General features: G+C 67.1%; 53 protein-coding genes, 1 tRNA gene, 1 pseudogene and 1 riboswitch (1 of these 56 running past the window's edge). Of the genes and pseudogenes, 19 read left to right on the forward strand and 36 right to left on the reverse strand.

All coding sequences use genetic code 11. The features are described from left to right. From ASE64_RS16545 to ASE64_RS16580, 9 genes and pseudogenes are all read right to left on the reverse strand, one after another. On the reverse strand, positions 1 to 542 hold a 542-nt coding region (locus ASE64_RS16545; RefSeq protein WP_156352054.1), incomplete at its 3' end, for a DUF222 domain-containing protein. A gap of 170 nt (positions 543 to 712) precedes the next feature. Continuing rightward, positions 713 to 1240, reverse strand: coding sequence for a hypothetical protein (locus ASE64_RS17715; RefSeq protein WP_200920268.1), 528 nt, complete (start codon positions 1238 to 1240; stop codon positions 713 to 715). Between the two features lie 41 nt (positions 1241 to 1281). Continuing rightward, positions 1282 to 2166: a siderophore-interacting protein gene (locus ASE64_RS17280; RefSeq protein ID WP_442853847.1), complete on the reverse strand. Its 885-nt coding sequence runs from the start codon at positions 2164 to 2166 to the stop codon at positions 1282 to 1284. Beyond that, a pseudogene (locus ASE64_RS16555) lies at positions 2158 to 2994 on the reverse strand (phosphogluconate dehydrogenase C-terminal domain-containing protein); the annotation flags it as partial. The pseudogene ASE64_RS16555 and the gene ASE64_RS17280, both read right to left, overlap by 9 nt. Then, positions 2984 to 3784, reverse strand: coding sequence for a sugar phosphate isomerase/epimerase family protein (locus tag ASE64_RS16560; protein WP_055783252.1), 801 nt, complete (start codon positions 3782 to 3784; stop codon positions 2984 to 2986). The gene ASE64_RS16560 and the pseudogene ASE64_RS16555, both read right to left, overlap by 11 nt. Continuing rightward, positions 3781 to 4527, reverse strand: a complete 747-nt coding sequence (locus ASE64_RS16565) for a triose-phosphate isomerase family protein (RefSeq protein WP_055783255.1) — start codon at positions 4525 to 4527, stop codon at positions 3781 to 3783. Before ASE64_RS16565 ends, ASE64_RS16560 begins: the two co-directional genes overlap by 4 nt. Next, positions 4527 to 4997 carry a ribose-5-phosphate isomerase gene (locus ASE64_RS16570; protein WP_055783258.1) on the reverse strand — a complete coding sequence of 157 codons (471 nt, stop codon included), beginning with the start codon at positions 4995 to 4997 and terminating at the stop codon, positions 4527 to 4529. The genes ASE64_RS16565 and ASE64_RS16570 overlap by 1 nt, the downstream gene beginning before the upstream one ends. Positions 4998 to 5019: 22 nt before the next feature. After that, entirely contained in the window at positions 5020 to 6750 is a 1731-nt protein-coding gene (locus tag ASE64_RS16575; protein ID WP_055783261.1) for a dihydroxyacetone kinase family protein, read from the reverse strand. A gap of 34 nt (positions 6751 to 6784) precedes the next feature. Then, positions 6785 to 8185: an MFS transporter gene (locus tag ASE64_RS16580; protein ID WP_055783264.1), complete on the reverse strand. Its 1401-nt coding sequence runs from the start codon at positions 8183 to 8185 to the stop codon at positions 6785 to 6787. Between the two features lie 206 nt (positions 8186 to 8391). Here ASE64_RS16580 and ASE64_RS16585 point away from each other — a divergent pair, with 206 nt between their 5' ends. From ASE64_RS16585 to cls, 4 genes are all read left to right on the forward strand, one after another. Further along, complete coding sequence (locus ASE64_RS16585; RefSeq protein ID WP_162234583.1) at positions 8392 to 9024, forward strand: TetR/AcrR family transcriptional regulator; 633 nt, start codon at positions 8392 to 8394, stop codon at positions 9022 to 9024. Positions 9025 to 9116: 92 nt separating this feature from the next. After that, on the forward strand, positions 9117 to 11651 hold the full coding sequence (locus tag ASE64_RS16590; RefSeq protein ID WP_055783270.1) for an MMPL family transporter: 2535 nt from the start codon (positions 9117 to 9119) through the stop codon (positions 11649 to 11651). Positions 11652 to 11762: 111 nt separating this feature from the next. Further along, positions 11763 to 12506, forward strand: a complete 744-nt coding sequence (locus tag ASE64_RS16595; RefSeq protein WP_055783274.1) for a FadR/GntR family transcriptional regulator — start codon at positions 11763 to 11765, stop codon at positions 12504 to 12506. After that, a complete protein-coding gene (cls, locus tag ASE64_RS16600; RefSeq protein ID WP_055783277.1) occupies positions 12506 to 13978 on the forward strand; it encodes a cardiolipin synthase in 1473 nt (490 codons plus the stop codon). Before ASE64_RS16595 ends, cls begins: the two co-directional genes overlap by 1 nt. A 9-nt stretch (positions 13979 to 13987) precedes the next feature. Here cls and hutH read toward each other — a convergent pair whose 3' ends face one another. Then, positions 13988 to 15559 (reverse strand): histidine ammonia-lyase, encoded by a 1572-nt coding sequence (gene hutH / locus ASE64_RS16605; RefSeq protein ID WP_055783280.1) that lies wholly within the window; start codon positions 15557 to 15559, stop codon positions 13988 to 13990. A 78-nt stretch (positions 15560 to 15637) separates the two neighbouring features. On the opposite strand from hutH, the gene ASE64_RS16610 reads away from it, so the two are divergent. Then, positions 15638 to 16420 (forward strand): IclR family transcriptional regulator, encoded by a 783-nt coding sequence (locus ASE64_RS16610; RefSeq protein ID WP_055783283.1) that lies wholly within the window; start codon positions 15638 to 15640, stop codon positions 16418 to 16420. 7 nt (positions 16421 to 16427) lie between these two features. On the opposite strand, the gene ASE64_RS16615 is transcribed toward ASE64_RS16610, so the two are convergent. Further along, positions 16428 to 16994, reverse strand: a complete 567-nt coding sequence (locus ASE64_RS16615) for a TetR/AcrR family transcriptional regulator (protein ID WP_055783286.1) — start codon at positions 16992 to 16994, stop codon at positions 16428 to 16430. 90 nt (positions 16995 to 17084) lie between these two features. Between ASE64_RS16615 and ASE64_RS16620 the strand changes: the two genes are divergently transcribed. Genes ASE64_RS16620 through ASE64_RS16630 form a run of 3 tightly spaced genes read left to right on the forward strand, consistent with a single transcriptional unit; the run spans position 17085 to position 19907 of the window. Continuing rightward, positions 17085 to 18227, forward strand: coding sequence for a zinc-binding alcohol dehydrogenase family protein (locus ASE64_RS16620; protein ID WP_055783289.1), 1143 nt, complete (start codon positions 17085 to 17087; stop codon positions 18225 to 18227). Between the two features lie 53 nt (positions 18228 to 18280). Then, positions 18281 to 19024 (forward strand): histidine phosphatase family protein, encoded by a 744-nt coding sequence (locus ASE64_RS16625; RefSeq protein ID WP_055783293.1) that lies wholly within the window; start codon positions 18281 to 18283, stop codon positions 19022 to 19024. After that, positions 19005 to 19907, forward strand: a complete 903-nt coding sequence (locus ASE64_RS16630) for an NAD(P)H-hydrate dehydratase (protein WP_055783295.1) — start codon at positions 19005 to 19007, stop codon at positions 19905 to 19907. Before ASE64_RS16625 ends, ASE64_RS16630 begins: the two co-directional genes overlap by 20 nt. Here the strand turns inward: ASE64_RS16630 and ASE64_RS16635 are convergent. The 4 genes from ASE64_RS16635 to ASE64_RS16650 form a co-directional block, all read right to left on the reverse strand. Continuing rightward, positions 19898 to 20836: a 5'-3' exonuclease gene (locus tag ASE64_RS16635; protein ID WP_055783300.1), complete on the reverse strand. Its 939-nt coding sequence runs from the start codon at positions 20834 to 20836 to the stop codon at positions 19898 to 19900. The genes ASE64_RS16630 and ASE64_RS16635 overlap by 10 nt on opposite strands. A gap of 49 nt (positions 20837 to 20885) precedes the next feature. Continuing rightward, positions 20886 to 21410 (reverse strand): hypothetical protein, encoded by a 525-nt coding sequence (locus ASE64_RS16640; RefSeq protein ID WP_156352057.1) that lies wholly within the window; start codon positions 21408 to 21410, stop codon positions 20886 to 20888. A gap of 35 nt (positions 21411 to 21445) precedes the next feature. Further along, positions 21446 to 23080 (reverse strand): glycoside hydrolase domain-containing protein, encoded by a 1635-nt coding sequence (locus ASE64_RS16645; protein ID WP_055783306.1) that lies wholly within the window; start codon positions 23078 to 23080, stop codon positions 21446 to 21448. A gap of 176 nt (positions 23081 to 23256) precedes the next feature. Continuing rightward, a tRNA-Gln gene (locus tag ASE64_RS16650) sits at positions 23257 to 23328 on the reverse strand. An 82-nt stretch (positions 23329 to 23410) separates the two neighbouring features. Here ASE64_RS16650 and ASE64_RS16655 point away from each other — a divergent pair. After that, on the forward strand, positions 23411 to 23911 hold the full coding sequence (locus ASE64_RS16655; protein ID WP_055783309.1) for a MarR family winged helix-turn-helix transcriptional regulator: 501 nt from the start codon (positions 23411 to 23413) through the stop codon (positions 23909 to 23911). Beyond that, positions 23912 to 25135: a hypothetical protein gene (locus ASE64_RS16660; protein WP_055783311.1), complete on the forward strand. Its 1224-nt coding sequence runs from the start codon at positions 23912 to 23914 to the stop codon at positions 25133 to 25135. A gap of 32 nt (positions 25136 to 25167) precedes the next feature. On the opposite strand, the gene argG is transcribed toward ASE64_RS16660, so the two are convergent. Genes argG through ASE64_RS16675 form a run of 3 tightly spaced genes read right to left on the reverse strand, consistent with a single transcriptional unit; the run spans position 25168 to position 29816 of the window. Continuing rightward, on the reverse strand, positions 25168 to 26607 hold the full coding sequence (argG, locus tag ASE64_RS16665; RefSeq protein ID WP_055783484.1) for an argininosuccinate synthase: 1440 nt from the start codon (positions 26605 to 26607) through the stop codon (positions 25168 to 25170). A 20-nt stretch (positions 26608 to 26627) separates the two neighbouring features. Continuing rightward, positions 26628 to 28424, reverse strand: coding sequence for an ABC-F family ATP-binding cassette domain-containing protein (locus ASE64_RS16670; RefSeq protein ID WP_055783313.1), 1797 nt, complete (start codon positions 28422 to 28424; stop codon positions 26628 to 26630). Positions 28425 to 28463: 39 nt separating this feature from the next. After that, positions 28464 to 29816, reverse strand: a complete 1353-nt coding sequence (locus ASE64_RS16675) for a M20/M25/M40 family metallo-hydrolase (protein ID WP_055783316.1) — start codon at positions 29814 to 29816, stop codon at positions 28464 to 28466. Between the two features lie 71 nt (positions 29817 to 29887). Between ASE64_RS16675 and ASE64_RS16680 the strand changes: the two genes are divergently transcribed. Continuing rightward, positions 29888 to 30427 carry an adenine phosphoribosyltransferase gene (locus ASE64_RS16680; protein ID WP_055783319.1) on the forward strand — a complete coding sequence of 180 codons (540 nt, stop codon included), beginning with the start codon at positions 29888 to 29890 and terminating at the stop codon, positions 30425 to 30427. Positions 30428 to 30434: 7 nt separating this feature from the next. Here ASE64_RS16680 and ASE64_RS16685 read toward each other — a convergent pair whose 3' ends face one another. The 11 genes from ASE64_RS16685 to rsmI form a co-directional block, all read right to left on the reverse strand. Next, positions 30435 to 31052: an alpha/beta hydrolase gene (locus tag ASE64_RS16685; RefSeq protein WP_055783322.1), complete on the reverse strand. Its 618-nt coding sequence runs from the start codon at positions 31050 to 31052 to the stop codon at positions 30435 to 30437. Positions 31053 to 31057: 5 nt separating this feature from the next. Continuing rightward, positions 31058 to 31993 carry a 4-(cytidine 5'-diphospho)-2-C-methyl-D-erythritol kinase gene (locus ASE64_RS16690; protein ID WP_055783326.1) on the reverse strand — a complete coding sequence of 312 codons (936 nt, stop codon included), beginning with the start codon at positions 31991 to 31993 and terminating at the stop codon, positions 31058 to 31060. Positions 31994 to 32036: 43 nt separating this feature from the next. After that, a complete protein-coding gene (locus tag ASE64_RS16695) occupies positions 32037 to 33026 on the reverse strand; it encodes a nucleoside hydrolase (protein ID WP_055783328.1) in 990 nt (329 codons plus the stop codon). Then, positions 33023 to 33943 (reverse strand): ABC transporter permease, encoded by a 921-nt coding sequence (locus ASE64_RS16700; protein WP_055783331.1) that lies wholly within the window; start codon positions 33941 to 33943, stop codon positions 33023 to 33025. The genes ASE64_RS16695 and ASE64_RS16700 overlap by 4 nt, the downstream gene beginning before the upstream one ends. Then, on the reverse strand, positions 33943 to 34983 hold the full coding sequence (locus ASE64_RS16705; RefSeq protein ID WP_055783333.1) for an ABC transporter permease: 1041 nt from the start codon (positions 34981 to 34983) through the stop codon (positions 33943 to 33945). Before ASE64_RS16705 ends, ASE64_RS16700 begins: the two co-directional genes overlap by 1 nt. Further along, positions 34980 to 36527, reverse strand: coding sequence for an ABC transporter ATP-binding protein (locus ASE64_RS16710; protein WP_055783336.1), 1548 nt, complete (start codon positions 36525 to 36527; stop codon positions 34980 to 34982). Before ASE64_RS16710 ends, ASE64_RS16705 begins: the two co-directional genes overlap by 4 nt. Further along, the gene (locus tag ASE64_RS16715) at positions 36524 to 37567 is read right to left on the reverse strand and encodes a BMP family ABC transporter substrate-binding protein (protein ID WP_055783339.1); all 1044 of its coding nucleotides are present in this window, start codon (positions 37565 to 37567) and stop codon (positions 36524 to 36526) included. The genes ASE64_RS16710 and ASE64_RS16715 overlap by 4 nt, the downstream gene beginning before the upstream one ends. 103 nt (positions 37568 to 37670) lie before the next feature. Then, complete coding sequence (rsmA, locus tag ASE64_RS16720) at positions 37671 to 38510, reverse strand: 16S rRNA (adenine(1518)-N(6)/adenine(1519)-N(6))-dimethyltransferase RsmA (RefSeq protein WP_055783342.1); 840 nt, start codon at positions 38508 to 38510, stop codon at positions 37671 to 37673. After that, positions 38507 to 39403: a TatD family hydrolase gene (locus ASE64_RS16725; protein ID WP_235480678.1), complete on the reverse strand. Its 897-nt coding sequence runs from the start codon at positions 39401 to 39403 to the stop codon at positions 38507 to 38509. The genes rsmA and ASE64_RS16725 overlap by 4 nt, the downstream gene beginning before the upstream one ends. 2 nt (positions 39404 to 39405) lie before the next feature. After that, a complete protein-coding gene (metG, locus tag ASE64_RS16730) occupies positions 39406 to 40983 on the reverse strand; it encodes a methionine--tRNA ligase (protein WP_055783344.1) in 1578 nt (525 codons plus the stop codon). 49 nt (positions 40984 to 41032) lie between these two features. Then, a complete protein-coding gene (gene rsmI / locus ASE64_RS16735) occupies positions 41033 to 41893 on the reverse strand; it encodes a 16S rRNA (cytidine(1402)-2'-O)-methyltransferase (protein WP_055783347.1) in 861 nt (286 codons plus the stop codon). A 76-nt stretch (positions 41894 to 41969) separates the two neighbouring features. Here rsmI and ASE64_RS16740 point away from each other — a divergent pair, with 76 nt between their 5' ends. From ASE64_RS16740 to ASE64_RS16750, 3 genes are read left to right on the forward strand one after another with little or no spacing between them, the layout of a single operon-like run. Then, positions 41970 to 42395, forward strand: coding sequence for a GtrA family protein (locus ASE64_RS16740; RefSeq protein WP_055783350.1), 426 nt, complete (start codon positions 41970 to 41972; stop codon positions 42393 to 42395). Between the two features lie 28 nt (positions 42396 to 42423). Continuing rightward, a complete protein-coding gene (locus ASE64_RS16745; protein WP_082466490.1) occupies positions 42424 to 44076 on the forward strand; it encodes a phospholipid carrier-dependent glycosyltransferase in 1653 nt (550 codons plus the stop codon). After that, positions 44073 to 45101 carry a YeiH family protein gene (locus tag ASE64_RS16750; protein ID WP_055783354.1) on the forward strand — a complete coding sequence of 343 codons (1029 nt, stop codon included), beginning with the start codon at positions 44073 to 44075 and terminating at the stop codon, positions 45099 to 45101. Before ASE64_RS16745 ends, ASE64_RS16750 begins: the two co-directional genes overlap by 4 nt. Here the strand turns inward: ASE64_RS16750 and ASE64_RS16755 are convergent. Together ASE64_RS16755 and ASE64_RS16760 are read right to left on the reverse strand one after the other, a co-directional pair. Continuing rightward, positions 45085 to 45399 (reverse strand): DMT family transporter, encoded by a 315-nt coding sequence (locus ASE64_RS16755; protein WP_055783358.1) that lies wholly within the window; start codon positions 45397 to 45399, stop codon positions 45085 to 45087. The two genes, ASE64_RS16750 and ASE64_RS16755, sit on opposite strands and share 17 nt — an antisense overlap. Positions 45400 to 45418: 19 nt before the next feature. Then, positions 45419 to 45485, reverse strand: a riboswitch (guanidine-III (ykkC-III) riboswitch). 6 nt (positions 45486 to 45491) lie between these two features. Beyond that, the gene (locus ASE64_RS16760) at positions 45492 to 46328 is read right to left on the reverse strand and encodes a helix-turn-helix transcriptional regulator (RefSeq protein WP_055783360.1); all 837 of its coding nucleotides are present in this window, start codon (positions 46326 to 46328) and stop codon (positions 45492 to 45494) included. A gap of 100 nt (positions 46329 to 46428) precedes the next feature. Here ASE64_RS16760 and ASE64_RS16765 point away from each other — a divergent pair, with 100 nt between their 5' ends. Next, the gene (locus ASE64_RS16765) at positions 46429 to 47172 is read left to right on the forward strand and encodes an SDR family oxidoreductase (protein WP_055783363.1); all 744 of its coding nucleotides are present in this window, start codon (positions 46429 to 46431) and stop codon (positions 47170 to 47172) included. 3 nt (positions 47173 to 47175) lie between these two features. Here ASE64_RS16765 and ASE64_RS16770 read toward each other — a convergent pair whose 3' ends face one another. Continuing rightward, positions 47176 to 48624, reverse strand: coding sequence for an MFS transporter (locus tag ASE64_RS16770; protein WP_055783368.1), 1449 nt, complete (start codon positions 48622 to 48624; stop codon positions 47176 to 47178). A 217-nt stretch (positions 48625 to 48841) separates the two neighbouring features. Between ASE64_RS16770 and ASE64_RS16775 the strand changes: the two genes are divergently transcribed. Next, positions 48842 to 50275, forward strand: a complete 1434-nt coding sequence (locus ASE64_RS16775; RefSeq protein ID WP_055783369.1) for an L-serine ammonia-lyase — start codon at positions 48842 to 48844, stop codon at positions 50273 to 50275. A 4-nt stretch (positions 50276 to 50279) separates the two neighbouring features. On the opposite strand, the gene ASE64_RS16780 is transcribed toward ASE64_RS16775, so the two are convergent. Then, a complete protein-coding gene (locus ASE64_RS16780; protein WP_055783372.1) occupies positions 50280 to 50849 on the reverse strand; it encodes an MOSC domain-containing protein in 570 nt (189 codons plus the stop codon). 80 nt (positions 50850 to 50929) lie between these two features. Here ASE64_RS16780 and ASE64_RS16785 point away from each other — a divergent pair, with 80 nt between their 5' ends. Next, complete coding sequence (locus ASE64_RS16785; protein ID WP_156352060.1) at positions 50930 to 51340, forward strand: rhodanese-like domain-containing protein; 411 nt, start codon at positions 50930 to 50932, stop codon at positions 51338 to 51340. Here ASE64_RS16785 and ASE64_RS16790 read toward each other — a convergent pair. After that, complete coding sequence (locus tag ASE64_RS16790) at positions 51257 to 52105, reverse strand: DeoR/GlpR family DNA-binding transcription regulator (protein ID WP_055783378.1); 849 nt, start codon at positions 52103 to 52105, stop codon at positions 51257 to 51259. The genes ASE64_RS16785 and ASE64_RS16790 overlap by 84 nt on opposite strands. Before the next feature lie 105 nt (positions 52106 to 52210). On the opposite strand from ASE64_RS16790, the gene galT reads away from it, so the two are divergent. Then, positions 52211 to 53332 carry a galactose-1-phosphate uridylyltransferase gene (gene galT / locus ASE64_RS16795; protein WP_055783381.1) on the forward strand — a complete coding sequence of 374 codons (1122 nt, stop codon included), beginning with the start codon at positions 52211 to 52213 and terminating at the stop codon, positions 53330 to 53332. Next, positions 53329 to 54495, forward strand: a complete 1167-nt coding sequence (gene galK, locus ASE64_RS16800; RefSeq protein WP_055783384.1) for a galactokinase — start codon at positions 53329 to 53331, stop codon at positions 54493 to 54495. Before galT ends, galK begins: the two co-directional genes overlap by 4 nt. On the opposite strand, the gene ASE64_RS16805 is transcribed toward galK, so the two are convergent. Beyond that, entirely contained in the window at positions 54469 to 56325 is a 1857-nt protein-coding gene (locus tag ASE64_RS16805; protein WP_055783385.1) for a thioredoxin domain-containing protein, read from the reverse strand. The two genes, galK and ASE64_RS16805, sit on opposite strands and share 27 nt — an antisense overlap. A gap of 11 nt (positions 56326 to 56336) precedes the next feature. Next, positions 56337 to 56900: the 3' portion of an aldo/keto reductase gene (locus ASE64_RS16810; protein ID WP_055783388.1), read on the reverse strand. It continues 273 nt past the right edge of the window; 564 of the gene's 837 nt are visible here — the last part of the coding sequence; the start codon falls outside the window, past its right edge — the gene reads right to left on this strand; its stop codon occupies positions 56337 to 56339.

Genomic DNA, 56900 nt, shown 5'->3' on the forward strand with positions numbered 1-56900 from the left:
ACATAGATGCGGCGGGTGGCCGCTGCTTTCTCGGCCCGTTCGACCGCGGTGGACGGTTGGGAGAGCTCGACCTGCGCTCTCGCCTTGCGGTCGAGCTGCTTCGGGTTCACCTCCGCCGCCAGCGCCGCAAGCCGGGCGTCATACGACACCAACGCATCTCCCTCGAGGCCGTCGGAATGCTTCGCGATGACCTCGGCATGCTCCCACGACAACGCACCCGCAGCAACGGCAGCCAGCGTTGCCGGCAGCAAGTCGACCAGCGCGTTGCTCGTGTCGACGAGGGTCGCGGCCCGGTACTCCGTTCGACGGGTGAACTGGGCCAGTTCGGTGACGAGCTCGACCCTCTCGACCCGGGCCGTCGACCAGACCGGCCCACCCGTCGAAGTGTCTGATGGTGCCTGCCTGTGCAGGTGGTTTCTCGCGTCAGTGACGCGTCTGGCCCTGACCGCAGACAGCGCTGCTATCTGCCTGTCAAGGGCGGCGACCTCTTCGAGCGCGACCACATAAGGGTCGGGCTCGAGGAGCGGGATCGTTGATGTCATACGAGAAGTCAAACAGCAGCCACCGACACTGGGTCGAAACAAAGAATCAATACTTGATCAGGGGATATTGCGGTGGATAACTCCGAAGAAATGCGCCCTGTGGAGGAATAGTCACACAGCCCGACCGCGCCAGCCCGACCACACAGCCCGACCGCGCCAGACCGACCGCGTCAGCAGCCGCCGATCTGCTCGGAGTCGAGGGGCCAGCGAATGTCGAGCACGTCGCCGGGCTGCACCTCGAGGTAGTCCGAACAGCGGAAGTTCACTCTGACGACGTCGTCGACCTGCAGATTGAACCGCGACGCGATCGCCAGCACCTGATCCTGGTTGGCCACGGTGTAGCTGTACTCGTAGTCGCTGAGCGGCACGACCGCCCCCGTGGCGAAGGGCTGCGATCCCGAGTCGCTGACCAAGGGCGTCGTCGCCGTATTGCCCCCGTCGGTCTGCCCGCCCATCGCGTTCGGCGGCACAGGTGGTGCCGGTGGAGCCGGCGGCTCCGGCGCGGGCGCGGGCTCGGGTGCGGCAGCCGGAGGAGGCGTCGGTGACGGTGTGGGTGTCGGAGTCACGGTGATGGCGGGAGCGCTCTGCGTGACCGTGACGGTCGGTGCGGGAGCAGGGGCGGGAACACAGGCCGTGAGGCCAAGCACCACCGTGAATACGAGAAGGGCGAGTCGCGGTCGGCGCGAGGCGTGGGTCATGAGTTCATTCTGCACACCCCGGTGCCGATCGTCACGCGTTGTTATTCAGAGACGGGCTCGATCACGCCGACGGGCTCTCGCTTCTCGGCCTGGAATCTGTCTTCTGTGCGGCCGAAGGCCCAGTAGCCCGAGAGCGAGAGCTGCGCCCGAGTGACTCCGCGTTGTTTGAACACGTCGCGCAGCTGCTTCATCGCCCCGCGCTCCCCGTGAGCGAACACCTGCACGCGTCCGTCGGCCCACGGATGCTGCGACACGGCGTCAGCGAGGAGGGTCGCCTCCCCCGCCAGGCGATCGCCGCGGAAGAGCCAGCGCACGTCGACGCCGGCGGGCGAGCGGAGCTCGAGCACATCGGCATCGGAGTACGTCTCGATGAACGCGACACCCTGCGCTGAGGCAGGAAGAGCATCCAGAGCCGACGCGATCGCGGGGAGGGCCGACTCATCGCCGACGAGCAGATGCCAGTCGGCCGAAGGATCGGGCGCGTAGCCCCCGCCCGGGCCGGAGATGACGGCGGTGTCGCCCGGCTGGGCGGCTGCAGCCCAGGGGCCGGCGAGACCCTCGTCACCGTGCACGACGAAATCGATCGAGATGGACTTCTCGACCGCATTCACCTCGCGCACCGTGTACGTGCGGGTCACATCGTGCCCATCCGAGCCGGTGAAGAGGATCTTCACGTACTTATCGGTCTTGTCGTTGTTCTCGAACTCGTCGAATCCCGCGCCGCCGAGAACGACTCGAACGAGGTGGGGCGTCAACCGTTCCGAGCGCAGAACGGTGAGCGCGATCTGCGCGCGAGGCTTACGTGCGCCAGGGGCGGGGGCGGTGACAGACATCAGACAACCTAACTTCGACAGCAAGTTAGGTAAGCCTAACAAACAGAAGCGGGCGACGACCCCGAGTGGAGTCGTCGCCCGCTTGTGCAGCATCTTGGCGAGGTTCTTGTCGAGCTCCTCGTCGCTGAAAACCTTCTTCCAGTCCTCCTTGATGATGGCGCCGCGGCCGTAGTCCATCGCGATGAGGCAGGCGTCGCTGAACGGGTTGTCTCCCTTGAGCGTGTTCGCCAGAGCGACCTGCGTGTGCCCGAGCAGGATGGCGCGGGCGGCAGGCTCGGGAACACCCATCGTGTTGACGGCCTCGTCGAGCGACTCCTTGAGCAGGGCGCCGATCATGCACGCGATGGTCTCGACCAGGGTGGGTTCGAGCTGGGCGAGCTGCTTCACCGTCGTCCAGTGCACGTCGCCGACCGGAGCGAAGATGGCACGCACGACCTGCTCGACCTGCGTCTTCTTCGTCTCGTCGTCGCTCTCGATCGCGGCGATCGCGTCTTGCAGTGCGGCGATCCCTCCGAAGGTGTCGGCGTACTCCTCAGGGGTGTGACGCTCGACGAAGATCGACGGGTGGCACGGGTGGGTGACGGCCTCGATCACGTCGTCGCGGCGCGTCAGGAGCCCGGCGTAGGCGGCGGCCGGATCGAGGGTCAGAACGATCGCCCCGCTCTTCATCTGCGGCACGACGTCGGCCGAGACGGCCTTGAGCGCGAGGTCGGGAACGGCGAGCACGACGACGTCGGCATCCTTGACCGCATCCGGGGTGTCGGTCAACACCCGACCGGTCGCGGTGACCCGCTCCTGGCCCGCCGGCGAGACCTCGCTGTAGTAGACGGTGTAGTCGGTCTTGACGAGGTTGTTGGACACCCGCATGCCCATCTTGCCGCCGGCGCCGATGACGGCGATGGTGAGGTTGTCAGTAGACATTCTTGCTCCTTAGATATGCGAGGTTGTGGTCGTTCCAGTCGTTCTCCAGCCGAATCGTCTCGTCGACGGTGTCGGCCAGGGGAAGCCAGTGTTCGATGACCTGGTTGATGCCGCGCTCGTTCGGACGAACGGTCTCGAGCAGATAGTCGTAGTCGAGGAGCCCCGTACCCAGTGGCGCGCCCTCGAGGGTGAATCCCACCCAGCCGCCGCGCCGCGTGAAGGCGAAGTCCTTGACGTGGATGTTCTTGACGTAGGGCGCGGTGCGGTCGATGACGTCGCGCGGATTCTCGAGCGCGGCCACACTGTTGGCCGGGTCGAGACAGATGCCGAGCCGCGAATGACCGATGCTCTCGACCAGCGACACCAGGTCGGTCGATGAGACCTGCTCGTAGGTCTCGAGCGCGAGGTCGATGCCCGCGTCGCCGTAGGCGACGAGAGCCTCGCGCAGCTGCGCATCGGCTTCGGCCAGGGTGGGCCGCGAGGTCGGCGAATACAGCATGCTGCGAACGACGGATGCGTCGAGCGCGGCCGCGAGGTCGAGATATTTCTCGAGATGCTCGGGTTCGACGCCCTTCGTGCCGAGTTCGATCGCGATGCCGTTGTCGCGCGCGAACCCCGCCAGCCGAGCGAGGTCGGCGTCGCTCAGGTCTTCGATCGGCGCGTAGTCGCAGAACTGAAAGAGTTCGACCTTCAGCTCCGCCGTGCGGCGGAGCATGTCGAAGGCGTCGAGGCGCTGCGGCGCCAGCTCCGAGTGCTGCCAGAAGAAGGCATACGATCCGAGGCCGATCATCGACGGGCCCCGGCCTCGTCGAGAACGCGCCCCAACGCATCCGTGTCGTGCGCGAACCGGCCGAGGAAGATGCCGCCGACGTCGTCGCCGAGCTCGGTGAGCAGCCCCGGGCCGGCACTGCCACCGTAGATGACGGCGCTGCTCGGGCGGTCGGCAACGGCTGCATGCAGCCGGGCGCAGACGGCACCGACGTACGCCGGTTCGGCCGGCTCGGCCGCGCCGATGGCCCACACCGGCTCGTAGGCAACGATCACGCGACCGTCGGGCGCACCCTCGAGGGCCGAATCGAGCTGGCGAAGACACTCGACCGCCGCAATCTCAGCGGTGCTGCGCGTCTTCTCGCCGACGCACAGCACGGGGGTGAGGCCGTTGCGCAGAGCAGCGGCAGTCTTGGCGGACACGATCTCGTCTGTCTCGCCGAAGAGAGCGCGGCGCTCCGCATGCCCCACCTCGACGACGCGCGCACCGACCTCGAACAGTTCGACCCCGCTGACCTCGCCGGTGAACGCTCCCGCATCCTCCGTCGCCACGTCTTGCGCACCGACGACCACAGGCGTGTCGTCGAGTGCGCTGACGCTGGCGGCGAGCGACACGAATCCGGGAATGACGAAGACCTCGACGGTGCCGTTCTGCACCGCCGGGTGGCGGCGTGCGAGTTCGGCGACCCTCGCGATCCAATCGAGAGTCTGCGCGTGCCCGAAATACATCTTCAGGCTCACACCGACGAGGGTGGGGACGGGCATCAGCAGGAGCCCGTTGCCTCGTACTCCGAGAGCACGGCGACCTTCTCGGCGCTGGCGCTCGATTCGTCGAAGCGGTAGGTGAGCCACTCGCGAACGAGGCGGCGGGCGAGCTCGATTCCGATGACGCGCTGGCCCATGGTGAGCACCTGCGCGTTGTTGCTCAGAATCAGTCGCTCGACCGAGAAGCTGTCATGGGCGACGGATGCGCGGATTCCCGCGACTTTGCCGGCAGCCATGGCGACACCGATTCCCGTTCCGCAGAAGAGGAGCGCGCGGTCGGCCTCGCCGGCCGCAACCAGCTCGCCGGCGGCGACGCCGATCTTGGGATAGGCGGTGTGCCCGGACGAGTCGACACCGATGTCGGTGACGCTCTCGACGAGATCGCTCTTCTCGAGATCCTTCTTCAGAATCTCCTTGTAATCGAATCCAGCGTCATCGCAACCGATGACGATGCGGAGCTTGTCAGTCATTTCTCTCCTTCAGTGGTGACGGTTAGGCGGTCTCGTCGACGAGTGTGTCGGCGATGGCGTGCACGATGAGACCGAACGAATAGGCGCCTGCGTCTACGGTGCCGAGGCTCTTCTCCGCGTGCGGACGAGCGCGGCCCATGCGTGGAAGCAGATCGGCCGTCGCTGCCGCGGCTGCCGTTGCTGCGTCGGCCGCACTTCTCCAAGCATCCGCCAGCGTGGCGTTCCCGTCGACCTCTCGCGCGAGAGTGTCCCGGAAGGGTACGAGGGCGTCGACCATCGTCTTGTCGCCCACCTCGGCCTTGCCGAACGACATGATGCCGTCGACGGCTGCCGCGACTCCGGTCGAGACCGTGGCGGCGGAGGGCGAGCCCTCGTCTCCGAGGGCCTCACCGACCGCGGAGAGCGCGACGCCCCAGAGAGCGCCGGACGTGCCACCGGCCTTGTTCGCCCACGCACTCGCGGCCAGCTCCAGCAGTGTTTTTGCGCCGGCACCCAGCGCGAGCGCCTCCGATGCTGCGGCAGACGCGGCTCGCGCGCCCCTCTGCATCCCGATGCCGTGATCGCCGTCTCCGGCCACCGCGTCGATTCGACCGAGCTCGTCGGCATTGTCGTCGACGACCCGCTCGATCGCCTCGATCGCTCGGGCGACAAAGCCGGCAGCGCGCTTCGACGCGTCATCGGCCTCGGGAATGACGACCGCCTCGGCAGCCATCACCTCACTCGGGTCGAGCTGCTGCACGGCGCCGACGGAGCCCTTGCGGTACGCCGGCGTATCGGCCGGAGCACGCCAGAATCGTTCGAGTTCGTCGTCGAGCCAGAACAGCGTGAGCGACGCCCCGGCCATATCGAAGCTCGTGACCAGTTCACCGACCTCGGGGTCGACGACCTCGAGACCGGCCCTGTCGAGCAGGGCGGCGACGTGACGGTAGACGACGAACAGCTCCTCATACTTCACCGATCCGAGACCGTTGAGGATCACGCCGACCCGGTGACCCTCGGGCGAGTGGATGCCGTCGGGCAACTCGGCGAGCAGCGCGTCGACGAACAGGGTGGCCAGCTCATCGGCCGTGGGCACGTCGGTCTCGTCGATGCCCGGCTCGCCGTGGATTCCCATGCCCACGGCCATGCGCCCCTCGGGAACGGAGAAGAGGGGCGCGTCGGCGCCGGGAAGGGTGCAACCCGAGAACGCGACACCGACGGAACGCGTGCGTTCGTTCGCCAATGCGGCGACACGCACGACCTCGTCGAGCGAGTAGCCCTCTTCGGCTGCCGCGGCCGCCGCCTTGAAGACGGTCACGTCGCCCGCGATGCCGCGTCGCTTGTGCTTCTCCGAGACAGGAGCAGAGGAGATGTCGTCGGTCACCACGACGGTGCGCGTCGGGATGCCCGCGGCATTCAACTTCTGCTCGGCCTGAGTGAAGTGCAGCACGTCTCCGGCGTAGTTGCCGTAGCTGAGCAGCACTCCTCCCCCACGATTCGCGGCGGTGGCCACCGACTCGACCTGCTGGGCAGAGGGAGACGCAAACAGGTTGCCCATGGCCGCGCCGTGAGCAAGTCCCTGTCCCACGATTCCGCCGAAGGCCGGGTAGTGGCCCGAGCCGCCTCCGATGACGAGCGCGACCGTGCCGTCCGGGGTGCGGGTGCTCCGAACCACTCCACCAGCGACTCGGCGGACCTTGTCGGCGTTGGCGGCGACGAAACCGTCGATCATCTCATCGGCGAATTCGGTCGGATCGTTGAAGAGGCGGGTCATCTGAGAGCTCCTGAGATTCTGGACATCGGTGCGGTCAATGGACGATCGCCGGCGCCTTCGCGTCGGGGTTGAAGGAGCCGTCCTTCTTTCCCCGGCGCGAGAGCACGACCATCAGAACGGCGGACAGCAACAGGAAGAAGCCCACGATGGCCATCGGAACGAAGTACTGCGGTTCTCCTGAGGAGTCCTTCGTCATGTCGGCGACGGCACCCGTGATGTACGGGGCGCCGAATCCGGCGAGGTTTCCGACGGTGTTGATCAGGGCGACACCCGCAGCCGCCGCGACTCCGGTGAGGAACTGGGTGGGAAGCGTCCAGAAGTTGGGGAGCACGGCGAAGATGGCCATAGCCGTGATCGCGATGACGGCGATCGTGGCCACCGGCGATCCGGCGAAGAGCGCCAGAGGAATCGTGAGGGCACCGATCACGGCGGGGCCGGCGATGTGCCACGTCTTCAGGCCGCGCTTCGAGACGTCCTTGGTCCAGAGCCACAGGGCGATGGCCGCCGGGATGTAGGGAACGGCCGTGATGAGGCCCTTCTCGAAGACGTTGTACTCGGTGCCGTAGAGCTCCTGGAAGCCGTTGATGATCGTCGGCAGGAAGAAGGCGAGCGTGTAGAGGCCGTAGATGAACCCGAAGTAGATGAAGGCGAGCACCCAGACGCGACCGCTGGTGAAGGCCTGCATGAAGCCGCCGCGCTGCTTGCCACCGGTGACGGCGCTCAGCGACTCTGTCTTGGTCTTCTCAGCAGCGAGTTCCTCGGTGAGCCAGACCTGCTCTTCTTTGGTGAGCCACTTGGCGTCGCTGGGCTTGTCTTTCAGGTAGAACCAGGCCACGACGCCGATGACGATGGCCGGCAGGCCGACGCCGAGGAACATCACGCGCCATCCCTCGAGGCCGAACAGACCGTCCGCACCGATGAGCAGACCGGCGAGGGGTGCGCCGATCACCGTGGTCAGCGGCTGAGCCAAGTAGAAGAGTGCCAGGATCTTGCCGCGGTGCCGTGCGGGAACCCACAGGCTGAGGAACAGGATGGCTCCGGGGAAGAATCCGGCCTCGGCCACACCCAGGATGAAGCGGAGGATGGCCAGCTGTTCGAAGTTTCCCACCCAGGTGAAGAGAACCGCGACGATTCCCCAGGTGACCATGATGCGCGAGAGCCAGCGGCGAGCGCCGAAGCGGGCGAGAGCCAGGTTCGACGGCACCTCGAGCAGGATGTATCCGATGAAGAAGACTCCGGAGGCGAAGCCGACCTGCGTCACGGTCAGAGCGAGGTCGTCGTTCATGCCGTTCGGCGCGGCGAAGCCAATTGCCGACCTGTCGAGGTAGTTGATGAAGAACATGAATGCGACGAAGGGAACGAGTCGCCAGGCGACCTTCTTGATCGTCGATTTCTCGATTGCAGAGACGGTGGTCTCGGCGCGGGCCGTGGTCATTGATAACTCCTTTGTCATGTCAATCTCGGCCTCACTGCCGTCCCAACGAATACGTGAGCGCTGACAACCGGTTGACCAATTCGACAACCATAGCGCGCTCGCGAGCAGCCGCGCAAGACAATGAGGGAGACGAAGATATCTGGGAGTTCGCCAAACAAGCCCGGGACGATTGCACTCAGTGCGTCGTTGCACGTAGTGTAACGACCGTGAGTAGCGAGCCGATTGCGTTGGACCGACGCGCCGAATTGAAGGCGCGGCACCGTGAGGCGATTCTCGACGCCGCCGACTCCCTCATCCTCGACAGGGGCAAGGCGCGGTTCAGCGTCGATGAGCTCGCCGAGCGCGCAGACATCGCCCGTCGCACCGTCTTCAACCACTTCTCGTCGCTCGACGACGTGATCATGACGAGCTGTACCCGCACACTCAATCGTGCCGTCGATGAGTTCCTCACCGTCGCGAGCGTGACTCCCTCGAGCCATGGAAGCCGCGTGCACCTGTTCGATGAGGTCACCACGGCGATGAAGGCCATGGACCTGCCTGGCCTGGTCTCCTACTTCTTCGGGCTCCTCGATGGAGACGACACACGCACCCAGAATGCGGACGGCGTCTTCCTTCGATCGACCGAGGACCTCACCGTGGAACTCGCCCGGCGCAGCGGAGTCGACGAATTCGAAGTCTCGATCCTGGTGAGCACGCTGATGAACGGCATTGCCGTGGTGGCGCGACACTGGATGATCCAGTCCGGCGGCACACTCGATCTCGCATCGCGCAGCCTCTGGGACAGCGTCCTCGACCGCTTCATCGCAATCGTCCGCGACGGATACTCCGCCCCCAGCTGAGTTCCGCACACACCCTCCCCCTCTCTCTTCCCAACGATGCGACGTGAGATTCCCTCCCCGTCACCGCTCATTTCAGAAAGAAGCTGAGGAACATGGCATCCCTTCTCTACCGACTCGGTCGGTTCTCTGCCCGACGAGCGTGGCTCGTCATCGTTGCGTGGGTGGTGATTCTCGGTCTGGCGGGCGCCGCCTTTGCGGTGTTCGGCGGCACGCTCACCTCGGCCGTGAGCATTCCGGGTACGGCAACGCAGAAGGTGAGCGACGAGCTCTCGGAGAAGTTCCCCTCCGCCAGCGGAGGACGCGGCACCGTGGTCTTCACGACCACCGATGACTCGGCCTTCACCGACGAGCAGAAGACGGCCATCGGAGACCTGCTCACCAAGGCGAAGTCACTCGACGATGTGAAGTCGACGACCAATCCGTTCGACACCCAGGCGCAGATCGACGGGCAGGCCCAGAAGGTCACCGACGGCCGCCAGCAGATCGCCGACGGCAAAGCGAAGCTCGACGCCGGCCAGGCTCAGCTCGACGCGGCCAAGAGCCAGGCGGCGACGGGTCAGCAGCAGCTCGATCAGGCGAGAGCGCAGGCCGAGGCAGCAGGACAGCTGGCGGCCGCGCAGCCGCAGCTCGACGCACAGCAGGCTCAGCTCGACGCCGGCAACGCCGAACTGACCTCGCAGCAGGCCGCCATCGACTCGGGGCGGACCGAGCTCGAGACTCAGAGCGCGACCCTCGAGGAGGGTTCGAAGCTACTGGACCTCGCCTCCAACATCCGCCAGGTCTCCTCCGACGATACGACCGCCGTCGGCACCGTGCAGTTCGACAAGTCGCTCAACCTCGTTCCGGCCGAGGCCAAGGAGGCCGTGGTCGAGACGATGAACGACGCCAAGATCGACGGCGTCTCCGTCGAGGTGTCGAATGACATCGCCGCGACCATCCCCGAAGTTCTCGGCCCGGGCGAGATCGGTGGCGTGATCTTCGCGGCCATCGTGCTGTTCGTCATGCTCGGCACCCTGATCGGCGCAAGCCTGCCGCTGATCAACGCGATTATCGGCGTGGGCGTGGGCGTCCTCGCATCCCTCGCCCTGTCGGGCACCGTCACCATGCTCTCGGTCACCCCCGTGCTCGGCGTGATGCTCGGTCTCGCCGTCGGCATCGACTATTCGCTCTTCATCCTCAACCGACACCGAACGCAACTTCGCTCGGGTCTCGAGCTGCAGGAGTCCATCGGGCTGGCCAACGGAACCTCCGGCAACGCCGTGGTCTTCGCCGGCTCGACCGTGCTGATCGCTCTGTTGGCGCTCAACCTCACGGGCATCCCGTTCCTCGGGCTCATGGGAACGGTGGGAGCGGTCTGCGTCTTCGTGGCCATCCTCATCGCGATCACGCTGACACCGGCCGTGCTGAGACTGGCCGGCATGCGCATCCTCACCAAGAAGGCCCGCGCCAAGGTCGGCCACACCGATCACCAGGCCCGGGTTCCGAACAAGCCGATGAACACCCTGCGCGCCGCGGTCACCGTGGTGGCCGGAATCGCCGTGCTGCTCATCGTGGCCCTGCCCGCGCTCTCGATGCGATTGGGACTTCCCGCCGGATCGTCCGAGCCGGTCGACTCCAGCGCCTACAAGGCGTACAAGCTGGTCGACGACAAGTTCGGCGCCGGAGTCAACGGACCGCTGATCGTCGTCGCCGACCTCGACAAGGCGATCACCGACGACCAGCTCGTGAGCGAGCAGGTGCGTATCGGCACCCTGTTGAAGGCCGAGAACGACGTCGTCGCGGTCGCACCGATCGGCGCCAGCGACGACGACCTGCTTCTGGCATTCCAGGTGGTACCCAAGGAGGGGCCCACCAGCGAGTCCACCGAGCAGCTGGTGCGCGACCTCCGCGGCCTCGACATCGATGGCGTCGCTGAGCTGGGCGTCGCCGGCAACGCCTCGGGCAACATCGATGTGAGCGAGAAACTCGCCGCTGCACTGCCGCTCTATCTCACCGTCGTGGTGGGCCTCTCGCTGATCATCCTGATCCTCGTGTTCAGGTCGATCCTCGTGCCGATCACGGCGACAGCCGGCTTCGTGCTGTCTCTGTTCGCGGCATTCGGCGGTATCACCGCGGTGTTCCAGTGGGGTTGGCTGGCTCCGGTATTCGGCGTGCATGACCCGGGTCCCATCCTGAGCTTCCTTCCGATCCTCGTCGTCGGTGTGCTGTTCGGCCTGGCGATGGACTACCAGCTGTTCCTGGTGAGCGGCATGCGCGAGTCGTATGCGCATGGCTCACCGGCCAGGCTGGCGGTGCAGCGCGGTGTTCATGCCGGGCGCACGGTGGTCATCGCCGCCGCGCTGATCATGACCAGCGTGTTCGGCGGATTCGTCTTCTCGAACTCGGTCATGATCCAGTCGATCGGTCTCGGCCTCGGTCTCGGCGTGCTGCTCGATGCATTCGTCGTGCGACTGCTGATCATCCCGGCGGTCATGCACCTGCTGGGCAAGTCGGCCTGGTGGCTGCCGAAGTGGCTCGACCGCATCCTGCCGGATGTCGATGTCGAAGGCGCATCGCTGCAGCGCAAGCACCCGAGCGAAGCTCACGAGGCCTCCGGGCCGAAGCACGCCGAGGCGCCGACCGCGTAGCGCACACGAACAAGCCCCGCCGCCCGCCCGCACGGGCGGCGGCGGGGCTTTCTCGTGGTCGACGTCGATCCACTACAGAACCCGGCCCCGACACATTGGTAATCTGAGCCTGTGCCCGCATTTCCCGATCGCCCCGCAACCGACGAGATCAGCGCCTCGTTGAGTTCCGTCGCCAGCGGCACCGCCGTCTCCGCGGTAGCGAAGCGTCTGCTCGACCTCTTTATGGGCGGCGACATCGCGCCGGGCACGCGACTCCCACCCGAACGACAGCTGGCCACGGCCCTGGGAATCGGTCGGTCGGCCGTACGCGAGGCGCTCGCCGCGCTCGAGATCCTGGGAATCGTCGATGTCCGGCCCGGCAGCGGAACGTATCTTCGCGGCTCCGCATCGGAGCTCCTACCCGAGACCCTCAGCTGGGGACTCATGCTCGGCGAACCGCGAACACGAGAATTGATCGAGGTGCGCGGAGCGCTCGAGGTCTTCGCGACCGAGCTCGCGGCAGTGCGTATGCCCGATGAGGCATTGAAGCGACTCGGTCAGCACCTCGCGGCGATGAAGGAGGCGGGCGACAATCACACCCGCTTCATCGAGGCCGACCTCAAGTTCCACCTCGAGATCGCGCGGGGAGTCGACAACTCGGTGCTCGTCACCCTGCTGCAGAGCATCCGTTCGCTTCTGCGCATCTGGGTCGAGCGTGGCCTGCACGATTCCGGCGATGCAGACCAGGCCTACGACGAGCACGCGGCCGTGCACGACGCCCTGCTCTCGCGCGACCCGGCGGCCGCGGCAGCAGCGATGCGCTCGCACATGGTGACGGCGACCGAGCGACTGCTCAGAACCCTGCCGGCTGCCTGATGGCCAGAACGACCTGGCGATCGATCCTCAAGGTGTTCCCGACCATCATCCTGGTGGTCGACATCCTCATCCGCATCGGGGCCGTCGTGACGGTTCCCCGCAATCGGCGCCCGAGCTCGGCCATGGCATGGCTGCTCGCGATCTTCATCTCCCCCATCCCGGGCAGCCTCCTCTATGTGCTGCTCGGCAGTTCTCGTCTGCCGAAAGACCGACGCGACAAACAGCGCGAGGTGAACGCGTTCATCCTCGACGCCGCCGGTCCCTTCGACAGCGCCCAGACCACGATCACCGAACCCGCGTGGTTCGGCTCGGTCGTGCATCTCAATCGCACCCTCGGCGCGATGCCCCTCATCGCCGGCAACACGGCGACCCTGCTGCCCGACTACGAGGCGTCGATTGGGGCGATGACCGACGCCGTCGCATCCGCAACCCAGTACGTGCACGTCGAGTTTTACATTCTGGGGCGCGACGACACGACCATCGCATTTTTCGACGCCCTGAAAGCGGCCCACGACCGCGGAGTCACCGTTCGCGTGCTCTACGACCACTGGGCGACTATGCGCAATCCGCGGGGACGCTCGACACGCGCGTGGCTCCGCGAGAGCGGGATCCCCTTCGAGGAGATGCTCCCGTTCCGCCCGTGGCAGGGAAACTGGCGTCGCCCGGATCTACGCAACCACCGCAAGATCGTGGTCATCGACGGCCACATCGCGTTCACGGGGTCACAGAACATGATCGACGCCAGCTACAACAAGCGCGGAAACATCCGCCGCGGTCTCAGATGGAAAGACCTGATGGTGCGGCTCGAGGGCCCGGCGGCCCTGGGCCTCGACGCGCTGTTCGTCACCGACTGGTATAGCGAGACGGGCGATATCGTCGAGGCCGACGACTCGCGTGCCATACCCGTCGCGTCACCCGACAGCATCGAGTGCCAGGTGGTTCCGAGCGGGCCGGGATTCGACGGAGAGAACAACCTGCGTCTCTTCAACGCCCTGGTCTATGGAGCGCAGGAGCGCCTGATCATCGCGAGCCCGTACTTCGTGCCCGACGATTCGATGCTCTACGCCATCACCACCGCCGCCGAGCGCGGCGTCGACGTGCAGCTCTTCGCCTGCGCCGTGGCAGACCAGTACGTGGTCTACCACGCTCAACGCTCGTACTACGAGACGCTGCTGCGTTCCGGCGTGCGCATCTTCCTCTACCAGGAACCGACGGTTCTGCACTCGAAGCACTTCACGGTCGACGACGACGTGGCCGTCGTCGGATCGAGCAACATGGACATGCGCTCGTTCAGCCTCAACTTCGAGGTCTCGCTCATGGTCCGCAGCTCCTCGTTCGTCGAGCAGTTGCGCGAAATCGAAGACGGCTACCGCGAGAAGTCACGAGAGATCACGCTCGAGCAGTGGATCGCCCGCCCCGCCGTCGCCCAGGCTCTCGACACGGTCGCCCGCCTCACGGCGTCGGTGCAGTAAAGCACCGACTCAGTTCAGCGGGCCGAGTCGCGACTCGGCCGCCTCGCGTACGGCGCCACGGCGAACGAGGGATGCGACGGCCTCGATCTCGGGCGACAGAAAGCGATCGGGCCCCGGCCCCTCGACCTCGCGGCGCACGAGCTCGACCACGGCGGCGGAGCCCGCACCGGGCTCGAGCGGAGCACGCAGATCGAGCGATCGCGACGCCGTCATGACCTCGATGGCGACCACGCGACTCAGCCCGTCGATCGCCGTCCGGAGCTTGCGAGCGCCAGCCCAGCCCATCGAGACATGGTCCTCCTGCATGGCGGACGAGGGGATGGAGTCGACCGAGGAAGGAACCGCGAGGCGCTTGAGCTCGGAGACGATGCCGGCCGCCGTGTACTGGGCGATCATGAGCCCGCTGTCGACTCCCGCATCGTGGGCGAGGAACGCAGGAAGGCCGTGGCTTCGAGCCGGATCGAGCATGCGGTCGGTGCGGCGCTCCGACATGCTCGCGACATCCGCGACGACGATGGCGAGAAAGTCGAGCACGTAGGCCACGGGGGCTCCGTGGAAGTTGCCGTTCGATTCGACCCGTCCGTCGACGGTGACGACAGGATTGTCGACGGCCGACGCCAGCTCTCGCCCGGCCACGAGAGCCGCGTGGTCGACCGTGTCGCGAGCGGCACCGTGCACCTGGGGCGAACAGCGCAACGAGTACGCGTCCTGCACGGTCGTGTGCGTCGAGGGCCGATGACTCTCGACGATCGGTGATCCCGCGAGCATCGCACGCAGATTCGACGCCGACAGGGCCTGCCCGTGCTGGGGTCGCAGGGCCTGCAGATCGGCGGCGAACACGGCGTCGGTGCCCAACAGCGCTTCGACGCTCATCGCCGCCGCGATGTCGACGCTGGTGAGCAGCATGCGCAGGTCGTCGATCGCGAGGCTCAGTTGGCCGAGCATTCCGTCGGTACCGTTGATCAGCGCCAAACCTTCCTTCTCGGCGAGGACGACGGGGTCGATTCCTGCAGCCGCCAGCGCAGCGGCCGCCGACATCGGCTCGCCGTCGGCGTCGCGCACCTCGCCCTCGCCCATCAACGCGAGCGCACAGTGCGCGAGAGGAGCCAGGTCGCCCGAGCAGCCGAGCGATCCGTACTCCCGCACGATGGGGGTGATTCCGGCATTGAGCAGCGCGACGTAGCTGTCGACGGTCGAGAGTCGGATTCCCGTTCGCCCTGTGAGAAGCGTCGAGATGCGCAGCAGCATCAGAGCACGAATCACCTCGCGCTCGACCTCGGGGCCCGACCCCGCCGCGTGCGATCGCACGAGGCTGCGTTGCAACTGCGCGCGCTGCTCGCCGGCGATGAACGTCGATGCGAGGGCGCCGAAGCCCGTCGAGATCCCGTAGTGCGGAGCGACGTCGACGGCCAGGGCATCGATGATGACACGACTCGCATCCACGGCGGACCGGGCCTCATCGTCGATCTCGATCTGGGCGCCGCGCCGCGCAACGGCGACGACATCGTCGATACCGATGGCCCCCGTGCCGACGGGCACGACGGTGGGAATCTGCTGTTCGGTGAGGAGGTGCGTGGTCATAGGCCCAGTCGACCGCACGCGACCCGTCGTTCGAGGAACGAATCGAGCAAAACCGTCTCGTATGCGAGACAGTTGAGCATGACAGTCGAGACCGGAGTTCCCGCAGCCAGCGCGACGCTGCGCATCCTCAGCTACCTGGCGGCGCAGAGCCGACCCGTACCGGCCGCCACCCTGGCGTCGCACCTCTCGCTCCCCCGCTCGTCGGTGTACAAGCTGCTGGCCGTGCTGGTGGATGCCGGATTCGTTCTCCACGTCGCCGAGACACGGCGTTACGGTCTGGGAATCGCGGCGTTCGAGCTCGGTTCGGGCTTCGCGAGACAGGAGCCGTTGGCCAGATTGGGCCATCCGGTGCTGGCGCTTCTCGTCGACCGCATCGCAGAGAGCGCGCACCTCGCCGTGCCGCACGGGCGCGACGTGCTCTATCTGATCGAAGAGCGCGCTCCGCGACGGCCGGCTCTCGTCAGCGACGTCGGCGTGCGGCTGCCCGCTCATCTCACGGCGAGCGGGATCGCCATGCTCGCGTCGATGCCGGCGGCCCAGGTGAGGGCGCTCTTTCCCGACGAGAGGGCATTCGCGCGCCGGGGCGAGGTGGCGGGGCCGCGCAGCTACTCGCAGTTGCGGCGGGTGCTGACCGAGACCCGCACCCGGGGCTACGCGATCGAAGACGAGACGATTACGCCGGGCATCGCGTCGATCGCGGTCTCGGTCGTCGACCACGCGGGGTGGCCCGCTGCGGCGATCGCGGTCACGTTCGACCGTGCCTCGCGCGACGCCGCGAGCTGGGACGAACTCGCCGACGAGACGAGGCGGCACGCCCGCGAGCTGTCTCGGCGAATAGGCGGCCACTCGTTACCGGTGTGAACCGCACTCACGACGTGGCGGTGCGGACCAGCCGGTCGAACGTATCGCGCAGCAGATCGGCGAGCGGCTTGGTGTTCTGTGCGCTCAGCCAGCGGCCGATCGAGACGCTGAAGACCGTGGACGTGAGATGCGCCGCCAAGAGCGCATCGACCTCCTCGCTTCCGCGCCGCACGAATCCGACGCGCAGGGCCTCGACCAGGGCGGCCTGGGTGTTCAGCTGCCTCTCCCGCAGACCCTCGTCGGACTGGATGATCTGGTGACGTGCCAGGTAATAGCTCTTCTCGCGCGAGAACTGGGCCGACGCCACAGCGTCGAACGCGCTCGCGACGATCTGCAGCGAGCTGATCCCGGCAGGCGCTTCGGCGACAATGCGTGCCGCCTGCTCGGGTACCGCGTGCTCGTCGGCGAAGAGCGCATCGCGCTTGTCTGCGAAGTGACGAAAGAAGGTGCGGGTCGATAAGCCTGCGCGCTCGGCGATCTGGGGAACCGTCGTCAGAGCGAAACCCTGTTCGACGAAGAGGTCGAACGCGGCGCGCTCGAGCCGCTCACGCGCATCCGGTTGCCATCGAGCCATAAGACCAGTGTAGTGATGACATGCCGTGCCATCATGTGTATTCTGATGTCACTGCATGTCATCACTCATCGAGAACGCGAGGTCGTCTCTATGTCCGCCACCAACTCAGTGTCTGTCACCAACTCAGCCGCCTGGCTCACCGCGCCGTACTCCGACCTCACCGTCGGCGACGCGCCCTACACCTCGGCTGCCGCCGGAGAGCTCGTGATTCGCAATCGCGCCGTGGCGGTCAACCCGCTCGACGAGGTCAAGCAGTCGACGGGCAACCTCATGTACTCGTGGCTCCCCCACCCCTCGATCCTGGGTGAAGACGTGGCAGGCGAGGTCGTCGAGGTCGGCGCAGGCGTCACCGGATTCGCGGTGGGTGATCGAGTGATCGCCTACGCCGTGGGCATGGAGAAGAATCGCAACCACTCCGCAGAGGGCGGCTTCCAGCTGTTCTCGGTCGTACGCGCCGACCTGGCCTCGCCCATCCCCGACGACCTGGCCTTCGAGAGTGCTGTGGTGCTGCCGCTCGCGGTCTCGACAGCCGCCTCCGCCCTCTTCCAGTCCGACCAGCTGGGCCTCCGGCATCCGACGGCGAAGACCACCACCGAAGAACCGCGCGAGTGGGTCGTCGTGTGGGGCGGTTCGGCGAGCGTCGGCAGCAACGCGATCCAACTCGCCGTCGCCGCCGGCTACTCGGTGCTCGCCACGGCGTCGCCGCAGAACCACGACCGGATGCGTGCGCTCGGCGCCCAGCACGTCGTCGACTACCGCAGCCCGTCGGCCGTGCGCGAGGTCGTCGCGCTGCTTCGCGACGAGCAGCTCGCCGGGGTGTTCGCCGTGGGAACCGGGTCTGCCGAACCGGCGGTGGCCATCGCCTCAGCGCTGGGGTGCAGGCGCGTCAGTCTCGCGAGTCCGTCCGTCTCGATGAGCACTCTCCCCCGTCGACCTCGAGCCTGGCTGTCGCTCGCGCGTTTCGGAGTGACGATCGCGTCTCGCATGGGAGCCCTGCAGCTACGCTGCCTGCGCCGCGGCATCCGCGCCAGGTTCGTCTGGGGCAGCTCGTTGATGACGAACGAGGTGGGGCCAATGCTGTGGCAGGAGTTCCTTCCGAACGCGCTCGCCGAAGGCCGCTACGCGACCGTCCCTCGAGCCGAGATCGTCGGATCGGGGCTCACCAGCATCCAGCCCGCGCTCGACGCACTCCGGCGCGGAGCGTCGGCCACGAAGTTCGTCGTCACGCTCTGACCCCGCCGTGTCAACCGCTCGTCGGGCCTTTCGCTTCTCGTTAGCGTGGAGCGATGGGTGCCACACAGCTTCTTCTTGTCAGGCACGGCGAGAGCATCGGCAACGCGGCCGCTAGCCGGGCTGAGCGAGACGGCGCCGAGACCATCGACATCGCCATGCGGGATGCCGACGTGCCTCTCACCGAGACCGGAGAGCGCCAGGCAACGGCGGTCGGGGCATGGCTGCGTTCCCTCGAGCCCCACGACCGACCGACCCGCGCCTGGACCTCTCCCTATATCAGGGCGGCCAGCACCGGCGAACGGGCGATCGCCGAATCGGGAATCGGTCTTCAGCTACGAAGCGACGAGCGCCTGCGCGATCGCGAACTCGGCATCACCGACCTGCTCACCACCCGAGGCTTCGAGGCCAGGCTTCCTTTCGAGGCCGAGCGACGGCGCTGGCTCGGCAAGTTCTACTACCGTCCGCCGGGCGGCGAGTCCTGGGCGGACATGACACTGCGAGCGCGGTCGGTGCTCTCCGACATCGACCTGGTCGATGATGGCGAGCGAGTGCTGATCGTCTGCCACGACGCGATGATCCTCATTCTTCGCTACATCTGCGAGGGCATGACCGAGGCCCAGCTGCTCGAGACATCGCAGCGCTCCTCCGTGGCGAATGCCTCGATCACCCGCCTGTCGCGCCCGAGCGGCGCGGGCTTCTGGACGGCGGACAGCGTCAACGATGTAGCGCACCTCTCCGACGACGGAGCCCCCGTGACCACGCACTCTGGAGGAATGGATGACCGACCAGCCCACTGACACGAAGATCCCGTCGATCACCCCGGAGTCCCTTCAGACCTGGCCGTTGCCGTCGGGCGGCGAGTCGAAGCGTGACCGAGGAAGCATCCTCATCGTCGGCGGGTCACCCAAGTCGCCCGGCGCAGTGCTGCTCGCCGGTCGCGCGGCCCTGCGCTCGGGCGGAGGACGGCTCACCCTCGCCCTCGCCGAGTCGCGTGCGCCGTCAGCATCCGTCGCCCTGCCCGAAGCCGGAGTCGTGGGCCTGCCCGAGAGCTCCTCCGGCCAGGTGGGCGAGGGCGTGGTCTTCGCTCTGCGATCGGAACTCGAGTCGGCTGATGCTGTGCTGATCGGGCCTGGCCTGCACAGCGCCGAGGAGGCGCGCACCGTGCTCGAGTCCCTGCTGCCCCATGTGACGGACTCGACCACTCTCGTACTGGATGCGTTCGCGCTCGGAGTTCTCCCGGGCCTCATCGACCGCATCGAGCCGTTCGCCGGTCGACTCGTGCTCACGCCGAACAAGACCGAGGCCTCGATCCTCCTCGGCAGATCGCCCGACGACGAGCCGCGCGAGGGCGACGTCGAGGAGGTCGCGTCGCGCTACGGGGCGGCGGTGTCGTGCTTCGACCGCATCGCGGATGCCGACGGCTCGTCGTGGCTCGTCACCGAGGGCGGGCCCGGCCTGGGCGTGTCCGGCAGCGGAGACGTGCTCGCGGGCTCGATCACAGGCCTGCTCGCCCGAGGGCTGAGTCCCGTCGGCGCCGCGTGCTGGGGAACGTGGGCGCACTCGCACGCCGGCGATCGACTCGCCGAGCGCGTATTCGAGACCGGATTCCTCGCATCCGAGATCGCCGACGAGCTCACCGCGAGTTTCGCCGACGCGCAGCGGGCGTCGGATCAGGAGTAGGTGTCGAGGGCGGCCAGGAGTCGTGTGACCGAACCCCCCAGGTTCCAGTCCTTCGACAGGCGCTCGAGCTCGGCTCGTTTCTTCCCCGTCACGGCCGACAAGCGGGCACCGGCCTTCGCCGGCGTCGGCAGATCGAGATCGCGAACGACCCTCACGACCCTCGGCGCGACGTCGAGGTAGTCGCTCGCCGCGGTCAATTTCGACCGCACCGACGCACTCAACGTGCTCTCGGCATCCGTCGCGGCGTCGCGCACCGACTCGAGCGAGCCGTATTCGCCGAGCAGAGTCGCGGCGGTCTTCTCCCCCACGCCGGCCACTCCGGGAAGCCCGTCGGAGGCATCGCCCCGCAGCGTCGCGTAGTCGACGTACTGGCCGGGCAGCACGCGATACTTGCCCACGATGACCTCATCGGTCACGAGCTCGAGGTTCTTCATTCCCCGCGCGGTGTAGATCACACGCACCTCATGAGCGTCGTCGACCAGCTGGAACAGATCGCGGTCGCCGGTGACGACGTCGACAGCAGAGCGCGCTCCGCTGGCATAGGTGCCGATCACGTCGTCGGCCTCGTGATCCGCTGCCCCGACGATCGCGATTCCCGCGAGCTCGAGTACCTCACGAATGAGCGGGATCTGCGCCGTCAGGCCATCCGGCACCTCTTCGACGTCGGGGCCGTTGGCGACGCTCTCGGCAACCCGCTGAGCCTTGTAGCTCGGAAGCAGATCGACTCGCCACCCGGGACGCCAGTTGTCGTCCCAGCACGCGATGAGATGGGTCGCCTCGAACTCCACCGTGAGCCGGGCGATCATGTCGAGCAACCCGCGGACTGCGTTGACCGGCGTCCCGTCGCTTCTCGTGATCTTGTCGGGCACACCGTAGAACGCGCGGAAGTACAGCGAGGCGGTGTCGAGCAGCATCAGTCGGTCGGCCATGCTCGATCTTGGCACGCACGACTCTCGATCGGCGACTCTCGATGGGCGACTACGTGGCGGTCTCGTCTGCCCGCCCGGACACCCGGACGACGACGAAGAACGACCCCGCTCCCAGGATGGCTCCCCCGAGCATCCCCAGGAAGGCCAGCCCCGCACGGTCGACGTCGCCGCCTGCCGGGATGATCCCGTTCACGAGAACGACCGCGATCGCAAGCGGCGTGGCGATCGACACGAGTGCACTGATGGGCACCGAGAGACGGCCATGGCGAGCACCGACCACGAGCGCGACGATGCTGGCGATCATTGTCAGCGCGGCACACACCAGCTGAACGATCACGAAGACGTCGGTGGCGACCTCCAACGACGATGCGGTTCCGCGACCCGTCAGCTCGATCAGAAAAAGATCGGGGAGGAGAGGCGCTAGGACCAGAGCGAAGATCACCGCCGTGATCACGCCGAGCGCGGCCCAGCCGACTCCCAGTAGGGCGAGAGCACGAACGTCGAGCCGCTCGAGCGACACCGTTCCTCGGGTTCTGCCACCGCGCCCACCCTCGCATCGGTCAGCATCGCTCATGCTCTGAACCTAGCGGACGGTCGCGCCCCGAAAGTTCAGTCCCACTCCTCAGGGCCGATGCCGCCGTCTCGACCCGACAGCACATTGGCGTCGATGTCGAAGGCCTGGCCTGCTGACGTGACCTGTCGCGCCTGGATCTGGTTGAACGCCCAGTTGCCGGGCAGGGGCTCGGTCTCATTGCCGCCCCACCCCGACGACATGCCCGCCACGAACGAGAAATGGGCGAGACTGGCGCCGCTGATCCGAGAGCACACCAACCGCGATCCGTAGACGCCGGCCTTGTACGTGTCGCCGGTGTCGCTCAGCCCCTGCGCCACGCCCTCGAAATACGGGGTGATCGACGTGGTGATGTCGTCGGGCGTCACATCGAGATCGACGGCGAAGTAGATGGTGGTCTGCTTGGGCACACCGAGCGCGCGGGCGGTGTCCACCGCCGAGCGGGCGTCGAGGGCTCCCTGGGCTCGGTTGAACCACGACAGCTCGTCGCCGCCCTCCTCGAAGATGGGCCAGACCCGCAGCTGTGCGCCGGCGATCGCCGACACCTCGTCTCTCGTGATCCTCTTGTCGAGCGCGCCGCTGACCGAGGAATTCGTCAGGTAGCGCCCGATCGTCGTGTAGCCCGCCGCCGCGAGCGCCTGAGCCCCGCCGGCGTCGAGCCTGTGCGCCAGATCGGCACCCGAGACTGCCCGGTCCGCGTCGCCGTAGCTCACGAGCAGAGCGGCCCAGGTGGGGAATCGGCAGACCCCCGTCTGGTCTTCGGGCGCCAGTGCCTGGAACTGCTGGAAGGATGTGAGGACGTCGGCATCGCCCGCGGAGAAGGTGTCGTCGAACGGCACTAGAGAGCCACCGAGAATCAGCAGGCCCTTCGCCAGGCGCACCCACGATCCCTGTACTCCGATCGCCACGGTGCTCGCGTCGGTCGCCTTCAACGCTCGGGCGGTGGCCGGTCCGTAGATGCCATCCGCGGCAGCCGGGTCTTGACCGGTACCCAGCTGCACCGCGCGAACGATCGACATCAGTGTGCTCGAATCGTAGACCCCGCCCACCGAGCAGTAGGTGGCGCCCGGGAGTTCTGCGTGCTGGCCATTCAGCCATTGCTGCACCGGCACGATCTCCTGCCTGCCGTCCTCGGCGAGCGAGATCGAGGTCACCGTGAGCAGCGCCCTCGTCAGATTCGGCGACAGGGTCGCTCCGCTCGTCGGCGATCCGAGAGCGCGGCGCAGGCCGTCGACCGCCTGCATCGTCGTGTCATCCCACACACCGGAGAGAGCGACGCCCGAGAATCCGCGGCAGATGAGCGCGCCCTGCACGAGCTGGCGCCACGCCTGGGCATCGGCGCCGCTCTCGCTTCCCACCTCGCCGTGCTGTTGCAGTCGCTGCAGCGTCGTGGGTCCGAACGCGGGCACGAGCGGAGCGATACCGAGCAGTGCCTGCAGACCCTGCACGAGGCCGGTCAGAGTTCCCTGTCCGGCGACGCCATCCTCGGCGACGGCGACCCACCCGTCGCGGCCACCGAATGTGGCATTCAACCAGCGCTGCACGGCGAGAACATCCGCGGGCGGCGCCTGTTGAGATGTGGCGGCGCTCGCCGTCTCCGGCTCCATCATCGACATGACGAGCGGCGCCGCGGCGGCGAGTCCGATCAGAGCGGTCCGGCGCGAGATCTCCATGACTTTCCTCTTCCTGTGACGAGTCAGACGCGCTACGAGACGCGCATCGTCGACTAGACGATCGTCTGATGGTAGATCGACCGTCGGAGAAGACCCCCCGGCCGGGGGTAATCGCACCAGAATCACAGGGAGGAGACAGCTAGCGGGCGGGACACCGTCGTCGTGCACGTGAAAAGCTCCGCCTCCAGGACTCGAACCTAGACCTAACAGCTCCAAAGGCTGTCGTGCTGCCATTACACCAAGGCGGACCGCGTGCTCCGTAGAGCACGCATTCCCCAATTCTGCCAGACACGAAGCCTGCCGACGGCCCGTGGCCCACATAATGGATGCGTGCCAGATGCGACTCCCCGTGATTCCGTCGACGGAATCGTCGACGCGTGGGAGCGCGAACGACCCGATCTCGACTTCGCGCCTCTCAAGGTGCTCTCGCGGGTCTGGCGCCTCTCGAGGCATCTCGAGCGCACCCGACGAACGGCCTTCGCCACCAGCGAGCTCGAATCGTGGGAGTTCGACGTGCTCTCGGCCCTCCGCCGAGCGGGCGAACCGCACCAGCTCAGCCCCAAGGCGCTGCTCGAGCAGACGCTCGTCTCCTCGGGCACCATGACCAACCGCATAGACAGGATGTCGCGGCGCGGCCTGGTCGAGCGCCGCACGGATCCGCACGACGGACGCGGCATCCTCGTCTCGATGACCGACGAGGGCCGAGACCGCGTCGACGGAGCGATCACCGCGCTCGTCACCGCCGAGGGTGAGCTGCTCAGCAGGCTCAGCACATCCGACCAGGAGCGCATCGCGACCCTGCTCCGCAAACTCAGCGTGGACTTCGACTAGGTGGTTCGTCTTATCTCTCGTCGTTTCACCCTGTTCACTGCCGCCCTCGTCGGCTTGGCCTTCGTCACGACGGCGGTCGGCCCGGCGAACCCGGCCAGCGCGCGAGCGGATGCCGCATCCATCGCCCCGACGGCCGTGACGGCCGTCGCCGACACGACGACGCGACTCGTCGAGGCGGCAACTCCCGACGTCTTCGACCCCGGCTTCATCATCTCCGACGAACTCTTCTACGACGGCGGCGCCCTCGACGCCGACGAAGTGCAGGAATTCCTCGACGAGCAAGTTCCCGCCTGCTCCCCCGGAGTGGTGTGCCTCGCCGATTACACGCAGAAGACCGTCACCCGTGAAGGCGACGACGTGTGTGGCGCTTATGGCGGGCGCGAGTCAGAGACGGGCGCGGAGATCATCGCCAAGGTCGGCCTCGCCTGCGGCATCAGCCAGAAGGCCCTGCTCGTTCTCGTGCAGAAAGAGCAGTCGCTGGTGCGCAACCCCGCACCGACGGCCGGGGACTACTCGTTCGCCACGGGCTACGCCTGCCCGGACACCGCGGCATGCGACGTGGAATACTCCGGCTTCTACAACCAGGTCTACTGGGCCGCGTGGCAACTCAAGCGCTACTCCAACCCGCCCGGAACCAGCGAGTTTTTCACGAGCCGCCCCATCGGTCAGCCGAGCCCGATCGGCTACAACCCCGATGCATCCTGCGGCAGCGCCGACGTGACGCTCAAGAACATCGCGACGGCCGCCCTCTACTACTACACGCCGTACCAACCCAACGCGGCCGCCATCGCCGGCGACGCGAACGCGCCCTGCGGCGCCTTCGGCAACCTCAACTTCTGGCGGTTCTACTCCGAGTGGTTCGGCGATCCGACGCGCGGCTCGATCACCCAGGGCTCACTCGACGACGTCTCCGTCGTACGCGGTCGGATCGTCGCCAAAGGCTGGGCGATCGATCCCAGCTCGCTGCGCGCATCCAGCTCTGTGCGCATCACCGTGACGGATGCAGCCGGCCGCGTCTCGACCGCGACTCTGCAGGCCGGGGCGACGACGCGGGGCGCCCTGGCATTCCATTCGCTATCGGGTCTCGACCACGGGTTCGACGGAGGAACCGCCGTCGGAACGCAGGGTCTCGTTCGGGTGTGCGCCGCGGCGCTGCCCCTCGAGGGCACGTCGTCGAGCATCGAACCGCTGGGCTGCGCGACGGTGTTCGTCCTCACGCCCTGAGTCGGTTCGATGCTCGTGTCGAGCGTCTGCTGCTAGTCGGTGCCCGAGTCGAACGCCGCGCCCTCGGACGCGAGGTCGGTGGCTCGCTCGAGAGCTTCGTCGCCGACCGACGACTCGGCCGCATCGAAGATCTCGCTCGATTCGCCCTGTTCGAGCTGCCCGACGAGCTCTGCCGTCGCGCCGCCGACGAGACCTGCGGCGGCGTACTGCTCGAGGCGGGCACGTGAATCCGCGATGTCGAGGTTGCGCATGGTGAGCTGGCCGATGCGGTCGTCGGGGCCGAAGGCGGCATCGCCGACGCGCTCCATCGACAGCTTGTCGGGGTGGTAGCTGAGGCTGGGGCCCGTGGTGTCGAGGATCGTGTAGTCGTCGCCACGACGCAGGCGCACCGTGACCTCGCCGGTGACGGCCGAGCCGACCCAGCGCACGATGGATTCGCGCAGCATGAGCGACTGCGGGTCGAGCCAGCGACCCTCGTACATCAGGCGGCCGAGACGACGACCCTCCGAGTGATAGTTCGCGATGGTGTCTTCGTTGTGCACCGCGTTGAGCAGGCGCTCGTAGGCGATGTGCAGCAGTGCCATGCCCGGCGCCTCGTAGATGCCGCGGCTCTTCGCCTCGATGATGCGGTTCTCGATCTGATCGCTCATACCGAGGCCGTGGCGGCCGCCGATGGCGTTCGCCTCGAGAACAAGGGCGACGGGGTCGGAGAACTCGGTGCCGTTGATGGCGACCGGTCGACCGGCCTCGAAGCGCACGGTGACGACCTCGGAGGCGATCTCGACGTCGTCGCGCCAGAACGCGACACCCATGATGGGCTCGACGATCTCGATGCCGGCGCTCAGCTCTTCGAGCTTCTTCGCCTCGTGCGTCGCACCCCAGATGTTGGCGTCGGTGCTGTATGCCTTCTCGGCCGAGTCACGGTAGGGGAAACCGCGAGCGACGAGCCACTCGCTCATCTCCTTGCGCCCGCCGAGCTCGCCGACGAACTGCGAGTCGAGCCAGGGCTTGTAGATGCGCAGACGCGGGTTGGCCAGCAGTCCGTAGCGGTAGAACCGCTCGATGTCGTTGCCCTTGTAGGTGGAGCCATCGCCCCAGATGTCGACGCCGTCTTCCTTCATCGCGCGAACGAGCAGCGTGCCCGTGGCGACGCGACCGAGCGGCGTGGTGTTGAAGTAGGTCTTTCCGCCGGAGCGGATGTGGAAGGCGCCGCACGCGAGGGCGACGAGGCCCTCCTCGACCAGAGCGGCCTTCGCGTCGACGATGCGCGCGACCTCGGCACCGTACTCCAGTGCCCTCGCGGGCACCTTGTCGATCTCGGGCTCGTCGTACTGCCCGATGTCGGCGGTGTAGGTGCAGGGAACCGCACCCTTCTCGCGCATCCAGGCGACGGCGACGGAGGTATCGAGACCACCGGAGAATGCAATGCCGACTCGCTCGCCGACCGGAAGACTGCTCAAGACTTTAGACACGATCAATATCCTAGGAGTGATCAGCCCTCGAGAAGTTCCGTCAGCTCGAGCCAGCGCAGTTCGACCGTGTCCATCTGGTCGCGCAGCGCCTGCACTTTCTGCTGCATCTCACCCAGTCCGGCGTAATCGCTCTGATCGTGCTTGGCGAAGGCCACGTCCATCTCGGCGATCTGCGTGCTCAGTTTCTCCATCTTGCGGCCGGCCGCGGCCAGCTCCTTCTGAGCATTGCGCAGCTCGGCCCCCTGCAGGCCCGTCTTCTTGGCGGGAGCCTCGGCGGATCCACCCGCCGCGATGCGCGCCTGCTCCTTCTGCTGGGCGAGACGCAGCTCGAGGTACTGCTCGACACCGCGGGGAAGGTGGGTGAACCCCCCGTTCATCACGGCATACTGGTTGTCGGTGACGCGCTCGAGCAGGTACCGGTCGTGGCTCACGACCAGAAGCGTTCCCGCGTAGGAGTCGAGCAGGTCTTCGATGGCCGCAAGCATGTCGGTGTCGAGGTCGTTGGTGGGCTCGTCGAGGATCAGCACGTTCGGCTCGTCGAGAATGATGAGCAGCAGCTGCAGTCGACGCTTCTGTCCACCGGAGAGGTCTTTCACCGGGGTCGAGAGCTGGGCGCTCGTGAAGCCGACCCGCTCGAGCAGCTGACCGGGAGTCATCTCTTTTCCGCCGGAGACGTACGAGCTCTTCTGCCGGCCGATCACCTCGCTGACGCGATCGTTCCAGATGTCTTCGAGCTCGAAGAGCTGCTGCGTCAGAGTGGCCACGCGAATGGTCTTGCCCCGCTTGACCCTGCCCGAGGTCGGCAGCAGAGTTCCCGAGACCAGGCTCAGCAGGGTGCTCTTTCCGGCGCCGTTCACCCCGAGGATGCCGGTGCGCTCTCCGGGCGCGATGCGCCACGTCACGTCGTGCAGCACCTTCTTGCCGTTGTCGTATTCGACCGAGATGTTCTCGAGGTCGACGACGTCTTTTCCGAGGCGCTGCATGGCCATCGCCGCGAGCGAGACCTTGTCGCGCACGGGGGGCTCGTCCTCGATGAGAGCGTTGGCCGCGTCGATGCGGAACTTCGGTTTCGCCGTGCGGGCCGGGGCGCCGCGGCGCAGCCACGCCAGCTCTTTCTTCATGAGGTTCTGGCGCTTGGCCTCCGACGTGGCCGCCATGCGATCGCGCTCGACTCGCTGCAGGATGTAGGCGGCGTAGCCGCCCTCGAACGGCTCGATCAGGCGGTCGTGCACCTCCCACGTGGCCGTGCAGATCTCGTCGAGGAACCACCGGTCGTGAGTCACGACCATCAGCCCGCCCGAGTTCGTCGCCCAGCGCTTGCGCAGGTGCTGCGCGAGCCACGCGATGCCCTCGACGTCGAGGTGGTTCGTGGGCTCGTCGAGGAAGATGACGTCGTGGTCGCCGATGAGCAGCTTCGCGAGCGCGATGCGTCGGCGCTGCCCTCCGGAGAGGCTCGAGACGAGCACGTCCCAGGGGATGTCCGAGGCGAGACCAGAGATCACGTCGCGGATGATCGGGTCGCCGGCCCAGACGTGCTCGTCGATGTCGCCGACGATCGTCTCCTTGACGGTGAGGTCGCCGTCGAGGTCGTCCGACTGGTCGAGCATGGCCAGAGTCACGCCGTTGCGGCGCGTCACACGTCCGCCGTCGGGTTCGATGCGACCCGCCAGCAGCCTGAGCAGGGTCGACTTGCCGTCTCCGTTGCGACCCACGATTCCCACGCGGTCGCCCTCGTTGAGACCGATGGTCACGGAGTCGAAGATGACGCGCGTCGGATATTCGAGATGGAGCGATTCCGCTCCCAGTAGATGGGCCACCTGTCGAGGTTACCCGCGATCCGAGGGCACCCCCGCCGGTCAGCCCAGAAAACGCCTGACGACCGAGTCGAGAGCGCGCGCGGTGAGCGCGACCGACTCGAGGTCGATGTGTTCGTCGTTGCCGTGGATGAGGTGACGGAATCGGCCGTAGTCCCAACGCCGTGACAGCACCGAGAATCCGTAGGCCCGTCGCCCCCTCGCGCGGTAGAACCGGGCGTCCGACCCGCCCGCCGCGATGATCGGCAGCGGAACAGCCCCCGGGTACGCCTCGTCGATGACCTCGGCGAGCACGTCGAAGAGCGGCGTATCCATCGGCGAGACGTTGGCCGGGCTGAACGACGCACCGACGACATCCACGATCTCGATGTGCTGCATCAGGTCACCGAGCGCGGCCATGACATACGCATCGACCGCCTCCGGAGACACGCCGGGCAGCTGTCTGATATCGAGGTCGATACTCGCCTCACCCGGAATCACGTTGATCGCGTCGCCCGCTCGGATCACGTTGGGCGAGATGGTCGTGTGCGTCGTGGCGTGCGCGTACCCCGCGAGTTCGCCGAGCGCCGGAAGCGCCCCCAGGATCTCGGCGACGGAGGTGAGTCGCCTCGACACGTCCTGGTCGAGGGCGAGAGCGTCGACGTAGCGCGGCCAGTAGTCGCCGATGACGGCGCGTGGCGCGAAACGCGTGAGCCTCGTCACCGCCTCGGCCGCGATCACGCCGGCGTTCGACGACCCCCACGGCGCAGAACCGTGACCGGGGATTCCCCGGATCAGCAGCCGCCTCCGGGCCAGCCCCTTCTCCCCCACCGTCACGGTCACCGAGTGCGGCGCTCCGGCCGAGCCTCCGACGGGCACGCCGCCCGACTCGGTGAGCACGTAGTCGGCGTCGATCAGTTCTGGGTGGTGCTTCATGAGCCACTCGATGCCGAGCCGGCTGCCGCCCTCTTCGTCGGCGACCGCCACGAACACGAGGTCGCCGCGCAAGGCACGACCCTCGGATGCCGCGGCGCGGGTCGCCACCGCGTAGGCCGCCGTCAGATAGAGCATGTCGAGAGTGCCCCGCCCATAGAGCTCGTCGCCCACGATGTCCGCGGCGAACGGGTCGTGAGTCCAACCGCCGTGCATCACGGGGACGACATCGATGTGCCCGACCAGCGCGAGAGACGGCGCGTTCGGGTCGGTGCCGGGGATGCGCACGACGAGCGTCGCTCGGCCCGGGGCCGACTCGATGACGACCGGGTCGACATCCACCCCCTCGAAGAATCGCGTCAAGACGTCGGTGTTCCGCTTCTCCTGGCCGGATGCGTAGGTTCCGTCGTTCACACACGCGCTGCGGATGAGGTCGCGCAGCAACGCCAGCGCGTCGTCACCGAGGGATGAGGAGTCGATCATCGCTCAAACTTATCGCTCCTCGTCGGCGCACCTCGTCATCCGGTGGGGCCGAGCGCCGGTAGCGTGAAGGTATGCCCGCTGAAACGACTGCCGAACTGATCGACGCCCATCTGCTCACCGTGCAGGACTTCCCGAGCGAGGGCATCCTGTTCCGAGACGTGACCAGTGTCTACGCGAACGGCGAGGCGTTCGCGTCGGTCGTCGACGCCTTCGCCTCGCACGACTGGGGCCAGGTGGATGCCGTGCTCGGCATCGAGGCACGCGGGTTCGGCATCGCCGCGGCCATGGCCTACGCGCGCACGGTGGGCATGGTCTCGGTGCGCAAGGCGGGCAAGCTCCCCGGCGAACTGCTGAGCGAGGACTACGCGCTCGAGTACGGTACCGCCACGCTGCAGGTGCAGCCGAACGTCCTGCCCCGAGGTTCGCGCGTCGTCATCCTCGACGACCTTCTCGCGACCGGAGGCACACTCGCGGCCGTCGTGAAACTCGCCGAGCGGGCCGGCTGGGTCGTCGCCGGCATCGGCGTGGTCATCGCACTCGACGACCTCGGCGGGCGCGCTGCTCTCGCTGGCCACGACATCCTCGAGCTGAGCACGTACCCCGCGTCGTAGGTCGCGGTCAGCGCAGCTGCGCTGTGATCGTCTGAGCCAGTTCGCGCAGGAACTCAGCATGATCGAGACCTGGCGTAGGCGAAATGTGTGGCGGCAATGTGCTCATGAAGTCGTAGTGCCCCACGTTCGAGTGCTCACTGATGACCGCGATGCTGGGTGCCGAGCGAAGCACCGAAGCAGTGCCCGGCGGGGTTACCGTGTCTGAAGCGCCGACGTGAACATACACGGGCACCACAACATCATCGAGCGCTCCAGGGGCGGCGAACCATCCGACGGTAGGAGCGAGGAGCACGAGTCGGGTCACGCGCGGGTTCGGGCTCACGTCGATGGGCTGACCGTCTTTGCCCCACGGTTGGGCTCCCGCCAGACAGAGCGCTGCCCAGGCGCCGATCGAGTGTCCGACGATGCTCACCGCCGAATCGACGTCGCCATCCTCCGCCAGGGCACGGTTTAGGCCGTCTACCCGCGCTTGCAACTGCGACGTGGAGACGGTTCGCGGGTCGAAGCGTTCGCTCTGTGGGGCGACGACATGAAATCCTGCGCTGCGGATGGCATCGATGAGAACGGAATAGCGAGCAGGATCTCCTCCTGCTCCTGGTGCGAAAAGAACCGTGGGTGTGCTCACGACGTCTAGTCGCCGATGACGCGCGCGCCGTGCACCGGACCCGTAACGCGCACGACCCGGTGCCGGGCGGCGCTCAGCGCGATCTGCAGTTCGAGGGCCGCATCGAGGTTCTCCGCGAGAAACGCGACCGTCGGGCCCGAGCCCGACACGATCCCCGCGAGCGCGCCGTTGGCCTCACCCAGTTCGAGGATGCCCGTGAGCGCCGGGTTCAGGTGCAAGGCGGGGGCCTGCAGGTCGTTGTAGAGCGCGTCGGCGAGCACGAGGGAGTCGCCCGAGCGCAGAGCCTGCAGCACGGCGGTGTCGACCGTCGGCTGGGTCTGCGCGGGAAAGATGTCTTGAGCATGGCGATCGCGGTGCCGGTCAAGTTCGCGGTACACCTCGGGCGTGCTCGATCCGAAGTCGGCGAGCACGAGGACCCATTGGAAGGAGCCCTTGGCGAGAGCGGGGCTGAGCTGGTCGCCGCGACCTGTTCCGATGGCTGTTCCGCCGGTGAGGGCGAACGGAACGTCGGCTCCGAGACGGGATGCGAGACCGAGGAGCTCGTCTCGGCCCAGGTCGGTTCCCCACAGGGTGTCGCAGGCGACGAGCGTCGCGGCGGCATCCGCCGATCCACCGCCCATTCCCCCGGCGATGGGCACGTTCTTCTCGACGTCGAGGTGGACGCCGCCGCGGTAGCCGGCCTTGCGCGCAAGCATGCGTGCTGCCCGGATGGCGAGGTTGGTGCCGTCGACCTCGAGGCCCGAGCAGTCGATGCTGCCGCTGAAAGAGACCGAGAAGTCGTCGGAGATCGTGGCCCGCACGTTCTCATAGAGCGAGACGGCCTGATACGCCGTGGCCACGTCGTGGTACCCGTCGTCCATCACCGCCCCGACCTTCAGGAAGACGTTGATCTTTCCCGGCGCCCGAACGTGCACTGTCGACAGCGCCCTCTGAGTGACCATGCAATCAACCTATATGCAACCGGAGGGGCGATCCGACCGCGGGCTACGCGCGACCGAGTCCGGCCAGTACCGAGACGAAGTCGGCGAGGAACGCCTGCCTGTCTACATCGAGCACGACCTGCGTGTCGGGAGCCGGTGTGACCGGCCAGCTCACGGGCAGACCCTCGTCGGTGCGCACGAGGTGAGCCCGGGTCGCGAAGCCGTCGGTGGTGATGTTCACGGGCCCCGTGATCGACGAGGTGATCCACTCGGGCTGCACGAGCAGAGCTGCGGCCAGCCCGTCGTGGGCGGGAGAGACGCGGCGTCCCCACGAGAACTGATAGAAGTCCATGTAGGCCTCGAGAATGTCGGCCGAGAACGTGCCCCACTCCGTTCCCGCTCGATGCAGCGACTGGACGGCAGCCTCGTCGACGATCGTGCCCGCCGTCACGTTCACGCCCACCATCACGAGGTTCGTGCGTTCAGCGGCGAACACGCGTGCTGCGGCGATGGCGTCGTTGTGGATGTTGGCGTCGACCATCTGCACGGTGCCGAGAGGCGGGAACGGGCCTGAGCCGCCCATGATGACCGTCGAGCGGAACAGCGTGAGCAGCTCGGGTTCGATCTCGAGGGCGAGGCCGACGTTGGTGAGCGGTCCGATCGGCAGGAGGTCGTAATAGCCGGGGCGCGATCGGGCGAGCTCGACGAGCAGCTCGGCCGACGACAGGGGCGACAGGTTGCGTGGCGTGAGCTTCTCGCTGTAGAGGTCTCCGAGGCCGTCGTGTCCGTGCACATGACCGGCGATGCGCGGCTCGCCGTTGATCGGCCCCTCGGCTCCCCGCGCCACGAGGGTGTCCTCGAGTCCCGCGATCTTCAGCACGCGAGCGATGTTCGCCACCGCGTCTTCCACGGGGGTGTTGCCGTAGACGCTGGTGATCGCCGAGATCTCCGCGTCTTCCCGGCCGGCCAGGTAGAGCAGTGCGAGAGCGTCGTCGATGCCCGTGTCGGTGTCGACGATGATGTGGCGAACGTCGTGCGGCGATGCTGCGGTCATGCGAGGGTCTCCTTGGGAACGAGGGTGTTCGTGCGTCGCCGGGTGACGACGATGCGCATGATCACGAGAACGACGAGGGTGATGGCGTAGGGGGCGGCGTCCGTGAGCTGCTGCGGAGCTCCGATGCCCTGCAGACGGAACCCGAGGGCCTCAGCGGCACCGAAGCCGAGGCAGGCCACCGGCAGCCAGAACGCCTTATTGGCGACGAGGATCACGGCGGCGACGGCGATCCAGCCACGGCCCGCCGTCATGTTCTCGGTGAACAGGGTGACGTTGCCGAGCGACAGTTGCGCGCCGGCCAGGCCGCAGAGTCCGCCGCCCAGGATGGTGACCCACGTCTGGTAGCGCGCGACGCCGATGCCCAGCGTGGCCGCGGCATCCGGATGCTCGCCCACGCCGCGCAGGCGGAGACCGCCGGGCGTCAATCGCAGCCACAGACCAGCCGCGACGATGAGCACGAACGCCAGCGGCACCAGCACGGACTGGCCCGCGAAGACGTCGCCGATCACCGGGATGCCCGCCAGGAACGGCATGGTTCCGATACCGGCGAGCCCTTGAGGAGCGAACGAGCCCGAGGTGTCGAAGAGCACCCGCAGGAGGAAGCCGGTGAGCCCCAGAGACAGCAGATTCGTGCCGATCGCGATGATGATCGGATCGGCCTTCCACCGCGCGGCGCCGACGGCGAGGATCACAGAGTAGATCGCTGTGGAGAGCACCGCGATGAGCACTCCGGCCCAGGCGTTTCCGGTGTAGTAGCTGCCCACGACCGCGGCGAAGGCACCCCACAGCATCTGACCCTCGAGCGCGATGTTGAATACCCCCGCCTGGGCGCACAGCGCTCCCGCGAGGGCCGCGAAAAGGATGGGCGTCGCGCTGGTGAGCACCGCGGCGACGAAGCTCCACTCGAAGATGCTCATCAGCTGTCCTTCCCTGCACCGGCCCGGCGGGCATCGAGCACGACGCGCAGCGCGAGAATAACGATCACCACGCCCTGCAGCACATCCGAGAGCTGTCGCGGCACATCGGCCGTGCGCTCCATGCTCGCTCCCCCGACCTGCAGGATGGTGAACAGGATGGCGGTGACCGGAACGAGGGCGGGGCGGCCTCCGGCGAGAAGCGCCGCCGCGAGCCCGGCGAACGTGTAGCCGGGCGAGATGAGCGCCCCGTCGATGAATCTGTAGGGCGAGGAGAGCACGATGATCGCGCCCACGAGGCCGGCGACAGCGCCCGCCGAGCCCATGGCTCCCAGGGCGAGCCGCCCCGGCTTGAGCCCGGCGTACTCGCCGAAGCGACGGTTCGCGCCCGTGACGCGCAGCTCGAAACCCACCGCCGAGCGCGAATCGACGACATAGAAGATCACCATGACAGCGATGATGAGCAGCAGTCCGACCGTCGTGTAACGCAGATCGCCCAGACTCCAGATGTGCGCGTCCTCGGGCAGCACGGGAGTCTGGGCGGTGCCGGATCCCTTCTCGGCGAGCGGAAAGCGCACCAGGTACGACGCGACGGCCACAGCAACGGGAGACAGCAGGAGGGTGGAGATGATGATCGGGATGCCGAAGCGCGTGGCCAGGGGCGCCGAGACGGCGGCGAATCCACCGCTCACGAGCATCGCGGCGATCAGAGCGAGCGGCACGGCGACGATTCCGGGCAGACCGAGCTGGCTGGCGACGACGTAGGCGGTGACGCCGCCCAAGACGAGTTGGCCGTTTCCACCGAGGTTGAATTCGCCCATGCGCAGCGGAATGGCTGCGACGAGGCCCATTCCGCAGATGAAGCCCCAGACCGAGAACGTGTAGTCGAGGTTGCGGGGATCGAGCGAGCCCTGCAACACGGCGGCGTAGGCGTCGATGGGGTTGAGTCCGGCGACGATGATGATGACCGCACCGATGAGGATGGCGAGAACGACGGCCCCGATGGGCACGACCGCCGGATGACGTGTCAGGCGCGCGATCATGCTGTCCACTCCTCGCCCGCCGCTGCCGCGGCTCCGGCCATCGCCGCGCCGATGCGCTCGGCACTCGCCTGCGTTCGGTCGAATTCAGCCACTATTTCGCCCGCGAACATCACGAGCACACGGTCGGCCAGGGCCAGGAGTTCGGAGATCTCGTGCGATACGAGCAGGATGCCACGACCCGATGCGCGATAGTCGAGCAGGCGGCCGTGGATCGCCTCGATCGCCCCGACGTCGACGCCCTGTGTGGGCTGCTCGGCGATGAGCAGCGGCGCCTCGAACGACAGTTCTCGGGCGATCACCACCTTCTGAGCGTTTCCGCCGGACAGAGAACCGACGGGCTGCTTCTCGCCCGAGGTGCGGATGTCGTACGACGAGATCTGCTCGCTGGCGCGCCTCCGCGCCCCGGCCAGCGACATCCAGCCCCTACCGAAGCCCTTCGGCCTGCCGATCGGCGGCTGCCTGTGGTGGCCGAGCGAGAGGTTCTCGGTGATCGACATCGTCACCGCGCTGCCCTCACCCCGACGGTCTTCGGGAATCACGGCCAGACCGGCTGTTCGACGAGAAGCGACGGAAGCGCGCGTCACGTCGTCACCGCCGAGCACGACGCGGCCGGCCGACACGGGGACCGTGCCCAGGATGGCGGCCACGAGGTCGTGCTGTCCGTTGCCCGAGACACCGGCGATGCCGACGATCTCCCCTCGGCGAACAGAGAGCGACACGTTCGAGACGCGCTCCACCCTCGCGTCCACGACAGAGACCCCCTCGACCTCGAGAACGGTGTCGCCCAGCGTTCCGGTTCCCGGGTTCGCGACGGTCTCGATGTCTCGCCCGGTCATGGCCCGCACGAGTTCGGCCGCCGTCGTGTCGGCGGTCGTGAAGCGACCGGACACACGGCCGTCGCGCAGGACGGTGACCTCCGTCGAGACGTCGAGGACTTCCTGGATCTTGTGCGTGACGAGAACGACGGTCGTTCCGGCCTCAGCCGCGCGCCGGATCACGGCGAACAGCGATGTCACCTCGGAGGGGGTGAGAACCGCGGTCGGCTCGTCGAGGATGAGGATGCGCGCATCGCGGTGGAGTGCCTTGAGGATCTCGACGCGCTGACGCGCTCCCGCCGAGAGGTCTCCGACCCGGGCCTGTGGATCGGTGTCGAGCCCGTAGCGCTCGGCCAGGTCGCGAACCCGTGCGTCTGCAGCACCCCGATCGATGCGACCACCGCGAGTCGGCTCTGCGCCGAAGACCACGTTCTCGGCTACGGTCATCGAGTCGAAGAGCCGGAAGTGCTGGTGCACCATGCCGAGACCGGCGGCGATGGCGTCGAGCGGGCTCGAGAACGTGCGCGCCTCGCCGTCGACGACGATCTCACCCGAATCTGGGCGCACGAGACCGAACAGGATCGACATGAGCGTCGACTTTCCCGCGCCGTTCTCGCCCATCACCGCGTGCACGGTGCCCCTGGCCAGCACGAGGTCGATGCCGTCGTTCGCCACGACGGCATCGAACCTCTTGCTGATCGATCTCAGCTCTACCGCGGCAGTGCTCATCCGGCGGTGAGGGGATCCTCGACGACGACCTCGCCCGAGATGATCTGGTCGCGAACGGCCTTGACCTTCTCGATCACATCGGGGTGCTCGGCGATCAGGCACTTCGACGACGCGACGTCGTCTTCGAGACCGGTGACTCCGACGCCACCCTCGGCGAGACCATACGACTTGAAGCCGCCTCCGTCGCCCGCGAAGATGTCCTTTACCGCGTTCTCGATCGCGACGTCGACTCGCTTGATCGAGTTGTCGACCACGTTTCCGGGCGACTCGAGGCACTGGTTCGCGTCGACGCCGAACGCCTTGAAGCTGCCGGCCGCCGCTGCCTCGAACACGCCGAGGTTTCCGGCCGAGGCGGCCGCGTTCACGTAGTCGGCACCCGAGTCGGCGATGATCTGGGCCTGAGCCTTCGCTCGCGCCTGGTCACCGAAGGGGTTGTCGCCGCCCACGTACTGCTGCGTCGTCTTGACCTCGGGGTTCACGCTCTTGGCGCCCGCGAAATAGGGGTCGATCCACCGGTGGATGAACGGGGTGTCGAGCGCGCCGATCGCGCCGATGCTGTTGGTCTTCGTGAGCAGGCCAGCCTCGACCCCGATGAGGTAGTTGGACTCGTATTCCTTGAACACGGCCGCGGTCAGATTGTCGGTGGGCTTCTCGGCCGACGTGTCGATCAGCAGGAACTGCTGGTCGGGGTTGTCCGTGGCGGCGGCGGTGACCTGATCGAGCACGTTGAACGAGACGCCGATGATCACGTCGGGAGCGGCACGGACGGCCTCGTCGACGTTCTGCTGGATCGACGCCGGATCCTTGCTCTCATAGACGTCGACCTTCGCGCCGTTCGCCTTGCCCGCAGCCTTCGCTCCCTCGACGGCGAGCTTCAGGAAGTTGTTCGATCCGACGGCGGTCGGGGTGATGAGAATGATCGACTTGTCTCCCGACGGTTCGTCGGACGACGAGCCTGACGAGCTCGAACACGCGGAGACGCCCGCGACGAGCGCGGCCGTGAGAGCGACGGCGCCGATGCGCCGAGAGAGAGTGGACATGGAAGTCTCCAGGGTGTGTGCTGTCGGGAGGGGTGCGATCCAACGCTAGCAAGCGATTCGTGCCGTCACGCACGCGAGTGTCACAGGCGGTAATGACGATTGCTTAGTTCTTGAACGCCGCGCGCCCGATACGGTGGAAATCCTCCATTGCCAAGGCTTCTCCGCGCATCGTGGGCTCCACGCCGGCGCGTTCGAGCACCTCCTGCGCCTGCTGGGTGTCGCCGAAGACCGGGATGAGCGACTGACGCAGCATCTTGCGCCGCTGCTGGAACGCGGCGTCGACGACCTCGAAGGTGCGTACGCGCACCTCTTCGGTGTCGGGAAGCGTCTCGTGGCGTTGGAACGAGACGAGCACGGAGTCGACGTTGGGAACCGGCCAGAACACCTGGCGACTCACATTTCCGCTCGTCTTCCAGTCGCCGTACCACGCCGCCTTCACGCTCGGGCTGCCGTAGATCTTCGATCCGGGAACAGCGGCGAGCCGATGTCCGACCTCGGCCTGCACCATGACGACGCCCGACTGGATCGAGGGGAAGTGCTCGAGAAAGTGCAGCAGAACCGGAACCGAGACGTTGTAGGGCAGGTTGGCGACGAGCCGCACGGGCTCGTCGGGCAGGCTCTGGATGCTCATGGCATCGTCGCGCACGACCGTCAGCCGGGCGTTCGGCTGCAGCGCGCGAACCGTGTCGGGCAGCTGGGCCGCAAGCCTCTTGTCGATCTCGACGGCGACCACCGAGGCTCCGGTCTCGAGGATGCCGAGGGTCAGCGACCCGAGCCCGGGCCCCACCTCGACGACGGTCTCCCCCGACTGCACGCCCGCGACGCGCACGATTCGGCGCACGGTGTTGCCGTCGATCACGAAGTTCTGACCGAGCTTCTTCGTCGGTGTCAGATCGAGCAGTTCCGCCAGGTCGCGGATCTCCGCTGGCCCCAACAGCGTCATTCGGCCGTCACCGGCTCTGAATCCCAGGTGCCGTAGACGAGCTCGGTGTTCGAGGTGATCTGAGCCGCGAGCATCGACACGTCGGTGCCGAGATGCGACGCCATGAACCGCAGGGTGTGCGGCAGCAGATACGGAGCGTTCGGCCGCCCCCGCAACGGTGTCGGCGTCAAGAACGGCGCATCCGTCTCGACGAGCAGCAGCTGACGCGGGGCGATCTCGAGGGCGTCGCGCAGATTCTCGGCGTTCTTGAACGTCACGGTTCCAGCGAACGACATGTACCAGCCGTTGTCGGCGCAGATGCGGGCCATCGCGCCGTCGCCCGAGTAGCAATGGAAGACCGTGCGCTCCGGCGCTCCCACCCGAAGAAGCGTCTCGATGACGTCGTCGTGCGCGTCGCGATCGTGGATCTGGAGGGCCAATCCGTTCGACTTGGCGATCTCGATGTGCGCCTCGAACGACCTGAACTGAGCAGCACGTCCCTCTTCCGGCGTGCGGAAGAAGTCCAGCCCCGTCTCGCCGATTGCCCGTACCCTCGGGCGTGTGGCGAGCTCGGCGATCACGGCGAGGGCCTCATCGAGCCGACCCGCCTCGTCGTAGCGCGGTGCCTCGTTCGGATGGATGGCGACGGCCGCCAGCATGCGCGGCTCGCGTGACGCCTGCTCGGCCGCCCAGATGCTCGACTCGATGTCTCCGCCGACCTGCACGACTCCGCGTACACCGACGCTCGACGCCCGGTCGAGCTGCTCGAGGTAGTCGAGAACCTCGCGTTCGGGGCCCTCGCCCTCCTCGTTGCCTGAGCCTGCCGACGGGGGCGGGTCGAGGTGCGTGTGGTTGTCGTACACGCCCACCACGAGGGGCTCGGGCAGCGGCGGATAGCTGTGATCAGTAGGCACGACTACGCAGCCGACCCGTCGGACTCGCTCGATTCGATGCGAGGGAAGAGGGGCTCGAGAGCAGAGACCGTCGTGCCACCTGCCCAGTCGAACGCCGATCGAATGGGCTGGTCGGAGACCGCACCCGCACCGTTCAGCGCCGTCCACAGCTTGCTCGAGGCCTCGGGGATCACGGGCGAAAGCAGCACCGCCAGGGTTCCGATTCCGCGCACCGCCGTGTTGAGCACGGTTCCGAGCCTCTCCCGGTTCGCCGGGTCCTTCGAGAGCGCCCACGGCTCCTGCAGCGTGATGTACCCGTTCAGCTCGTCGACGAGCTGCCATACCTGGGCGATGGCCTCGTGGATGGCGAGTCGCGAGATGGCGTCGTCGGCCGCGGCCGTCACCCGCACCTCGGTGTCGCGGATCGCCTGGTCCGGCGCATCCAGAACCCCGGCGTCGGGAACGACGCCGTCGAAGTAGCGGGTGACCATGGCGATCACACGAGACGCCAGGTTGCCGAAGCCGTTCGCGAGTTCGGCCTGGTAGCGGGCCGACAGATCCTCCCAGCTGAACGAACCGTCTTGGCCGAAGTTGATGGCACGCATGAAGTAGTAGCGGAACGCGTCGGAGCCGAAGGTGTCGGTGATCTGGTTCGGGGCGATACCGGTGAGCTTCGACTTCGACATCTTCTCGCCGCCGACGAGCAGCCACCCGTGGCCGAAGACCTGCTTCGGAACCTCGAGACCGGCGGCCATCAGCATCGCGGGCCAGATCACGGCGTGGAAGCGGGCGATGTCTTTTCCGACGATGTGGGTCGCGGGCCAACGCCGCGCGAAGGCCTCGTCGTCATAGCCGTAGCCGGCCGCGGTGATGTAGTTGAGCAGCGCGTCGAACCACACGTAGACGACGTGGGACTCGTCCCACGGAACCTTCACGCCCCAGTCGAACGTCTGCCGCGAGATCGACAGATCGGTGAGACCTCGGCGCACGAACGACACGATCTCGTTGCGCACGCTCTCGGGCTGGATGAAGTTCGGGTTCTCGTCGTAGAGGTCGAGCAGCCGCTGGCTGAACTCGCTCATCTTGAAGAAGTAGTTGCGCTCCTTCAGGAGTTCGACGGGCTTCGAGTGGATCGCGCAGACCTTCTGGCCCGCGTATTCGCCCGTGCCGTCGACGAGGTCGCTGTCGGCCTTGTACTCCTCACAGCCCACGCAGTAGTAGCCCTCGTACTCGCCGGTGTAGATGTACCCCGCATCGAAGAGGCGCTGGAGGAAGAGCTGCACGTTGACCTCGTGGCGCTCATCCGTCGTGCGGATGAAGTCGTCGTTCGAGATGTCGATCGTCTTCAGCAGGGGCTGCCATGCCGTCTCGACCAGGCGGTCGGCCCACTCCTTGGGAGTGACGCCGTTGGCGGTGGCCGTGCGCAGGATCTTCTGCCCGTGCTCATCGGTTCCGGTGAGGAACCAGGTGTCGTCACCCGCTTGACGGTGCCAGCGCGCGAGCACGTCGGCGGCCACCTCTGTGTACGCGTGCCCGATGTGGGGCACGTCGTTCACATAGAAAATAGGCGTGGTGACATAAAACGAGGAGCCGTCGGACATGCTCCCCATCATAAAGGCGCGGCTCGAGTGCACCTGCCCGTGTTACGAGCTACAGAAGAGGCAGCTGCGCCTGCTCGTTCGCGGGGGTGCGCCCCGTGCGCTGCGCCAACGCCGCCTCGTACAGGTCGCGCCGGGAGAGTCCCGTGGCCTCGGCGATCGCAGCCGACGCGTCCTTCAGCCTCGTGCCGTCGGCCACCAGCTCGAGCACCTGCACGACCCCCGTGGCCAGGTCGACCTCGAGCGGCTCCGCACCGGCGACGACGATCACGATCTCGCCCTTCACACCGGCCTCGGCCCATTCCAGCAACTCGGATGCCGTGCCGCGTTTCACCTGCTCGTACATCTTCGTGAGTTCCCGCGCCACGGCCACTCGGCGGTCCGCGCCGAGGGCTGCGGCGATGTCGGCGAGAGACGCGGCGATGCGGTTCGGCGACTCGAAGAACACCATGGTGCGCCGCTCCCGGGCCAGCGCTCCCAGAACCTGAAGCCGCTCACCCTGCTTGCGCGGGAGAAACCCCTCGAAGGTGAATCTGTCTGTGGGCAGGCCCGACACCGCGAGCGCCATGAGCACGGCGGAGGGGCCCGGGATCGCGGTGACCTCGACGCCCGCGGCGACAGCGGCGGCCACGAGGTGGAACCCCGGATCGGACACCGTCGGCATGCCCGCATCGCTCATCACGACGAGGTCGGCAGTGCGGGCGAACTCCACGAGTTCCGCCGCCTTCTCCCGCTCGTTGTGATCGTGCAGGGCGACCAGCCGCGGCCGGTTCTCGAGGTTCAGGGCACGCAGCAGCTTGATCGCGACCCGGGTGTCTTCGGCCGCGATGAGCTCGCAGGCCTCGAGCGTCTCGACGAGACGCACCGACGCATCCTTCAGATTGCCGATGGGCGTGCCCGCGAGGATGATCATTGCCTCAGCGTATCGAGCGCTGACCCTTCGCACGTCGGTCGGGTAGCATCGGGCGGCGGCGAGACGGAGGGCACGCATGACGAAATCAGACGGACGCTCCTTCGTCGCCACCCTGTGGCAGAGTCGTGTGCTCCGCTTCGGCCTGATCGGCGGCCTCAACAACCTGCTGTCGTACGGCATCTTCGTCGCCCTGACACTGGCCGGAATGCCGTCTATCGCCGCGGCCACGATCACGTATGCCACGGGCATGGTCGTCAGCTACGTCGCCAATCGCTCGTTCACGTTCCGCCACTCGGGCAGCGCCAGACGCTCCCTGGTTCGATTCGTCGTCGTGAACCTTGCGGGTTACGCCCTGAACGTCGCGATCCTCGCGCTGTTCGTCGAGCTGATCGGGTGGAATGCGCTCGTCGTGCAATTGGGTGCCATCGTCGTCGTCGCGACCGGAATCTTCCTCGGGATGCGCTTCTGGGTCTTTCGTGGGGACGGCACCCCGGACGCGTGATTCGGCGGCGTCGGCGGCGGCACCTACGATGGGGCAGGTGACCGAGCCCCGCACCCCGATCGACTTCGACGAGACGCTCGCGGCGCAGACCGAGTTGCAGGCGCCAGCGCAGCCCGAGCCGACCGGCTCGAGACTCGACGAGTGGTGGGGCCGTCTCCTTTCCACGCCCGGCCGACAGCGCCTGTGGGCGTGGGGCGGGCCGATCGCCGTCACTCTCCTCGCCGCCATCCTGCGCCTGGTCAATCTCGGGCATCCGCACTCGCTGGTCTTCGACGAGACGTTCTACGTCAAGGATTCCTATACGACGCTGCGCAACGGCTACGAGTCGACCTGGCCGGCCGATGCCGATGAGGCGTTCAACGCGGGCGACACAGACGGGTTCCTTCAACAGGGGTCGTTCGCCGTCCATCCGCCGCTCGGAAAGTGGGTGATCGCACTCGGCCTGGCCGTCTTCGGCGCCGACTCGAGCGTCGGCTGGCGCATCTCGGTCGCCGTCTGCGGAATCCTCCTCGTGCTCCTCACCACGCTCGTGGCCAAGAAGCTGTTCCGCTCCACCTTCCTCGCGACGGTCGCCGGTTTCCTCATCGCCATCGACGGCCACGCCATCGTCATGAGCCGCGTCGCACTGCTCGACGGCATCTTCGCGCTCGTCGCCCTCGCCGGAGTCGGAGCCGTTCTCATGGATCGCGAGTGGCACGCGAGGCGGCTCGACGAGAAGCTCATGGTCTCGGAGAAGCTCGGCCGGGTCGCCCGGTGGGGACCAGCGCTCTGGTGGCGCCCCTGGGTGCTCGCCGCAGGCATCCTGTTCGGTCTGGCATCGAGCGTCAAGTGGTCTGGCCTGTACTTTCTCGCCGCCTTCGCCGTCTATCTGGTCGTCGTCGATGCCCTCGCACGCCGCCGAGCGGGCCTGCCGCTGTGGGCGGCCGGAGCGATACTCAAGCAGGGGCCTGTCACATTTCTGCTGACCGTTCCGATCGCGATCATCGCCTACCTCTCCACCTGGTCGGGCTGGTTCCTCACCTCGGGCGGAATGTACCGGCAATGGGTGCAGACGTCGGGCGAGCACTGGACCGGCCCGCTCGCCTGGGTTCCCAACTGGGCACAGAACTTCTGGCATCTCGAGGCGGCGGTGTACAACTACCACGTCAACGAGCACACGCCCCATCCGTATCAGGCCAACCCCTTCTCGTGGCTGTTCCTCATCCGCCCCACGCAGATGTACATCAGAACCCTCGACAACGGTCAGGGCGGCTGCGGGGCAGACACCTGCTACGAGAACATCACCTCGATCGCGAACCCCATCATCTGGTGGGCGGGAACGGCGGCCCTGCTCTACCTGGTCTTCCGATTGATCCGCAAACGCGAGTGGGTCGTCGGGTTCATCCTCATGGGCATGGTCGCCGGCTACCTGCCGTGGCTGCTCTACGTGAACCGCACGATCTACCAGTTCTATACGATCGCCTTCGAGCCGTATCTGATCCTCGGGCTGGTCTTCGTGATCGGTCTGGCGCTGGGTAAACGCACAGACCCCCGATGGATGCGAGTGGGCGGCGTGCGCGCCGTCATCGCCTTCCTCATCATCTGCTCGGCCGTCACGGTGTTCTTCTATCCCGTGTGGACTGCGCAGGAGATTCCCGGCTGGCTGCTCTCGCTGCACTACTGGCTGCCCACCTGGCGATGACCCGGTCAACGCTTCGTGCCTGGCAACCGGGCATGCTCGTCGCCGCTGCTGCCGCCGGCATCGCGTTCCTGCTGCATCTCGCGTTTCCTGCCCTGCCTCTGCTGACCGTCTCCGTGGCGCTCGGCGTGGTCGTCGCTCAGATTCCGGCGCTGCGGCCTCTGCTCGACGGCCCACTGAAGGCCGGACTCTCGCTGTCGGCACGGCGCCTGCTGCGCATCGGCATCGTGCTTCTCGGCCTCAAGCTGAGCCTCGTCGACATCGCCGGCCTCGGCGTGGTCACGATCATCGCCATCGTCCTGGTGGTCGTCCTCACGTTCGGCGTCACCCTGCTGCTCGGCCGCATGCTCGGCCTGCCCGGCTACCAGCCGCTGCTCATCGCCGCCGGTTTCTCGATCTGCGGCGCATCCGCCGTCGGCGCCATGAGCGCGGTCACGCGCGCCAAAGACTCGGAGAGCGCCACCCCGATCGCCCTCGTCACGCTGTGTGGCACCCTCGCGATCGTGCTGCTGCCGCTCGCCCGCATCCCCCTGGGCTTCGACGCTTCGGAGTTCGGAACCTGGGTCGGGCTCAGCGTGCACGACGTGGGTCAGGTCGTGGCGACCGCTCAGATCGCGGGGCCCGTCGCCCTGGCTGCCGCCGTTGTCGTGAAGCTCACCCGCGTTCTCACGCTCGCCCCGATGGTGGCCATCGTGGGTGCCGTCGAGCGCCGCCGCACCCCGCTCTCCTCAGACGAAGCACCCTCGAAGCGCCCGCCGATCGTTCCCCTGTTCGTGCTCGGCTTCATTGCGGCGGTTCTGATCCGAACGTTCGTGCCGCTGACTCCCGAGCTGCCCGCGGTGGCCGATGTGGTGCAGACGGCCCTGCTCGCCACAGCCCTGTTCGCGCTGGGCACGGGCATCCGATTCGCCGAGCTGGCGCGCACGGGCTGGAAGGCTCTGATCGTGGGTCTCGGTTCGTGGGTGTTCATCGCCGCGCTGTCGGTCGTGGCCGTCTGGGTGACGACCGGCCTCAGTGCAGCACCTTGAGCCCGACGACGCAGGCCACGATGCCGAGCACCAGAAGCAGCTTCACGATCGAGACTCCCTCTCCCCCGAAGAACATCGCATAGCCGACTGTCAGCGCGGCTCCGATGCCGACCCACACGGCGTACGACGTGCCGACGGGGATGTCGCGCATCGAATACGCCAGCCCGGCCATGCTCAGCACGAGCGCGCCGACGAAGATGAGACTCGGCCAGAGCCGAGTGAAACCCTCTGACTTGCCCAGGGCTGTTGCCCACACGGCTTCGAGGATTCCCGAGACGATGAGTACGATCCATGACATGACTGCTGCGCTCCTTAGCGGTGGTCAGTCTTGTCGCGTTCCGGGTACTGCGCCCTCGTCCGGTGGCCCCCATTCGGGGACGTCGATCAAGCCTAGGCGAAGGTCTGGTTGCCGACAACCCGCAGCAGGGCCAACTTCTCCGCCGCCTCGCTGCCCGGCGACGCCGTGAGCACGAGCAGCGTCTGCGCCTGATTCTCGGTGAACAACGCCTGGCAGTCGACCTCGATCTCGCCGATCTCCGGGTGCACGAGCGTCTTGTGATCGTCGAATCTGTTGCGCACCTCGTGCAGTTCCCAGATCGTCGCGAATTCCTCGCTCGACGCCAGCAGCTCCGCGACGATCGCCCGACCACGCTCGAACTCGCCCGAGGCGGAGACCGCGGCCCGCAGCGCAGAGACCTGGATGCGACTCTGATGATCGTGGTCTCGCTGCGGATACCGGCTGCGCGCCCCGGGGTCGGTGAACCAGCGGTAGACGGCGCTCGCCGCCAGACCGGTGAACCGCGTCTCGTCGCCGAGCAACGCTGTGGCCATGTCGTTCTGTGCCAGCGTCTCGGCGAGGTCGGAGAGAACGAGGGCGGGGGTGTCGTCGAGCCGATCGAGAACGCGCATCAGAGCGGGCGCCACGTGATGGGTCGCGAGCGCGCGACGCGGCGCGTTGTGACCGGTGAGCCGGAACAGGTGGTCGCGCTCATCGGGAGTCAGCCGTAATCCGCGCGCGATCGCAGCGACCATCTGCTCCGATGGCTGCGGACCGCGTTGCTGCTCGAGCCTCGAGTAGTAGTCGGTCGACATGCCGACGAGGAGAGCGACCTCCTCGCGCTTCAAGCCGGTCGTCCGCCGTCTCGGTCCGTCGAGCAGGCCCACGTCGCGCGGCTGCAACGCCTCGCGGCGGCGTCTGAGAAAGTCGGCGAGTGCGGGTCTGTCCATGTAACCATCGTGGCGGTGCGCAGCCTCCGCAACAAGGGACTGCGAATCCATGGACAACCGCTCCCTTCTGCGCCCCCGTCGATCGGTGTTGAGTGGAGCCATGAACATCACCGGAAACACCATTTTCATCCCCGGCGCCACGTCGGGACTCGGACTCGGTCTGGCTCTGCGTTTTCAGGCAGCCGGCAATCGCGTGATCGTGGGAGGGCGACGCACCGAACTGCTCGATCGCATCGTCGCGGAGAACCCGGGAATCGACTCCGTGCAGATCGATACCGCCGACGCCGTCTCCATCGAGCGCGCCACGCAGCGGGTCGTCGCCGAGCACCCCGATCTCGACACGGTCATTCTGATGGCCGGAATCATGCAGCCCGAAGATCTGCATTCCGCCGGCTTCCTCGACACCGCCGAGCGCACGATCACCACGAACCTCCTCGGCCCGATCAGGCTCATCGCCGCCCTCGTGCCGCATCTGGCGTCGCGTCCGAGCGCCACGATCATGACCGTCTCCTCCGGCCTCGCCTTCGTACCCCTGCCGGCCACGCCGACCTACAGCGCGACCAAAGCGGCCATCCACTCGTTCACGCAGAGCCTGCGCGTGCAGCTCGCCGACACCTCGATCGAGGTGCTCGAACTCGCACCTCCCGCCGTCGCCACCAGCCTCATGGGCCAGGAAGACGACCCGAACGCCATGCCCGTCGAGGAGTTCCTCGACGAGACCATGTCGATCCTCGCCTCACAGCCGGATGCGCAGGAGATTCTCGTGAGTCGGGTCGGGTTTCTGCGGTTCGCCGAGAGGGAAGGCCGCACCGACGAGGTGCTCACCATCCTCTCCGCGCACTGACGCCTATTTCTTGATCGCCGACAGCGGGTTCGTGATGGTCTCGAGCGACTTGCGCTCCGCGTCCACCCCGAAGATCAGGGCTATCAGGCCTCCGACGAACATGATTGCGGCCCCGAGGAAGTAACCGAAGGTCAGGGGGCCGCGGTCGGTCCCGTCTCCGATCAGGATTCCGTAGAGCAGCGGTGCGACCGAGCCGGCGATCTGGCCGAGGGCGAAGAAGTACGAGATCGCCTGACTGCGGATCTCGAGCGGGAACGTCTCGCTGACGGTGAGGTAGGCGCTCGAGGCTCCGGCCGACGCGAAGAAGAACGACACGCACCAGAAGATGGTCTGGGTCGTCGCGTCGAGCACGTCCATGCTGAAGAGCACAGCGGATGCCGCCAGCACGGCCGCCGAGACACCGTACGTGAGGAAGATCATCTTGCGCCGGCCCCACACATCGAAGAAGTGCCCGAGCAGCAGCGGGCCGAGCAGGTTTCCGATCGCGAACGGGAAGAAGAAGTACTGCGTCGACGATGGGGAAGTTCCGTAGAAATTCTGCAGAACCAGCGCGTAGGTGAAGAAGATGGCGTTGTAGAGGAACGACTGGGTGACCATCATCGTGGCGCCGACGAGGGTGCGCTTCGGATAGAGCTTGAAGAGCACGTGCACGATCGTCTTGAAAGGCACTCGCTCGGTCTCGGTGACCGTGATCGCCTTGCTCTCGTCGACCGGCTCGATGTCGCCGCCCTGAGCCTTCACCCGCTTCTCGATGTCGTCGACCGTCGCCTCGGCCTCCTCTTCGCGCCCGTGGGTCATGAGCCAGCGCGGGCTCTCGGGAATGTGGCGGCGTAGGTAGATGATGGCGAGTCCGAGCACAGGGCCGATGAAGAAGCCGATGCGCCAGCCGATGTTCTCGTCGAAGATGTCGGGATTCAGCAGAAACAGGTTGGCGGCCGATCCCAACGCGGCGCCACCCCAGTAGGTGCCGTTGATCGCGATGTCGACGCGGCCCCGGTACTTCGATGGGATGAGCTCGTCGATGGCCGAGTTGATCGCGGCGTACTCGCCGCCGATGCCCATGCCGGCGAAGAAGCGGAAGACCAGCAGGAACCACATGTTCGGTGCCAGGCCGGCGATACCGCTGGCGATGAGGTAGATGGCCAGGGTCAGGATGAAGAGCTTCTTGCGCCCGAGCTTGTCGGAGAGACGCCCGAAGATCAGCGCACCCGCGATCTGTCCGAACAGGTAGACGGTTCCGAGAAGGCCCACCTCCGCGGCGGTCATGTCGAGCGCCTTCTGGAATCCGGCGGACGCGACGATCTGGATCTCGAGCCCGTCGAGCACCCACGAGAAGCCCAGGCCGACCACGATCGACCAATGGAATCTCGTCCAGGGAAGCCTGTCCATGCGGGCAGGAACGAGGCTGCGGACGCCGCCATCCTTGCCGCGGGCTGGTGCAGAAGCCGACATCGTGAACTCCCTCGAACATCGAATCAGATGACAAACGTCAACAGATTAGTCCTCAGAAAAATGCGGGGTCAGCCGATGCGTGGGCACCGCCTCGAGGTCTACAATCCGCACGCAGATTCGTGCCATCTCGAGTCGTGCGCGCTCGTCTTTTCGGCGGGCGGGGCCAGGATGTTGCGCCACGGGTGTGCGCGCCCCGCTCGCCTATTAGGGTCTGGGTGTGACCGCATACGTCTCTCTCTTCGACCTGTTCTCGGTGGGCATCGGTCCGTCGAGTTCGCACACCGTCGGCCCGATGCGCGCCGCGCTCGATTTCGTCGACCGTCTCCGCGCATCCGGAGCACTAGAAGACGTTCGCAGCGTCACCTGCACGCTCTATGGATCGCTGGGTGCAACGGGCCTCGGGCACGGCACGCCCGACGCCGTCGTCGCCGGCCTGCAGGGCCTCGACCCGGAGAGCTGCGACCCCGACCTCGTGCACGGCGCCTGGTCGGGACTCGTGCGCGGCAGCTCGACCGCGCTGCGCGACGCCGGATTCCTCGAACTGGCGTCCGGCGGCGACCGCAGCACGATCGACCTCGGCGGAACCCATCCGATCGCCATCGAGCAGTCGGACATCTCGTTCGAAGCGCACACCCGGTTGCCTGCGCACCCGAACGCCCTGAGCCTCGTCGCCTGGGGCGACGCCGACGCGCTCCCCTTGCTCAGCGAGACCTACTACTCGGTCGGCGGCGGGTTCATCCAGCGCGACGGCGACGACTCGTCGAGCATTCCGCTGGTCGAGCATCCGCTGTCGTTCGCGAGCGCCGACGCCCTCTTAGAGGTCTGCGAGTCGACCGGACTCAGCATCGCCGAGGTCGCCTGGCGGATCGAGACCGAACTGCACGGCGAGGAGGCCGTTCGCGCGCAACTCGACCGCATCTGGGACGCGATGGAAGCTTGCATCGACGCGGGCCTGACCGCTACGGGCACGTTGCCCGGAGGGCTCAACGTGCCGAGACGCGCGACCCGGCTGCGCGAGCGCCTCGAGCTCGAACGCCAGACCGCCACCGGCGACCACGACACCTCCACCGAGTGGCTGCACGCCTACGCCCTTGCGGTCAATGAGGAGAACGCCGCCGGCGGGCGGGTCGTGACGGCTCCGACGAACGGCGCGGCGGGCATCGTTCCCGCGGTCGGCCGGTACTACCTCGACTTCGTGCGCGGCGCGGATCGCGAGGGCATCCACCGCTATCTCCTGACGGCCACCGCCATCGGCTCGCTGTTCAAGTCGAACGCGTCGATCTCAGGCGCTGAGGCCGGATGCCAGGGGGAGGTCGGTTCGGCGTGCGCCATGGCGTGCGGTGCCCTGTGCGCCGTGCTGGGCGGCACCCCGCGCCAGGTCGAGAACGCGGCAGAGATCGCCATGGAGCACCACCTCGGACTGACGTGCGACCCCGTCGGCGGCCTCGTGCAGGTTCCGTGCATCGAGCGCAACGCGATCGCGTCGTCGACCGCGGTCAGCGCGGCGAGGCTCGCCATGAACGGCGACGGAACGCACCTGGTGTCGCTCGACATGGTGATCGAGACGATGCGACAGACCGGAGTAGACATGTCGACGAAGTACAAGGAGACGAGCGAAGGCGGCCTCGCGGTGAACGTGATCGAGTGCTGACGCGTTAGAACAGGCGAGCGCCGCCGTCGTCGAGGCGTAGCGACGACCGCAGCACGGCCGAACCTGTCGTGAGCTCGCCGCTGGTCAGCGGCTCGCAGCGCAGCCCGCCTCTTCCGCGCAGCGCCTTGTGAGCACCCGGGGCGAGCATCACATCCATCCACGCGCAGGGATTGGCCGGCCGATGCGCGTGGAACAGTACCGGGCCCAGGCCAGAATCGAGCGAGAAATCGGCCCCGCGAAGTCGATCGACGTCCACCCCGCGAACCAGGATGTTGCGGCGCGTGTCGAGCGGGTCGAGAGCATTGGCGAGACCAAGGGCCCGTTCGACGTACTCGACCGATTCGACGGCCATGATCGTCACGGAGGCCGTGCGATGCGCCGCCTTGCCGAAGTGCCTGTCGCCGACGATGCCGAGATGGGCTCGAACAGCGACTCGTTCGAAGTCTTCCGGCCCGACAGCAGGCCGGGGACCGTCTGACGGGCGGCCCTCGTAGCGATGGAGGGTGGAGGCCAGCAGATGCTCGATGCTCACCCGATACTCGAACTCGAGATTCGACCCGGATGCGTCCTCCACAGAACACAGGCTAGTCGGGCTTTGTTACCCCCGCTTACGAGGGAGGCGGCGCTGTCGGTGGCTCGGGTTAGCGTGAGCGTGTGAATACCGTTACGCCAGCCGCGCCCGGGCCCTACCTGCCGTCGTCGACGGTGTCGACGCAGTGGCTCGCCGATCATCTCGGCGCCGACAACCTGGCGGTCGTGGCGGCCGCCAACCGGGTGCGACTCCTGTCGCTTCGGCTCGACGTCGCCATCAGCACCATCGTCGTCTACGACGAGAACGATGGTCTGTGTGCTTCAGAGTCGGCGCACACCCTGCGCGAGGCGGGGTTCGAGCGCGTCGCAGTGCTCACCGGCGGCCGACAGAAGTGGCTCAGCGAGCAGCGACCCGTCGACCTGCACGAGCTCGCCCACCGCAACGGGCGGTCACCGCTCTATACCGGCTACGTCTATACCGGCTACGTCTATGCCAGCGTCGACCCGGGTTACGTCGAGCCCCGCCTCGCGTAGCTCGTTAAGCGGCGCGGCTCGGGCGGAATGCCCGGTGATCACGCTGTCGACACCCCCGACGGGCGCGACTCGTCCGAGGTGAACCTGGCCGATCTTCGACCCGTCAGCCAAGACGATCCGTCTGGTCGCCGCCCCGAGCATCCGTCTCTTGATCTCGGCCTCGGGCAGGTTGATGTTCGTGATGCCGTGCTCTACGTCGACTCCGTTGCAGCCGATGAACGCGATGTCGGCGTGCAGGCTGTCGAAGAGCCCATCGGCCATCGGGTTCACGAGGGAGTGCTGGAGCGCCCTCAGCGTGCCGCCGGTGACGATGACGCTGAAGCGGGGCAGCGCCCTCTCGAGCTCGAGCGCGATCTTCAGGCCGTTCGTGATGATCACGACGTCGTGCAGATCGGCCCGATCGACGAGAGCCCGGGCTAACGCGGCCGCCGTCGTTCCCACGTCGATGATCACGGAGTCCCCTGGCGACACGAGTGCCGCGGCATGGGCCGCGATGCGCAGCTTCTCGTCCCACAGAGAACCGAGCGCCTCCTCGAAGGCGGGCTCGGTGCGTCTCGGCGTGGCCGAGGTCACCGCTCCCCCGTGCACTCGATCGAGCTGACCCGCGGATTCGAGCGCGTCGAGGTCGGATCTGATCGTCACTTCGGAGACCCCGAAGACCACACTCAACTCGGTCACCTTGACGAACCCGCCCGCGGCCAGCAGCTCGAGGATGCGGGCGCGACGCACCGGTGCGGGGGCGTTGACGAATTCGAGATCGGACACAAGACGACTTTCGTTTATTTGCGATTGCTTGTCAATTCTTGCCGTGCAATACTGTCGCGTGTTGTGCCGCCGAGCGTGATCCGCGCTCGCGAGAAAGGGCTCGCTATGTCCACCATCGCCGTTCGAGAGACTGTGCTCGCAGACGGACGTCAGCTCATCTACTTCGATGACGCAGACACCACCCTGTCGCCCGAGCGACGGCCCGACGCGCGCGTGCTCGATCCTCGCCCAGCGACCGCGAGCATGAGACAAGACGTGCTGACCGGCGAGTGGGTCTCCATCGCGGCGGCCCGCCAGAACCGTGTGTTCCTCCCCTCCGATGACGCAGACCCGCTGGCGCCGGCCACACCCACGAACCCCTCCGAGATCCCCGACGTCTACGACGTTGCGGTCTTCGAGAACCGCTCCCCCTCGTTCGGCCCGCTACTTGTCGACGACAACGCGCCCCGGGGTCTCGACGACCTCGCCGAGCTCGGGCTCGAGCGCACACGTACTTCCGTGGGCCGCTGCGAAGTCGTGTGCTTCAGCCCAGCGCACACCGGCTCGTTCGCCTCTCAGACCCCCTCGCGCGCCCGCACGATCGTCGAGGCGTGGGCACAGCGCACCGCCGCCCTGTCGGCCATGCCCTCGATCGAGCAGGTCTTTCCGTTCGAGAACCGCGGCGCCGAGATCGGCGTCACCCTCAACCACCCGCACGGCCAGATCTACGCGTACCCCTACGTCACACCGCGCACCACCAAACTGCTCGACTCGATCGACCGGTTCGGCCCCGACATGTTCGCCCAGATCCTCGAGCGCGAACAGGCCTCCGAGCGCGTGCTGCTGCGCGGCGAGCACTTCACGGCATTCGTGCCCTTCGCGGCGCGCTGGCCCATCGAGGTGCACATGCTGCCGCACCGGCACATCCCTGACCTCGCGGCAACGACGAGCGAGGAGCGAGACGAGTTGGCCGTGCTCTACCTGCGTCTCCTTCGCGGAATCGATGCCCTGTACGACACCCCCACGCCCTACATCTCCGCCTGGCACCAGGCACCGGTGAACAAAGGCCGCGACGACGTGCGCTTGATGCTGCAGGTCACCTCGCCTCGACGGGCCGCGAATAGGCTCAAGTATCTCGCCGGCTCGGAGGCCGCCATGGGCGCCTTCATCGGAGACGTGCCGCCGGAGACATCCGCCGCACTCGTTCGCGAGGCGATCGCCCGCGCTGACCAGGAGAACCCCGTATGACCCACGACGACATCGCAACCCAGGCGGCCACCGACTTCCACACCCGATTCGGCCGCCCGGCCGACGGAGTCTGGTCGGCACCGGGCCGCGTCAATCTGATCGGCGAGCACACGGACTACAACGAGGGCTTCGTGCTGCCGTTCGCGATCGACCGTCGCACATGGGCGGCAGTCGGCCTGCGCGACGACAACACCGCGCGTGTCACCAGCACGTTCAGTGACGAGGAGGTCGAGGTAGAGCTCTCCTCCGTCGGCCCCGAGGAGCTCGACGGATGGTCGGCCTACCCCCTCGGAATCGCCTGGGCCCTCGGAGAGAACGGCGTCGATCTCGCCCAGCAGCGCGGCTTCGACGCGCACATCGCCTCCGACGTCCCCGTCGGCGCCGGACTCTCGTCGTCGGCCGCCATCGAAGGCGCGATCGTCCTCGCTCTCGACGAACGCTGGCAGCTCGGACTCGACAGGCCGACCCTCGCCCGCGTCGGACAGCTGGCAGAGAACGAGGCCGTCGGCGCACCGACCGGAATCATGGATCAGTCTGCATCCCTCCTCGGGCGACGCGACTCGGCCGTGTTCCTCGACTGCCGCTCACTGCGCTCCGAGATCGTCGACCTCGGCTTCGCCGGCGCCGGGCTCGCGATCGTCATCATCGACACCAAGGTGAGCCACTCGCACGCGACCGGCGGATACGCGGCCCGCCGCGCATCCTGCGAGGCGGGTGCCGCCGCTCTCGGCGTCGAGAGCCTGCGCGACGTCGGCGTCGCCGACCTCGACCGAGCCCGCGAGGTCATGAACGACGAGACCTTCCGGCGCGTTCGGCACGTCGTCACCGAGAACGCCCGCGTGCTCGCCACGGTGCGTGCCCTGCGTGAGAGCGGGCCCCTCGCCATCGGCGAGATCCTGGATGCGTCGCACGTGTCGATGAGAGACGATTTCGAGATCTCGGTGCCGCAGCTCGACCTCGCTGTCGTGGCCGCTCGTGAGGCCGGAGCCATCGGCGCCCGCATGACGGGCGGCGGCTTCGGCGGTGCGGCGATCGCTTTGACGCCCGTCGACCTGATTGGCGAGGTGACCGCGCGCGTCACCGAGGCGTTCGCGGAAGCCGGCTACACCGCACCCGAGATCTTCACGGTCACCCCGTCAGACGGAGCCCAGCGCGAGTTCTAACTCCCGAGGATCTGTGACCGGCAGCCGACAGACGAAGTCGGTGCACAGATAGGCGGTGCTGCGACCATCCGAGGTCGCGCGCCCCTCGAGCAGCCCGAAACCCGCCTCGGGCCACTCCCTGGCCTGCGACTCCGACACGACCACGGTCAGCGACGCGGTGTTTCGGCGCGCCACGTCGACCAGCGAATCGGGTGCGCTCACGGCGGCATCCGGTGTCACGACGACCAGCTGCTGTGTCGGATCAAGCAGCCTCTGCACGAGTTCGAGCGTCGCGCCGAATCCGATCGGCCGGGTCAGGGCCTCTGCAGCGACCCCGCCGACCGTCTGCGAGACGATCTCGCGGTAGCGCGCCTCGCCTGTGAGGTCGAACAGCGTGAGCGCGGCTGAGCAGACTGCGCTGACACCGGAGGGATACGCACCTTCGGCGGTGTCGACCGCGGCCGCGATGTTCTGCGCCGACAACACGGAGTCCCGCCCGCCCGGCGCGGTGAAGCCGGCGTCGAGGACGGCGTCGACGAGCTGGCGGGCCCTGATCGCGTAGTGCGCTCGCCCCGTAGCGGCGGCCAGGGCGAGAAGCCCCCCGGCGAATGCGCCGTAATCCTCGAGTGTCGCGGCCGCGTCCGATCGCCGCGAACCGATGGATGCGCGCAGCAGCAAGCCGTCGGCCCTCACGTGCGACCCGAGCAGGTAGTCGGCGGCTCGCATCGCCGCGTCGATCCACTCGGCGTGACCGAGCGAGAAGCCGGCGCGCGCGAGTGCCGCTATGGCGAGACCGTTCCAGCCGGTGAGAATCTTCGCGTCGACCGCGGGAGGGGTCTCTCTAGCCCGACCCGCAGCATCCAGGGCGTAGTAGCCGCCCTCACTCCGCGACCCCGCGACCGTGCTCTCGGAATCCTGCGCGGAGCCGAAGCCGCCCTCCGGCTGCTGCAGCACCGAGATGAGGAACGACGCGATCCCCTCGGCGGTGTGGCGCGCCTCCGCGGCCTGGGCATCGCGCCCCGCGGCGAGCCTCGCGTACTCGTCGAGCAGAAGGGCATTGTCGTAGAGCATGCGCTCGTAGTGCGGATCGCTCCAGTCTCGATTCACGCTGTAGCGGAAGAACCCGCCCTCGAGCGGGTCGCGCAGCGGCGAGCGGCTCATGGTCAGAAGAGTGCGCGCCGCGAGCGGGCTGCCTCTGCGCAGCAGCATCGACAGCACGGGAGCGACGGGGAACTTGGGTGCGCCGCCGAAGCCCCCGTGGGTGCTGTCTTCGTACGCCTCGAGGTTGCGCACCGCCTGCGCCAATCGCTCTTCGGCGTCGTCGGGAAGCGCCCCCGTGGGCGTGGCCACGGCGGTCTGCGCCAGCGCATCCGAGATCGCGTCGGCCGTGAGATCGACCTGGTCTCTTCTCGATCTCCACGCGTCGTCGACGGCGTCGAGCACTTGAGAGAACGACGGGTGACCCTGAATGGGCACCGGCGGTGAGTAGGTGCCGGCGAAGAACGCCTTGCCCTCCGGGGTGACGAAGACGTTCAGCGGCCAGCCCAGACCCTGGGTGAATGCGCCGGCCGCCGCGAGGTATACCGAGTCGACCTCGGGATGCTCCTCGCGGTCGACCTTGATCGCCACGAAACCCGAGTTGAGCTGTGCCGCCAACTGCGGGTCGGAGAACGATTCGCGCGCCATGACGTGGCACCAGTGACAGGTGGAATACCCGATCGAGACGAGCACCGGAACATCGCGGCGCTTCGCCTCATCGAACGCCTCAGTTCCCCACGCGAACCAGTCCACCGGGTTGTCGGCGTGGGAGCGCAGATAGGGGCTGATCGCATCGCGGAGCCTGTTCGTCATGGCGCGCCCCGTCAGTTGACCTCGTCGGGGTGGCCGCCGACGCGACCGTCTTTCTCCAGCGCGGTGATGGACGCCTGCTCGTCGTCGCTCAGCTCGAAGTCGAAGATCTGGAAGTTCTCTTCGATGCGCTCGCGGTTGTTCGACTTGGGGAAGATGATGTTGCCCTGCTGGATGTGCCAGCGCAGGATCACTTGGGCGAGCGACTTGCCGTGGGCCTCAGCAATCTCCTGCACGTTCGGCTCTTTCAGGAGCGCCCCCTGGGCGAGGGGGCTCCACGCCTCGGTCGCGATACCGTGCTCGCGGCCGAATGCGGTGATCTCGCGCTGCTGGAACTCGGGGTGCAGCTCGATCTGGTTGACGGCCGGCACCACATCGGTCTCGCCGAGGAGGCGTGTGAGGTGGTCGACGGTGAAGTTCGAGACGCCGATCGACTTTGCCCGACCTGACTCACGGATCTTCTCGAGGGCCTTCCACGCGTCGACGTAGTTGTCGTTGGCCGGCGCGGGCCAGTGAATCAGGTAGAGGTCGACGTAGTCGAGCTGCAGGCGGCCGAGGCTCTTCTCGAATGCCTCGAG

It is taken from the genome of Agreia sp. Leaf210, from assembly GCF_001421485.1.
Classification (GTDB): Bacteria; Actinomycetota; Actinomycetes; order Actinomycetales; family Microbacteriaceae; genus Agreia.

Bases quoted from the DNA above. Each gene is read 5' to 3' on its own strand.
- ASE64_RS17715 (WP_200920268.1), bottom strand. From the start codon at position 1,240: ATGACCCACGCCTCGCGCCGACCGCGACTCGCCCTTCTCGTATTCACG.
- ASE64_RS17280 (WP_442853847.1), bottom strand. From the start codon at position 2,166: ATGCTGCACAAGCGGGCGACGACTCCACTCGGGGTCGTCGCCCGCTTC.
- ASE64_RS16560 (WP_055783252.1), bottom strand. From the start codon at position 3,784: ATGATCGGCCTCGGATCGTATGCCTTCTTCTGGCAGCACTCGGAGCTG.
- ASE64_RS16565 (WP_055783255.1), bottom strand. From the start codon at position 4,527: ATGCCCGTCCCCACCCTCGTCGGTGTGAGCCTGAAGATGTATTTCGGG.
- ASE64_RS16570 (WP_055783258.1), bottom strand. From the start codon at position 4,997: ATGACTGACAAGCTCCGCATCGTCATCGGTTGCGATGACGCTGGATTC.
- ASE64_RS16575 (WP_055783261.1), bottom strand. From the start codon at position 6,750: ATGACCCGCCTCTTCAACGATCCGACCGAATTCGCCGATGAGATGATC.
- ASE64_RS16580 (WP_055783264.1), bottom strand. From the start codon at position 8,185: ATGACCACGGCCCGCGCCGAGACCACCGTCTCTGCAATCGAGAAATCG.
- ASE64_RS16590 (WP_055783270.1), top strand. From the start codon at position 9,117: ATGGCATCCCTTCTCTACCGACTCGGTCGGTTCTCTGCCCGACGAGCG.
- cls (WP_055783277.1), top strand. From the start codon at position 12,506: ATGGCCAGAACGACCTGGCGATCGATCCTCAAGGTGTTCCCGACCATC.
- hutH (WP_055783280.1), bottom strand. From the start codon at position 15,559: ATGACCACGCACCTCCTCACCGAACAGCAGATTCCCACCGTCGTGCCC.
- ASE64_RS16610 (WP_055783283.1), top strand. From the start codon at position 15,638: ATGACAGTCGAGACCGGAGTTCCCGCAGCCAGCGCGACGCTGCGCATC.
- ASE64_RS16615 (WP_055783286.1), bottom strand. From the start codon at position 16,994: ATGGCTCGATGGCAACCGGATGCGCGTGAGCGGCTCGAGCGCGCCGCG.
- ASE64_RS16620 (WP_055783289.1), top strand. From the start codon at position 17,085: ATGTCCGCCACCAACTCAGTGTCTGTCACCAACTCAGCCGCCTGGCTC.
- ASE64_RS16625 (WP_055783293.1), top strand. From the start codon at position 18,281: ATGGGTGCCACACAGCTTCTTCTTGTCAGGCACGGCGAGAGCATCGGC.
- ASE64_RS16630 (WP_055783295.1), top strand. From the start codon at position 19,005: ATGACCGACCAGCCCACTGACACGAAGATCCCGTCGATCACCCCGGAG.
- ASE64_RS16635 (WP_055783300.1), bottom strand. From the start codon at position 20,836: ATGGCCGACCGACTGATGCTGCTCGACACCGCCTCGCTGTACTTCCGC.
- ASE64_RS16640 (WP_156352057.1), bottom strand. From the start codon at position 21,410: ATGAGCGATGCTGACCGATGCGAGGGTGGGCGCGGTGGCAGAACCCGA.
- ASE64_RS16645 (WP_055783306.1), bottom strand. From the start codon at position 23,080: ATGGAGATCTCGCGCCGGACCGCTCTGATCGGACTCGCCGCCGCGGCG.
- ASE64_RS16675 (WP_055783316.1), bottom strand. From the start codon at position 29,816: ATGATCGACTCCTCATCCCTCGGTGACGACGCGCTGGCGTTGCTGCGC.
- ASE64_RS16680 (WP_055783319.1), top strand. From the start codon at position 29,888: ATGCCCGCTGAAACGACTGCCGAACTGATCGACGCCCATCTGCTCACC.
- ASE64_RS16690 (WP_055783326.1), bottom strand. From the start codon at position 31,993: ATGGTCACTCAGAGGGCGCTGTCGACAGTGCACGTTCGGGCGCCGGGA.
- ASE64_RS16695 (WP_055783328.1), bottom strand. From the start codon at position 33,026: ATGACCGCAGCATCGCCGCACGACGTTCGCCACATCATCGTCGACACC.
- ASE64_RS16700 (WP_055783331.1), bottom strand. From the start codon at position 33,943: ATGAGCATCTTCGAGTGGAGCTTCGTCGCCGCGGTGCTCACCAGCGCG.
- ASE64_RS16705 (WP_055783333.1), bottom strand. From the start codon at position 34,983: ATGATCGCGCGCCTGACACGTCATCCGGCGGTCGTGCCCATCGGGGCC.
- ASE64_RS16710 (WP_055783336.1), bottom strand. From the start codon at position 36,527: ATGAGCACTGCCGCGGTAGAGCTGAGATCGATCAGCAAGAGGTTCGAT.
- ASE64_RS16715 (WP_055783339.1), bottom strand. From the start codon at position 37,567: ATGTCCACTCTCTCTCGGCGCATCGGCGCCGTCGCTCTCACGGCCGCG.
- rsmA (WP_055783342.1), bottom strand. From the start codon at position 38,510: ATGACGCTGTTGGGGCCAGCGGAGATCCGCGACCTGGCGGAACTGCTC.
- metG (WP_055783344.1), bottom strand. From the start codon at position 40,983: ATGTCCGACGGCTCCTCGTTTTATGTCACCACGCCTATTTTCTATGTG.
- rsmI (WP_055783347.1), bottom strand. From the start codon at position 41,893: ATGATCATCCTCGCGGGCACGCCCATCGGCAATCTGAAGGATGCGTCG.
- ASE64_RS16740 (WP_055783350.1), top strand. From the start codon at position 41,970: ATGACGAAATCAGACGGACGCTCCTTCGTCGCCACCCTGTGGCAGAGT.
- ASE64_RS16745 (WP_082466490.1), top strand. From the start codon at position 42,424: ATGGGGCAGGTGACCGAGCCCCGCACCCCGATCGACTTCGACGAGACG.
- ASE64_RS16750 (WP_055783354.1), top strand. From the start codon at position 44,073: ATGACCCGGTCAACGCTTCGTGCCTGGCAACCGGGCATGCTCGTCGCC.
- ASE64_RS16755 (WP_055783358.1), bottom strand. From the start codon at position 45,399: ATGTCATGGATCGTACTCATCGTCTCGGGAATCCTCGAAGCCGTGTGG.
- ASE64_RS16760 (WP_055783360.1), bottom strand. From the start codon at position 46,328: ATGGACAGACCCGCACTCGCCGACTTTCTCAGACGCCGCCGCGAGGCG.
- ASE64_RS16765 (WP_055783363.1), top strand. From the start codon at position 46,429: ATGAACATCACCGGAAACACCATTTTCATCCCCGGCGCCACGTCGGGA.
- ASE64_RS16770 (WP_055783368.1), bottom strand. From the start codon at position 48,624: ATGTCGGCTTCTGCACCAGCCCGCGGCAAGGATGGCGGCGTCCGCAGC.
- galT (WP_055783381.1), top strand. From the start codon at position 52,211: ATGTCCACCATCGCCGTTCGAGAGACTGTGCTCGCAGACGGACGTCAG.
- galK (WP_055783384.1), top strand. From the start codon at position 53,329: ATGACCCACGACGACATCGCAACCCAGGCGGCCACCGACTTCCACACC.
- ASE64_RS16805 (WP_055783385.1), bottom strand. From the start codon at position 56,325: ATGACGAACAGGCTCCGCGATGCGATCAGCCCCTATCTGCGCTCCCAC.